This window comes from Desulfovibrio sp., assembly GCF_009712225.1.
Taxonomy (GTDB): domain Bacteria; phylum Desulfobacterota; class Desulfovibrionia; order Desulfovibrionales; family Desulfovibrionaceae; genus Desulfovibrio.
The window spans coordinates 114,060-171,730 of record NZ_WASP01000003.1; the positions used below are offsets into that span (position 1 = coordinate 114,060).

Annotated in this window: 51 protein-coding genes, 2 tRNA genes and 1 riboswitch (2 of these 54 cut by a window edge); of the genes, 32 read left to right on the forward strand and 21 right to left on the reverse strand. The window is 53.2% G+C overall.

Annotated features, from left to right (window positions below):
- The 3 genes from mfd to F8N36_RS01560 form a co-directional block, all read right to left on the reverse strand.
- Positions 1-312 carry the 5' end (the start) of a transcription-repair coupling factor gene (mfd, locus tag F8N36_RS01550; RefSeq protein WP_291330990.1) on the reverse strand. 3,132 nt of this gene lie to the left of the window's left edge, so 312 of the gene's 3,444 nt are visible here — the first part of the coding sequence; its start codon is at positions 310-312; its stop codon lies off the left edge, out of view.
- Positions 313-446: 134 nt separating this feature from the next.
- Positions 447-764 (reverse strand): IscA/HesB family protein, encoded by a 318-nt coding sequence (locus F8N36_RS01555; protein WP_291330991.1) that lies wholly within the window; start codon positions 762-764, stop codon positions 447-449.
- 99 nt (positions 765-863) lie between these two features.
- Entirely contained in the window at positions 864-1,190 is a 327-nt protein-coding gene (locus F8N36_RS01560) for an IscA/HesB family protein (protein WP_291330992.1), read from the reverse strand.
- A gap of 125 nt (positions 1,191-1,315) precedes the next feature.
- Here F8N36_RS01560 and pyrR point away from each other — a divergent pair, with 125 nt between their 5' ends.
- The 5 genes from pyrR (at position 1,316) to F8N36_RS01585 (ending at position 5,132) form a co-directional block, all read left to right on the forward strand.
- Entirely contained in the window at positions 1,316-1,852 is a 537-nt protein-coding gene (gene pyrR / locus F8N36_RS01565; protein WP_291330993.1) for a bifunctional pyr operon transcriptional regulator/uracil phosphoribosyltransferase PyrR, read from the forward strand.
- Between the two features lie 314 nt (positions 1,853-2,166).
- A complete protein-coding gene (gene yedE, locus F8N36_RS01570; RefSeq protein ID WP_291330994.1) occupies positions 2,167-3,261 on the forward strand; it encodes a YedE family putative selenium transporter in 1,095 nt (364 codons plus the stop codon).
- Complete coding sequence (locus F8N36_RS01575; RefSeq protein ID WP_291330995.1) at positions 3,261-3,479, forward strand: sulfurtransferase TusA family protein; 219 nt, start codon at positions 3,261-3,263, stop codon at positions 3,477-3,479. The genes yedE and F8N36_RS01575 overlap by 1 nt, the downstream gene beginning before the upstream one ends.
- A 148-nt stretch (positions 3,480-3,627) precedes the next feature.
- Positions 3,628-4,242 (forward strand): DUF3343 domain-containing protein, encoded by a 615-nt coding sequence (locus F8N36_RS01580; protein WP_291330996.1) that lies wholly within the window; start codon positions 3,628-3,630, stop codon positions 4,240-4,242.
- On the forward strand, positions 4,230-5,132 hold the full coding sequence (locus F8N36_RS01585) for an NAD(P)H-hydrate dehydratase (protein WP_291330997.1): 903 nt from the start codon (positions 4,230-4,232) through the stop codon (positions 5,130-5,132). The genes F8N36_RS01580 and F8N36_RS01585 overlap by 13 nt, the downstream gene beginning before the upstream one ends.
- A gap of 120 nt (positions 5,133-5,252) precedes the next feature.
- On the opposite strand, the gene F8N36_RS01590 is transcribed toward F8N36_RS01585, so the two are convergent.
- On the reverse strand, positions 5,253-6,812 hold the full coding sequence (locus F8N36_RS01590; protein ID WP_291330998.1) for a lysylphosphatidylglycerol synthetase family protein: 1,560 nt from the start codon (positions 6,810-6,812) through the stop codon (positions 5,253-5,255).
- 397 nt (positions 6,813-7,209) lie between these two features.
- Between F8N36_RS01590 and greA the strand changes: the two genes are divergently transcribed.
- From greA to F8N36_RS01605, 3 genes are all read left to right on the forward strand, one after another.
- Positions 7,210-7,698: a transcription elongation factor GreA gene (greA, locus tag F8N36_RS01595; protein WP_291330999.1), complete on the forward strand. Its 489-nt coding sequence runs from the start codon at positions 7,210-7,212 to the stop codon at positions 7,696-7,698.
- A gap of 364 nt (positions 7,699-8,062) precedes the next feature.
- A complete protein-coding gene (locus tag F8N36_RS01600) occupies positions 8,063-9,169 on the forward strand; it encodes an AI-2E family transporter (RefSeq protein ID WP_291331000.1) in 1,107 nt (368 codons plus the stop codon).
- A 100-nt stretch (positions 9,170-9,269) separates the two neighbouring features.
- Complete coding sequence (locus F8N36_RS01605) at positions 9,270-10,097, forward strand: D-alanyl-D-alanine carboxypeptidase family protein (protein ID WP_291331001.1); 828 nt, start codon at positions 9,270-9,272, stop codon at positions 10,095-10,097.
- A 229-nt stretch (positions 10,098-10,326) separates the two neighbouring features.
- Here the strand turns inward: F8N36_RS01605 and F8N36_RS01610 are convergent, their stop codons facing one another.
- On the reverse strand, positions 10,327-11,589 hold the full coding sequence (locus tag F8N36_RS01610; protein WP_291331002.1) for an O-acetylhomoserine aminocarboxypropyltransferase/cysteine synthase family protein: 1,263 nt from the start codon (positions 11,587-11,589) through the stop codon (positions 10,327-10,329).
- 437 nt (positions 11,590-12,026) lie between these two features.
- Between F8N36_RS01610 and F8N36_RS01615 the strand changes: the two genes are divergently transcribed.
- The 3 genes from F8N36_RS01615 (at position 12,027) to F8N36_RS01625 (ending at position 15,367) form a co-directional block, all read left to right on the forward strand.
- Positions 12,027-12,974 (forward strand): hydrogenase small subunit, encoded by a 948-nt coding sequence (locus F8N36_RS01615; RefSeq protein WP_291331003.1) that lies wholly within the window; start codon positions 12,027-12,029, stop codon positions 12,972-12,974.
- A gap of 8 nt (positions 12,975-12,982) precedes the next feature.
- Positions 12,983-14,662, forward strand: coding sequence for a nickel-dependent hydrogenase large subunit (locus F8N36_RS01620; RefSeq protein ID WP_291331004.1), 1,680 nt, complete (start codon positions 12,983-12,985; stop codon positions 14,660-14,662).
- A 213-nt stretch (positions 14,663-14,875) separates the two neighbouring features.
- Positions 14,876-15,367 (forward strand): HyaD/HybD family hydrogenase maturation endopeptidase, encoded by a 492-nt coding sequence (locus F8N36_RS01625; RefSeq protein WP_291331005.1) that lies wholly within the window; start codon positions 14,876-14,878, stop codon positions 15,365-15,367.
- Between the two features lie 182 nt (positions 15,368-15,549).
- On the opposite strand, the gene F8N36_RS01630 is transcribed toward F8N36_RS01625, so the two are convergent.
- From F8N36_RS01630 to F8N36_RS01645, 4 genes are all read right to left on the reverse strand, one after another.
- Positions 15,550-15,984 (reverse strand): DUF523 domain-containing protein, encoded by a 435-nt coding sequence (locus F8N36_RS01630; RefSeq protein ID WP_291331006.1) that lies wholly within the window; start codon positions 15,982-15,984, stop codon positions 15,550-15,552.
- Positions 15,984-16,214 carry a hypothetical protein gene (locus F8N36_RS01635; protein WP_291331007.1) on the reverse strand — a complete coding sequence of 77 codons (231 nt, stop codon included), beginning with the start codon at positions 16,212-16,214 and terminating at the stop codon, positions 15,984-15,986. The genes F8N36_RS01630 and F8N36_RS01635 overlap by 1 nt, the downstream gene beginning before the upstream one ends.
- 192 nt (positions 16,215-16,406) lie before the next feature.
- Entirely contained in the window at positions 16,407-16,571 is a 165-nt protein-coding gene (locus F8N36_RS01640) for a bacteriocin-type signal sequence (protein ID WP_291331008.1), read from the reverse strand.
- Between the two features lie 20 nt (positions 16,572-16,591).
- Positions 16,592-18,034 carry a putative sulfate exporter family transporter gene (locus F8N36_RS01645; RefSeq protein ID WP_291331009.1) on the reverse strand — a complete coding sequence of 481 codons (1,443 nt, stop codon included), beginning with the start codon at positions 18,032-18,034 and terminating at the stop codon, positions 16,592-16,594.
- A 483-nt stretch (positions 18,035-18,517) separates the two neighbouring features.
- On the opposite strand from F8N36_RS01645, the gene F8N36_RS01650 reads away from it, so the two are divergent.
- Both F8N36_RS01650 and F8N36_RS01655 read left to right on the forward strand, forming a co-directional pair.
- Positions 18,518-18,592: transfer RNA gene (locus F8N36_RS01650), tRNA-Gln, on the forward strand.
- A 13-nt stretch (positions 18,593-18,605) separates the two neighbouring features.
- Positions 18,606-18,682 (forward strand) — tRNA-Glu (locus F8N36_RS01655).
- Between the two features lie 136 nt (positions 18,683-18,818).
- Here the strand turns inward: F8N36_RS01655 and F8N36_RS01660 are convergent.
- Positions 18,819-20,093, reverse strand: coding sequence for a site-specific integrase (locus tag F8N36_RS01660; protein WP_291331010.1), 1,275 nt, complete (start codon positions 20,091-20,093; stop codon positions 18,819-18,821).
- Between the two features lie 382 nt (positions 20,094-20,475).
- Here F8N36_RS01660 and F8N36_RS01665 point away from each other — a divergent pair, with 382 nt between their 5' ends.
- From F8N36_RS01665 to F8N36_RS01675, 3 genes are all read left to right on the forward strand, one after another.
- Positions 20,476-21,219 carry a hypothetical protein gene (locus F8N36_RS01665; protein ID WP_291331011.1) on the forward strand — a complete coding sequence of 248 codons (744 nt, stop codon included), beginning with the start codon at positions 20,476-20,478 and terminating at the stop codon, positions 21,217-21,219.
- A gap of 285 nt (positions 21,220-21,504) precedes the next feature.
- Positions 21,505-23,307: a MobA/MobL family protein gene (locus tag F8N36_RS01670; protein WP_291331012.1), complete on the forward strand. Its 1,803-nt coding sequence runs from the start codon at positions 21,505-21,507 to the stop codon at positions 23,305-23,307.
- 32 nt (positions 23,308-23,339) lie between these two features.
- A complete protein-coding gene (locus F8N36_RS01675) occupies positions 23,340-23,687 on the forward strand; it encodes a hypothetical protein (protein ID WP_291331013.1) in 348 nt (115 codons plus the stop codon).
- An 83-nt stretch (positions 23,688-23,770) separates the two neighbouring features.
- On the opposite strand, the gene F8N36_RS01680 is transcribed toward F8N36_RS01675, so the two are convergent.
- Positions 23,771-24,163, reverse strand: coding sequence for a hypothetical protein (locus F8N36_RS01680; protein WP_291331014.1), 393 nt, complete (start codon positions 24,161-24,163; stop codon positions 23,771-23,773).
- Between the two features lie 33 nt (positions 24,164-24,196).
- Entirely contained in the window at positions 24,197-24,820 is a 624-nt protein-coding gene (locus F8N36_RS01685; RefSeq protein ID WP_291331015.1) for a hypothetical protein, read from the reverse strand.
- A 139-nt stretch (positions 24,821-24,959) separates the two neighbouring features.
- Here F8N36_RS01685 and F8N36_RS01690 point away from each other — a divergent pair, with 139 nt between their 5' ends.
- On the forward strand, positions 24,960-25,268 hold the full coding sequence (locus F8N36_RS01690) for a helix-turn-helix transcriptional regulator (RefSeq protein ID WP_291331016.1): 309 nt from the start codon (positions 24,960-24,962) through the stop codon (positions 25,266-25,268).
- 4 nt (positions 25,269-25,272) lie between these two features.
- Here F8N36_RS01690 and F8N36_RS01695 read toward each other — a convergent pair whose 3' ends face one another.
- Together F8N36_RS01695 and F8N36_RS01700 are read right to left on the reverse strand one after the other, a co-directional pair.
- Positions 25,273-26,994, reverse strand: a complete 1,722-nt coding sequence (locus F8N36_RS01695) for a type IV secretion system DNA-binding domain-containing protein (RefSeq protein ID WP_291331017.1) — start codon at positions 26,992-26,994, stop codon at positions 25,273-25,275.
- Positions 26,995-27,408: 414 nt separating this feature from the next.
- Positions 27,409-28,524: a Fic family protein gene (locus F8N36_RS01700; RefSeq protein WP_291331018.1), complete on the reverse strand. Its 1,116-nt coding sequence runs from the start codon at positions 28,522-28,524 to the stop codon at positions 27,409-27,411.
- Positions 28,525-29,217: 693 nt separating this feature from the next.
- On the opposite strand from F8N36_RS01700, the gene F8N36_RS01705 reads away from it, so the two are divergent.
- From F8N36_RS01705 to F8N36_RS01730, 6 genes are all read left to right on the forward strand, one after another.
- Complete coding sequence (locus F8N36_RS01705; protein WP_291331019.1) at positions 29,218-30,222, forward strand: inorganic phosphate transporter; 1,005 nt, start codon at positions 29,218-29,220, stop codon at positions 30,220-30,222.
- 36 nt (positions 30,223-30,258) lie between these two features.
- On the forward strand, positions 30,259-31,479 hold the full coding sequence (locus F8N36_RS01710) for an MFS transporter (RefSeq protein WP_291331020.1): 1,221 nt from the start codon (positions 30,259-30,261) through the stop codon (positions 31,477-31,479).
- A gap of 47 nt (positions 31,480-31,526) precedes the next feature.
- Positions 31,527-32,054 (forward strand): Chromate resistance protein ChrB, encoded by a 528-nt coding sequence (locus F8N36_RS01715; RefSeq protein ID WP_291331021.1) that lies wholly within the window; start codon positions 31,527-31,529, stop codon positions 32,052-32,054.
- A 61-nt stretch (positions 32,055-32,115) separates the two neighbouring features.
- Positions 32,116-32,174, forward strand: a riboswitch (Fluoride riboswitch).
- 78 nt (positions 32,175-32,252) lie between these two features.
- Entirely contained in the window at positions 32,253-33,545 is a 1,293-nt protein-coding gene (gene eno / locus F8N36_RS01720; RefSeq protein ID WP_291331022.1) for a phosphopyruvate hydratase, read from the forward strand.
- A gap of 292 nt (positions 33,546-33,837) precedes the next feature.
- Entirely contained in the window at positions 33,838-34,590 is a 753-nt protein-coding gene (locus tag F8N36_RS01725) for a competence protein CoiA family protein (RefSeq protein WP_291331023.1), read from the forward strand.
- 4 nt (positions 34,591-34,594) lie between these two features.
- Positions 34,595-35,044, forward strand: a complete 450-nt coding sequence (locus F8N36_RS01730; protein ID WP_291331024.1) for a hypothetical protein — start codon at positions 34,595-34,597, stop codon at positions 35,042-35,044.
- Between the two features lie 351 nt (positions 35,045-35,395).
- On the opposite strand, the gene F8N36_RS01735 is transcribed toward F8N36_RS01730, so the two are convergent.
- The 7 genes from F8N36_RS01735 to F8N36_RS01765 form a co-directional block, all read right to left on the reverse strand.
- Positions 35,396-36,202: a hypothetical protein gene (locus F8N36_RS01735; protein WP_291331025.1), complete on the reverse strand. Its 807-nt coding sequence runs from the start codon at positions 36,200-36,202 to the stop codon at positions 35,396-35,398.
- 820 nt (positions 36,203-37,022) lie between these two features.
- A complete protein-coding gene (locus F8N36_RS01740) occupies positions 37,023-37,226 on the reverse strand; it encodes a hypothetical protein (RefSeq protein ID WP_291331026.1) in 204 nt (67 codons plus the stop codon).
- A gap of 21 nt (positions 37,227-37,247) precedes the next feature.
- The gene (locus F8N36_RS01745) at positions 37,248-37,985 is read right to left on the reverse strand and encodes an ABC transporter ATP-binding protein (protein WP_291331027.1); all 738 of its coding nucleotides are present in this window, start codon (positions 37,983-37,985) and stop codon (positions 37,248-37,250) included.
- A complete protein-coding gene (locus tag F8N36_RS01750) occupies positions 37,982-38,758 on the reverse strand; it encodes an ABC transporter permease (RefSeq protein ID WP_291331028.1) in 777 nt (258 codons plus the stop codon). The genes F8N36_RS01745 and F8N36_RS01750 overlap by 4 nt, the downstream gene beginning before the upstream one ends.
- A complete protein-coding gene (locus F8N36_RS01755; RefSeq protein WP_291331029.1) occupies positions 38,751-39,767 on the reverse strand; it encodes an ABC transporter substrate-binding protein in 1,017 nt (338 codons plus the stop codon). The genes F8N36_RS01750 and F8N36_RS01755 overlap by 8 nt, the downstream gene beginning before the upstream one ends.
- Before the next feature lie 47 nt (positions 39,768-39,814).
- Entirely contained in the window at positions 39,815-41,191 is a 1,377-nt protein-coding gene (locus F8N36_RS01760) for a radical SAM protein (protein ID WP_291331030.1), read from the reverse strand.
- A 555-nt stretch (positions 41,192-41,746) separates the two neighbouring features.
- The gene (locus tag F8N36_RS01765) at positions 41,747-42,001 is read right to left on the reverse strand and encodes a hypothetical protein (RefSeq protein ID WP_291331031.1); all 255 of its coding nucleotides are present in this window, start codon (positions 41,999-42,001) and stop codon (positions 41,747-41,749) included.
- Between the two features lie 66 nt (positions 42,002-42,067).
- On the opposite strand from F8N36_RS01765, the gene F8N36_RS01770 reads away from it, so the two are divergent.
- The 9 genes from F8N36_RS01770 to rpoC all read left to right on the forward strand — a co-directional run.
- Positions 42,068-43,669, forward strand: coding sequence for a recombinase family protein (locus tag F8N36_RS01770; RefSeq protein WP_291331032.1), 1,602 nt, complete (start codon positions 42,068-42,070; stop codon positions 43,667-43,669).
- Positions 43,638-44,492 carry a ParB/RepB/Spo0J family partition protein gene (locus F8N36_RS01775; protein ID WP_291331033.1) on the forward strand — a complete coding sequence of 285 codons (855 nt, stop codon included), beginning with the start codon at positions 43,638-43,640 and terminating at the stop codon, positions 44,490-44,492. The genes F8N36_RS01770 and F8N36_RS01775 overlap by 32 nt, the downstream gene beginning before the upstream one ends.
- Positions 44,493-44,498: 6 nt before the next feature.
- Positions 44,499-45,392 (forward strand): plasmid partitioning protein RepB C-terminal domain-containing protein, encoded by an 894-nt coding sequence (locus F8N36_RS01780; RefSeq protein WP_291331034.1) that lies wholly within the window; start codon positions 44,499-44,501, stop codon positions 45,390-45,392.
- A 701-nt stretch (positions 45,393-46,093) separates the two neighbouring features.
- Complete coding sequence (gene dpaL, locus F8N36_RS01785) at positions 46,094-47,332, forward strand: diaminopropionate ammonia-lyase (protein ID WP_291331035.1); 1,239 nt, start codon at positions 46,094-46,096, stop codon at positions 47,330-47,332.
- A gap of 150 nt (positions 47,333-47,482) precedes the next feature.
- Complete coding sequence (locus tag F8N36_RS01790; protein WP_291331036.1) at positions 47,483-47,779, forward strand: STAS domain-containing protein; 297 nt, start codon at positions 47,483-47,485, stop codon at positions 47,777-47,779.
- A gap of 75 nt (positions 47,780-47,854) precedes the next feature.
- Entirely contained in the window at positions 47,855-50,101 is a 2,247-nt protein-coding gene (locus tag F8N36_RS01795) for a SpoIIE family protein phosphatase (RefSeq protein WP_291331037.1), read from the forward strand.
- 65 nt (positions 50,102-50,166) lie between these two features.
- The gene (locus F8N36_RS01800) at positions 50,167-51,507 is read left to right on the forward strand and encodes a hypothetical protein (protein ID WP_291331038.1); all 1,341 of its coding nucleotides are present in this window, start codon (positions 50,167-50,169) and stop codon (positions 51,505-51,507) included.
- Between the two features lie 506 nt (positions 51,508-52,013).
- Positions 52,014-56,150, forward strand: a complete 4,137-nt coding sequence (gene rpoB, locus F8N36_RS01805) for a DNA-directed RNA polymerase subunit beta (RefSeq protein WP_291331387.1) — start codon at positions 52,014-52,016, stop codon at positions 56,148-56,150.
- Positions 56,151-56,265: 115 nt separating this feature from the next.
- A protein-coding gene (gene rpoC, locus F8N36_RS01810) for a DNA-directed RNA polymerase subunit beta' (RefSeq protein WP_291331039.1) crosses the window boundary here: on the forward strand, positions 56,266-57,671 show its start. The gene runs 2,764 nt beyond the window's last position; the window shows 1,406 of its 4,170 coding nt (coding positions 1-1,406); it begins with the start codon at positions 56,266-56,268; the stop codon falls past the right edge of the window.

Sequence of the window (57,671 nt, forward strand, 5' to 3'; positions counted from 1 at the left end):
CAGGGCATACAGTGCCGCCAGACGGGCTGCCCACGAAGGCTTGTCCTGCCACTGGCTCAGGGCTGGCAAGCCCAGGCAGGGCTGCTGCCATGTCGGGCGCACAAGTGCAGGATCTGCCAGTGAAATTTCGGGAGAAAAAAGAGTGGCGAGAGCGCGGGCCGCGTTGAATTCTTCGCGGGTGCGAACCACGAGAGCCACGCTGCGCCCTTTGTCCAGAGCCTCACAGGCAAGGCGGCAGCGCGTGACCATGCCGCTGCGTTCCAGATATATCTGCCTGTCGTTGCTTGAGAGCAGTGCGCCGAAAGTGTCCATGAACCTGTGGGGGGTTATATAACAGTGTCGGGGGCAGCCTGCGCCGCCCCCGACACGGCCACGAAAGTGTGGCCATGAAACGACGAACCGGGCAGCAGCAGAAGGCCGCCGCCCGGTTCGCTAGTTATTTGCTTCTAGTGTCCGCAGCCGCCGGAGCAGCCGCTGCAACCACCGCCCGTCTGGGGCAGGGGAACTGTAGGCTCAACAGTGAAGCCAGAGTAGGTCAGGTCAATCTTCACGCCTTCAACCTGGGCAAGAAGCTCCTTGTTGATGCAGAAGGTGAACCCGCCCTGTTCTTCGCTCATATCCTCGTCCGTGGCGGCATCAAGTGCCAGGGCCAGGTGAGGCCCGCTACAACCGCCAGGGGCGAGATACACGCGAATGGAGCTCTTTTCCTTACCTTCAAAAAAGGCCGCCAGTTCCTTCTGGGCGCTTTCGGTCAGTTCAAGCATGGTTCCTCCGATGTTTTTCGATAACTCGATATTTATATATTGTAGAGTAACGAAAAACAGGCTGGCCAGCTTCTTCCGGCCAGCGGGGACCATCCCGCCTTAGGCGTTGCTGCCGCAGCCGCTTGAGCAGCTGCTGCAACCACCACCGTTGCCGTCAGAAGCGAAGGGCACTACGGGTTCAACCGCAAAGCCCATGTAGGTTAAATCAATCTTTACACCCTGCACTTCACCAAGAAGATCTTTGTTGATGCAGAAGGTATAGCCGGCCTGTTCCTCGGTTTGATCCTGTTCGTTAGGCTCATCCAGAGCCAGGGCAAGGCGCGGGCCGCCTCAACCTGCGGTCATGTAGACCCGGATGGGTTCCTTTTTCTTGCCGGTAAAGAACGAATCCAGTTCCTTACGGGCGCTGTCGGTCAATTCGATCATACGTCCTCCATGATTCGGGTGTTTTACTAACTAAGGTCATGCGTGGGGCTTGTCAATTGCCGCAGGGCTTTTCTTTAAGCGCGAAAACGGCTAGAATGGCAGGCATATCCACCTCTGGAGGAATCATGTCCACGACCCGGTTACTGGCAAAAGACGAAATGGCGCGCGTGCTTGAACGCCTCGCCTCACAAATACTGGAACGCCACGCCGCCTGCGAAGAAGTGATGCTTGTGGGCATTGAACGACGCGGTGCAGACCTTGCCCGCCGCCTTGCCGCCCTGCTGCAGTCCCGCCTTGAACGCACCGTGCCCCTGGGCACGCTCGACATCAACCTGTACCGCGATGACTGGACCAGCCTTGTGGGCAAACCCAGCATAGGCCAGTCGCACATCACCGAAAGCGTTGACGAAAAGGTCATCATTCTGGTTGACGATGTGCTCTACACGGGCCGCACAATCCGCGCCGCTCTCGAGGCCCTGCTCGACTATGGCCGCCCCCGCTGTGTTGAACTGCTGACCCTTATCGACCGGGGGCACCGCGAGCTGCCCATTCACGCGGACTACGTGGGCAGAACCATCAACACAAGCAAACAGGAACATGTAGACGTAATGCTGGCCGAACGCGATGGCGAAGACAGCGTAAGCCTCACCACCGCTTCCTGACACTCCCGTTACCGACGAACAAACCGGCCTCACGGCCTTGTATCAAACTTGCAGGCAGGATAAGAACACACAGCTACCAGACGTATACACCGCCCATAGGCGCAAGACATAAGAGCAGAGGAAACCATGCCCAAACGCAAAACCTGACGCACAGCAATGAGCTCCACGTTGTGGAGCTTACGCGAATGGCGGTCCGGTTTGTGTCTGGCGCATGGTTTCTTTGCCTTGCGCGGCCGATAAGCCCAATCCTCCGTTCGCGTTGCCGGTTCCCCTTCGGCTTCGTAACGGGCCTGTGGCCCAAAAAGGAGGATTTCATGAAACCAGGCTTCAACTTTTTCGCCACCACAACGGGCATAGTTGCCACCGGGCTTGTTTTCGGCGTGCTTGCCGTGCTGCTGCAGCAGTCGGGCAACCCCGGCAACATGGGCATATGCGTGGTCTGTTTCAACCGCGATATCGCTGGTGCGCTGGGCTTTCACCGCGCTGCTGTCGTACAGTATCTGCGGCCAGAGATCATGGGCATGGTGCTTGGAGCCTTTGGAGCGGCGCTGGCCTTTGGCGAGTACAAACCGCGCGGCGGCTCGGCCCCAATTACCCGCTTTTTGCTTGGCGGTATTGCCGGTATCGGCGCGCTGGTCTTTCTGGGCTGCCCCTGGCGTGTGATTCTACGGCTGGCCGGTGGCGACGCCTTTGCCCTGTTTGGGCTTGCGGGCCTCATCTGCGGCGTGGGCATTGGCACGGTCTTTTTCCGCATGGGTTTTTCACTGGGTCGCAGCCAGGGGCAGAGCAAGATTTCGGGCCTTGTGCTGCCCGGCATCATGCTCTCCCTTGTGGCGCTCTATCTGCTCAATCCGCAGGTGGCCGAACAGCCGCAGAGCGGCGTACTGTTCTATTCTGTCAAAGGGCCTGGCTCACAGCACGCACCCTTTCTCCTTTCCATCGGCGTGGGCCTGATTGTGGGCTTTCTGGCCCAGCGCAGCCGTTTTTGCACCATGGGCGCGCTGCGCGACGTACTGCTGTTCAGACAATGGCATCTGGCCCTTGGTTTTCTGGCCATGCTGGGCGCAGCCCTTGCGCTGAACCTGTACTTTGGCACCTTCAAGCCCGGTTTTGAAAACCAGCCCATCGCCCAGCCCGACAACCTGTGGAACTTTCTTGGCATGGCCACCGCCGGTCTGGCCTTTGCTCTGGCCGGGGGCTGCCCGGGCCGTCAGCTCTTCATGGCTGGCGAGGGCGACAACGATGCCGCCGTTTTTGCAGTGGGTCTTATTGTGGGAACCGCCGTTGCGCACAACTTTGGTCTGGCCTCCAGCCCCACGGGCGTTGGCCCTCACGGTATGGTCGCCACCCTTGCCGGGCTTGCCATCTGCCTTTGCATCGGCTTTTTCAACTGCAAGAGAGGCGCGTAATGTCCACCACCATCGACACCAGGGGCCTTTCCTGCCCACAGCCTGTTCTCATGTTTCTTACCGCAGTCAAGGGCGACGATCAGGGGCCCTTCTGCGTTCTTGTTGATAATGATGCCAGCCTTGAAAATGTCAGCCGCGCTGCCCGCAACAGGGGCTTTGATGTGGCCGCCACAGCTGAAAACGAAGGCGTGACGCGTCTGGACATCACCAAGGCCTGACAGCCATTGTGATGGGCAAGGGGCGCGGGTGTGCAGCAATGCCCGCGCCCCTGCACCATCAGGCCGAGCCGTGCACGCTGCAGAGCAGCACACGTTTACCCCCCTGCCCGCAGACGCGCAAGGCGGACCAGCGGATTCTGGAGTATTGATGACGCATAGCCAACCACAGGGCGGATTGTTGCACGGGCTTACCCAAAAACTGCTTGGCATTTTTGTTTCCGCCAGCCCGGACAGGCGCAACCCGGAAAACCGCGGCTGCAACGACAGGGGCCTGCTGGTTTTTGACCACACTGGCGAGGTTATCCGCGCCGAACGACTGCTGCGCGCTGCCGGACTAGAAGTTGAGGTCAAGGGGCCGCCACCGCAGCTGCGCACGGGCTGTGATATGGTGGTGGTGTTTGAGCTGGTGCGCCAGGCACTGGTTATGGAAACGCTGGAGCGGGAGGGGCTGCGTCCAGGCCAGGTTGTGAGCGCCAACGACATGCTGCTGGAACCGGTGTCACTGTATCAGATCAAGCATCTGGACAACCGCTGGATCATGGTGCGCGCAGCCAACATGAAAATCACCCTCGACTCTGCCGATGGACGCATCGTGAACATTTCCGGCGGCGGCTGCCCCGACGTTCCGTGGGTGGCCCACAAGCTGTGCGGTCTGCGGCTTGATGAAGCCCCTGAACCGCTGAGCATGGGCCAGACGCTGTGTTGCTACAGCCTGCAAAAGGCCTTTGAGGAACTGCGGAGGCAAGTGGCATGTGGTGCATAGCGGGGACCCTGCCTGACGCCGACTTTGCGCTCTGCCCTGCCGGGCTTGACGGGCAAAGCACTGTGGGACATGGCCTGCTCCATCTGCCCGACGGACAGGCAGTGCCTGTGCAGCGCGGCACTGCGGCACTGGCGGCCACGGCCATTCTGGCCTGTGGGGTGCTCGGTGTTGACCCGCCCCGCCTTCTGCTGGCGGGCGACCCCGGCTCCGGTGCTGGCAGCCGCGACATCTATGCGTGGCTGGAGCAAAACCTTGAGCACATCGCCCCCAGCGGTCTGACCTTCCACTATCTTTTTCCAGATATGGACTGGCACAACCGCGTGCTCATGGCCGTGCAGGCCCTTGCCGCGCGCCCTGTCATGGTGGCAGACGCGGGCTTTATGTATGTGGCAAAAATGAGCGGCTATGCCGACGCCTACGACCTGTTTACCCCTGATCTGGGCGAGCTGGCCTTTCTGGCAGACGAAAAAGCCCCGCATCCGTTTTATACGAGGGGTTTTCTTCTGGCGCGCGAGGACGACGTGCGGCCACTTTTGCAGCGCGCCCTTGACCACGGCAACTGCCCGAAAAACATGATAATAAAGGGATCAAAAGACTCTATTGTGCTGGATGGCCGGATTGTGGAAACCGTTGACGCACCCTCTGTTGCCAGCATGGAATGCATTGGCGGCACGGGAGATCTGGTAACCGGGCTGGCAACGGCTTTTTTGTGCGCAGGGGCCCCCATGGGCGAGTCCTGCATGGCCGCAGCCCGCATGGCACGTTTGCTGGCGCGGCACTGCGCGCCCAATCCCGGCACACAGATTGGCGAACTCATTGAAAAGCTGCCCGAAGCTCTGGACGCAGCCCGCCCGGAGTGGCCGCCCAGCCTTTGTCAGGCTTCCACATAAATGATTCACCCTGCTTCAACAGACACGCCAAAACAGTGCGGCCCTCCGTAGTCAACGGAAGGCCGCATTGTCATTTGTACCTGTCAGATTGCGGCAAAGGCCCATGCCCCTCTCGCGCATCTATTGAAGGGCAGCTTTCTTTCTGCGGGCCCGTAAGCGCAGGGTAACGCGCCATACCCATGAAAGCGCCAGACCCACTGCGATACCCAAAAAGTCAAACAGGGTCTGTGCTGCCATATGCGGGCGGTCAAATCCCCAGGCAGCGGCCTTGTTCCACGAGGGATGGTACAGAGCCCAGGCGATAAAACCCGCCATGGCCAGCACACCCAGCGCGCCAAACAGCCAGTAGCCGGGAATGGGCTCTTCCCAGAAAAAGGAAGAGCGGTAAAAACGCCTGCGCGCAAAGCACACGGCCAGCAGTACAACGCTGACCATGCTGGCCGTAATCCACGAAAACCCGTTGAGCAGCGCACCCACGATCCCCAACCCCAGACACATTACAGCAAGCAGAAAGGCCCGCGACTGGCGGCGCTCAAGCCCGTAGGAAACAAACAGCAGGGTTGCGCCCGAAATGGCCGTGATAAAATGCCCGATGGCAAGCGCCTCGTAAGGAATCATGCTGCGCAGGGCGTGCAGCATGTGCTTGCCTGGCGGCAGCATGGCGCACACCAGCAGTATTACGCCAGCGGCAAAAGCCATGTAGGCGGAAATGGAGTGAGAAAGCACCGAAAGCCAGCGCCCGGTTTCGCGCAGCATGTCGCTGCGCTGGCGCACCTCATACACGGCCAGCAGCGCGGCGGCGGCCAGCAGCGGTATGATAAAGTAAATGATGCGGAACAGCAGCACCGCAGCAAAAACGGCCTGCGCCTGCGTGGTGTGGGTAAGATGCAGAATGACCAGCTCAAAAACACCCACACCACCGGGAATATGGGTGAGCACCACAGCCACCTGGGCCATGAGGTAGCTGGGCAGAAAATCGAGAAAGCCAATGCCCATGTCGCCGGGCAGCAGCACATACATGCAGCCAGCAGCAGCGATAATGTCCACTCCGGCCACTATGGCCTGGGCAAAGGCAATGTGCGGCGGCGGAAAAACAAATTCCTTGCCGAAAAGATGCACGGGCTTGCGCACCGTACAGCACAGAATCAGGTACGAGCAGGCAATGAGAAGCAGCACAACGCCAAGAAGACGCACGTCGGTAAGGGGCATCTTTGCCAGCAGATCATCGGGAATGGTGGGCGGGCTGACAATAAAGATAAGTCCGCACAGACCGAGCGCGCCCACCCAGAAGGTAACGGCCAGCATGAGCACCAGCCGCACAATCTCTACCAGCGAGAAGCCCCAGGCCGAATAAAAACGGTAGCGCACGCTTGTGCCGCCCAGCAGGGCACCAAAGTTGTAGCTAACAGCCTGCCCCACAAACGAAACGAGCCCCACGCGGGGCAAGGGAAGATCTTTATGAATGGCCTTGAGTGCCAGCCAGTCGTAGCCCACAAGAATCATATAGTTGATTACCATGAGCAGCATTGAAAAAAGAATACGCCCATGTGAAATCTGGCTTATGCTTTCACGTATCTGGGCAAGACTGTAACTTTTAAGCTTATGGTACAAAAGATATATGGCAAGAAGAAACACCGCCGTGATCAGCACGGTTCCAAGATAACGCAAATATTTTTTCATAGTCTGCCGTTGTTCATGCAGGTGTTTGTTGTGATGCTCAAACCGCACGCTCCTGATCGACATTCCAGTACTCCACAGGCTGCCCGCGTGCAGGTCGCAACTCCAACATATACGCTGGTGCACCACCGCGCAAGCCTCAACATCATGACAATCGACAGCATCTGTATGACAGCCCGGCGCTCTCTCCACCCCGCAGACCTCGGGGCTTGACCGTTTCGTGTGCAGTGGTTAGGGTGCATTTGCTGTTACGGATCATTGCCGGATTCACCGCCGGAGTTCGCATTCAGTTCACTGCGGCCCGTACAGCCGTTTTTTCGGAAAAATACCCCCATTTGCTTGCTCCGCTGCCTGGGCAGCGGCGCTTTTTTTTCGTTTGTGAGGTCAGATTATGGCAACCATGACAAGCATCCCCATTTCCGTGCAAGGCTACAAGAAGCTGGAAGACGAACTGGCCCGCCTGAAGAGCGAACGGCCCGCCATCATCCAGGCCATCAAGGAAGCCCGTGAAGAAGGCGACCTGCGCGAAAACGCCGGTTACGACGCCGCACGCGAACGCCAGGGCATGGCTGAAGCCCGCATCAAATACATTGAATCGCGCATGGCGCTTTATCAGGTGGTTGATCTCGACACCCTGAAGGGCGACAAGGTCATCTTTGGCTCCACGGTTGAAGTGGAAGACGTGGACAGCGGCGAAGCACGCTCCTTCACCATTCTTGGGCCCGACGAGGCCGATCCCGCCAAGGGCTCCATTTCGTTTCTTTCGCCCGTGGGTCAGGCCCTGCTTGGCCGCGAAGTGGGCGACGAAGTTACCGTGGATATTCCGCGCGGCCGCGTTACCTACGAAGTGACCGGCATCAGCTTCAAGGGCAGCAATGTGCTGAACTAGGGCAGGGCTCCGCTCCTGCCCCTGCCGGTTCCGCCCCCCTGCGGGTTCGCGGACGGCGCACCCCCTTATTTTTCCGTGGCGCGGCAACGCGCAAACAGTACCGCAGTGCACCAAATGGCGCGCTCTGGCCTCCCTGCACAACCGCAGGGTAGCGGAGCGCGCCGTTCAAGGCGCCATACCGGTTTTTGCCTGCCTGTTTCATGGAATCTGCGCACCGCGCCAGCAATCGGGGGCTGCAAATCTTCTGCCGGGCGCATTTGTGCTCTTGAGCCTCTTGGCAGACCCTGCCCGCGTTTGCTATCCTTTCGCGTTTCCATGTTCCGGCGCTATCTGATTTCATCGCCGACACAACCCAAGGCCTGCTATGACTCTAACGCTGCCGCGTCTGCTTTACATCCTGGCTGCGCTCGCACTCTATCTGCTGCTCTGGCCCAATCCGGTAACCATATTCATGGCCGCCTGCCTTTCTTGCCTTTCGCTGCCGCTCTACCGGGGGCTGCAAAAAAAAGGACGCCTGTGGCGTAAACGGCTCGAAACCACCGCTGGCCAGGTTCGCTGGCGCAAGTTCAGAGTAGCCCTTTCAAGCAGCCTGCCACTTTATACATACATAGCCACACTTCTTTTTACCATTCTTATTCCCATCGCCACCCTGGCCCTGCTGGTCACGCCGCAAGCCGCAGCTGGCTTTGAGCGTCTGCGCGAACTGCAGGCCAACAACTTTCAGTTGCCCCCGGAATGGGTGGCAAACATACAGCAGTGGCGTATGAGCCTGGCTGAATACCCCCGCATGGAAAAAATGGTCAGCGACTTTCTGCAAAAGCTGGACGCATTTTTTGGCGATGCAATGAGCCTGTTGCTCAGCAGAAGCATGGATTTTCTTGGTGGAACCATGACTGTGCTGTGGACAGGCTTTCTGTTTTTTACGCTCACGGTTATTTTTACCAGCTATGCCCGCCATATCCGCAAGATTTCTGGCCGGATATTCCACATACCCCAGTCCATGCTGGCCCGCTTTACCACGGCAATTCACAGGGCCCTGCGCGGCATTCTGCTGGGCATTATATTAGTGGCAGCGGCACAGGGCATTTTGTGCGGCATAGCCTTTGCGGTGGCTGGAGTACGGCAGCCCGCGTTCTGGGGCCTGCTGGCTACGCTGGTTGCCCCCATTCCTGTTATTGGCACAGCCATTGTGTGGGTTCCGCTCTGCCTTTCGCTCTGGTTCACGGGCAAGGGCATGGCTGCCGTGGGGCTGGCACTGTGGGGCGTTGTGGTTGTGGCCGGTGTGGATAACGTACTGCGCCCGCTCTTTTTGCAGCAGGGCATCAAGGCACCGTTCTTTGTACTGATAATCGCCATTCTTTGCGGCATGGCCAGCTTTGGACCTGTGGGCCTGATTGCTGGGCCTGTACTGCTGGCCTTTGCCATTCAGGCTGTGGAAGAAGGCAACTGCACTTATAGGCACAATGTATAAGTTAGCACGCATACCCAACGGCGCTGGCAGGTTTGTTTTCAGGGCTCCCCTCCTTTTTTCGGCGGGCAGTGCACCAAGACGTCTGGGCGTCTTCTGCGCAATGATCTGCGCCATATGCATTACCCTTCTGGCAGGAGCCCCGGCTGTCCAGGCTGCAAGGGGCACGCGGGCCGCCATCCTGATTAACATGGACACCGGCAAGGTTCTGTTTGAAAAAAATGCCGACATGTCCATCCCGCCCGCTTCGCTGACCAAGGTCATGTCCATGTTTCTTGTCATGGACGCAGTAAGCGCCAAGCGTCTGACCCTGGACGAAAAAATCCGCATTACTCCCGCTGCGTCGAAGGTGGGTGGTTCATCCATGCACCTGCGCAACGGCGAGCGCGTGGCGGTGCGTCAACTGCTCACCGGCGCTGCCGTAGCATCGGGCAACGACGCCATCACAGCCCTGGCACTGCGTGTGGGGGGTAACGAACGGCAGTTTGTACGCGCCATGAACCAGAAGGCCAACAGCCTTGGCCTCAAACGCACTGAATTCAAAAATCCCACAGGCTTGCCCGCCGCCGGACAACGCACAACCCCGCGCGACATGGCCACGCTTACACGTACCTACCTGCGCTCCCACCCCGGCGCACAAACTTTTCACAGTACCCGCGTATTCACACACCGCACCAGGCAGATGTCCAACACCAATTCACTGCTGGGTTCTGTGCGAGGGGTCAACGGCCTTAAGACAGGTTGGACCGTGGCCTCTGGCTATAACCTGATTGTTACTGCCCAACGAGGCGGAACTCGGCTTATTGCCGTTGTCATGGGGGGCACAAGCCGCAACGCGCGCGATGCCATGGCAGAACGGCTTATCGAGGCCGGGTTTGACGGCGGTGGCGACCCAAAAAAAATTCGTCGCAGCATGGGCTACCGACGCTAAATTAATGTAACGAAATTTTTAAATTGCTAAAGGTTGTGGAAAACTGGCCGGATATCTGGCCGCTTTCCACAACCTTTTTGTTTTTTGAACGCCACTGAGGCGCATTTTTTTTTGAGCACAGGGCAGACGGTCATTATATAGAAGGCGGGCTTTCTGCGCAGGAAACACACAAAGACGTGCGTGCCCCAAACAGAGAGCCCGCCTGACGCAGTCAGCGGCCTAAAAGACCTTAGCGCGCAAGCGCCTGATCAAGATCGGCAATAATATCGTCCACATGCTCAACACCCACAGAGAGGCGTACCATGCCGGGGGTGATACCGGCTTCGCGCAGCTGCTCGTCGGTCAGCTGGCGATGGGTTGAGCTTGCGGGATGCAGTACGCAGGTGCGTATGTCGGCAACGTGCACCTGGAGCGAAATCATTTTGAGGCTGTCGATAAAGCGCGCGCCAGCTTCTCGCCCGCCCTTGAGGGAGAGGGAGATAACGCCGCTGCAACCCTTGGGCAGGTATTTGTCGGCCAGGGTTTTTTGCGGATGCCCGGGCAGACGGGGATAGTTGACGGATTCCACCGCAGGGTGCTTTGCAAGAAATTCCGCCACGGTTTCTGCATTGCGGCAGTGGCGTTCCATACGCAGGGGCAGGGTTTCGAGGCCCTGGTTGATGTAGAACGCCCCTTGGGCACTCTGGCAGCAGCCCATGTCGCGCATGAGCTGCACGCGGGCCTTGACGATATAGGCAGCCTTGCCAAAGGCTTCGGCGTACACCAGCCCGTGGTAGGAAGGATCGGGCTCGGTAAATTCGGGAAACTTGCCGGAAGCCCAGTCAAAGTTGCCGCTGTCCACGATAACACCGCCCACCTGGAGGGCGTGACCGTCCATGTACTTGGTGGTGGAATGCACCACAATGTCGGCCCCAAATTCAAAAGGACGGCACAGCACAGGGGTGGCAAAGGTATTGTCGATGATCAGGGGCAGCCTGTGGCGATGGGCCAGATTGGCAAAACGCTCGATATCCAGCACGTCCATGGAGGGGTTGGAGAGCGTTTCGCCGAACACGGCGCGGGTGTTGGAGCGAAAGGCCTTTTCAAGCTCTGCCTCTGAAGCGCCCTGATCCACAAAGGTAACTTCGATACCCAATTTCTTGAGCGTAACGGCAAACAGGTTGAATGTGCCGCCGTAAATACTGGCGGCACTGACCACATGGTCGCCGCTCTGGGCCACGTTGAGCAGCGAAAGCATGCTTGCGGCCTGACCAGAAGAAGTGCACAGCGCGCCAACGCCGCCTTCAAGCGCGGTAATTTTTTGTTCCACGGCATCCACCGTGGGGTTGCCCAGGCGGGAATAAAAAAAACCAGCCTCGGCAAGGTCAAAAAGTTTCGCCACTTCGGCGGTGGTGGAATATTTGAAGGTGGTACTCTGCACTATGGGCAAAACCCGGGGCTCACCATTGGCCGGTTCGTAGCCCGCGTGCAGACAAAGAGATTCCGTTTTCATGCCGTCCTCTGCTGTGCTGGTGGTGGAAAATGCCGCGCTTACTGGCTATACGCCGCGCACCACGCACCGTAGCTCAAGCCATCGGGCTAGGCAACCACCTTGATTGTGCACGCAAGCCCCCTATACGGCTGATGAAGAGAGAGCAAAAAAAGTTCCTTCCTATTGACCGTTTGCAACTAGAAGTATAAGCTTCAAAGAAGCAGGTGGTCGCCTTGCGGCGTGTGGCACTCTTGGGGAATGCCTTTTTAAATCACGCAGTAACGCACTGCCAGAGTTGCTGATTTTCGTTTGCTGACAGCGCCGCTGATAGCGCGGCTGTTCGTACCACGTTGCGCCGCTGTCTTGACGCGGAGTTGGCGCGATTTTGTTGCGCCGCATGCGGGCCCTGTGGCAGGGTCCGAGCAAAGCCTTTCACTCACTTTTGCCAGGAGGCTATTATGCGTATTGCCGTGGGTCTGGGCAAAAAAGGCGGAGAAGAGCGTTTAGAGCGCCAGGGCATAAGCCGCCGTGACTTCATGAAATTCTGCACGGCGGTAGCGGTGACGATGGGCTTCGGCCCCTCATTCGCTTCCGAGGTGGCCGCTGCGCTGACCGGACGTCGGCCTTCGGTGGTGTATTTGCACGCCGCTGAATGCACGGGCTGTTCCGAAGCGCTTCTGCGCACCTACAAGCCCTTCCTTGATGCCGTCATTCTTGACACCATTTCCCTTGACTACCACGAAACCATCATGGCCGCCGCCGGTGAAGCCGCCGAACAAGCCCTGCATGCCGCCGTGGAAAACCCCAATGGCTTTGTCTGCATGGTTGAAGGCGCCATTCCTACGGGCATGGACAACAAGTATGGCTATATCGGTGGCCATACCATGTACGACATCTGCAAAGAAATTCTGCCCAAGGCCAAGGCCGTGGTAAACATTGGTACCTGTGCCTGCTACGGCGGCGTTCAGGCTGCCAAGCCCAACCCCACCGGCGCCAAGGGCGTGAACGAATGTTTTGCCAGCCTGGGTGTGAAGGGTATCAACATTCCCGGCTGCCCCCCCAACCCCCTCAACATGGTAGGCGCTCTTGTGGCCTTTTTGCAGGGCCAGAAGATCGAACTCGACGAACTGGGCCGCCCGCTCATGTTCTTCGGCCAGAGCGTCCACGACCTTTGCGAACGCCGCAAGCACTTCGACGCTGGCGAATTTGCGCCCTCCTTCAATTCCGAAGAAGCGCGCAAGGGCTGGTGCCTTTACGAAGTGGGCTGCAAAGGCCCGCAGACGTACAACAACTGTCCCAAGGTTCTCTTCAACGAGACCAACTGGCCGGTGGCTGCCGGGCATCCCTGCATTGGTTGCAGTGAACCCGGTTTCTGGGACGAAATGTCGCCGTTCTACCAGAACTAGGGGGAATCATGAGCCAGATCAAACAAACGCCCCAGAGCAGCTACACCGGGCCCATTGTGGTGGACCCGCTGACCCGCATCGAAGGGCATCTGCGTATTGAAGTGGAAGTTGAAGGCGGCAAAATCAAGGACGCCCGCAGCTGTGGCACGCTTTTCCGCGGTCTTGAAGTTATCCTGAAGGGCCGCGATCCTCGCGACGCTCAGCACTTCACCCAGCGCACCTGCGGCGTCTGCACCTACACGCACGCCCTTGCCTCTACCCGCGCGCTTGAAGACGCCATCAACAAGCCCATTCCGGCCAACGCCACCTACATCCGCAACCTTGTCATGGCCATGCAGTTCATGCATGACCACGTTGTGCATTTCTACCATCTGCACGCGCTTGACTTTGTGGACGTGGCCAACGCCCTGCAGGCCGACCCGGCCAAGGCTGCCAAGCTTGCGCAGTCCATTTCGCCCCGTCCTGTCAAGACTGAAGACTTCGCCGCCGTGCAGGCCAAACTGAAGACCTTTGTTGAAAGCGGCCAGCTTGGCCCCTTCACCAATGCCTACTTCCTTGGCGGGCACCCTAGCTACTACCTTGAACCCGAAGCCAACCTCGTTGCCACTGCCCACTATCTGGAAGCCCTGCGCGCCCAGGTGGACATTGCCAAGGGTATGGCCGTGTTCGGCGCCAAAAACCCGCACACCCAGTTCACCGTTGCTGGCGGCGTGACCTGCTACGAAGCCCTGTCTCCCCAGCGCATCAAGGAATTCCGCGAATTGTACAAGAAGGCCCGCACCTTCATTGAACAGGTCTACATTCCCGACCTGCTCATGGTGGCTGGCCAGTACAAGGACTGGGCTGCCCTTGGTGGTACGCACAACTTCATGGCTTTTGGCGAATTCCCCGCTGCTGGCGGCGAACGCGACCTCAACAGCCGCTGGTACAAGCCTGGCATCATCTATGATCGCAAGATCGGCTCTGTGCAGGCCTTTGATCCCAGCAAGATTGAAGAACATGTGCGCCACAGCTGGTACGAAGGCGACAAGGCCCACACCCCCTACGAAGGCGAGACCAAGCCCTACTTCACCAAGATGGGCGACACCGACCGTTACTCCTGGCTCAAGGCTCCCCGCTACGCCGGGCAGTCCATGGAAACCGGTCCTCTTGCCCAGGTGCTGGTGGCCTACGCCCAGAACCACAAGACCATCAAGCCTGCCGTGGACGGCGTGCTGAAGGCCCTTAACGTGGGTCCCGAAGCCCTGTTCTCCACTCTGGGCCGTACTGCTGCCCGCGGTATCCAGACCCTGGTTATCGCCCAGCAGACCGAAAACTGGCTGAACGAATACGAAAACAACATTGCCAAGGACAAGCAGATCGTCGAAGATTACGCCGTTCCTGCCAATGCCAAGGGCGTGGGCTTCCTTGATGCCCCCCGTGGCGGTCTTTCGCACTGGATTCGTATCGAAGACGGCAAGATCGGCAACTTCCAGCTGGTCGTGCCCACCACCTGGAACCTCGGACCCCGGTGCAACAAGGGTCTTCTCGGCGCCGCCGAAGAAGCTCTTATCGGCACGCCCGTGGCCGATCCCAAGCGCCCGGTGGAAATCCTGCGCACTATCCACTCTTTCGACCCCTGCATTGCTTGCGCCGTGCACGTTATCGATGGAGAAACCAACGAAGTGCACAAGTTCAAGGTGCTGTAATACGCACTGAACAAGCATTGACAAAGGGCGGGGTTTTCCCCGCCCTTTTTTATGGCAGATATTTTTTTTGCCTCCGTTGATCCGTACATGCCTGTTTTATACGGGAGCGCAAACATAATAGACCGGGCACAAATATTTTGGCATACTGTGCATATGTGTTGCACACGCATTACCATGTGTGCCCACGTATCAACCCCCACTTGAGAGCACACCGTGGAACAAAAACGAGTACTGATTATGGGCGTCGGCAACATTTTGCTGACTGACGAGGGTTTTGGCGTGCGCGCAGTTGAATACCTGCAGGCCAATTATACCTGGCCGGAAAATGTACGCCTTGAAGACGGCGGCACACAGGGCCTCATGCTCATGACCGAGCTGATGGAATGCGACACGTTGGTTGTGCTTGATGTGGTGCTGGGACCGGAAAAACCCGGCACCGTCTACATGCTTGAGGGTGAAGACCTGCGCAAGAGCTTGAGTTTCCGTGACTCCATGCATCAGACAGACCTGCTGGACACCCTTGTAACGTGCAGCATGGCCGGGCACGATGTGGAAGCCGTTGTTTTTGGCCTGCAGCCCTTTGACTACCACACCATGCAGGTGGGTCTGACCCCTGAAGCCCAGAAGCTGCTGCCGGAATTCTGCACAAAGGTGGTGGCTGCCCTGGCAGAGCGCGGCATCACCACCGCAAAGCCCAAGGCGTAACCCAGGCCAGAGAATTATGCGTCGCGCAGTGTGTCGAGCGCCTTCAGCCTCGGGCTGACCGGGTTCAAGTCACGCACCATCACAATGCACGCCGCACCCCAGACAGGGATAAAATATCAGGCCGGACGAACCCCTGAACTGGGGGTTGCGTCCGGCCATATCATTCTTGTTGTCAGCAAGCGCTAGGGCTCGTCTGGCAGCGATTCTTCACTGTACAGGGCAAAGCCTTCGGCCCGCAGCATGGCTGCCCACACTCCGTCGCCAGCGCACAAAACGTGCCTGAAGCTGCCGTCATAGATACGGCCAAAACCGCAGGATGGTGAGCGACTTTTGATGATGGCTGCAGCGCAGCCCTCCATGCGGGCCATTTCAGTGGCCATGGCCGCACCCTGCTCAAAGGCAAGGGTTACGTCCTGACCGTCGCGGTTCATGACCCGGTCGCCCACCCTTTCGCAAGGGCTGCGGGGAGTTTCAAGACCGCCTAGTACTTCGGGGCAAATGGACACAGCCCTGCCCTCTTCCACCAGCCTCACCACCAGCGCGCAGGTGTTGTCACCACCGTCGTAACGGCAGCGTTCACCCGCCAGACAGGCGCTGACAACGTAGCGCGTTGACACTAGCTCTTCTCGCCTTCGGGCAGCAGAGCGGCCTCCCACATTTCCTGATAGTACATGCAGGTGCCGGGATTCCAGGCAGTGGCAGTGGCGTGGTCATAACTTTCGGTTATGGGCCAGTCAGTATGGGGCTTCAGGGCTTCTTCAAATGAGGCCGCCTCCACAACTGTCTCAAATTCCAGACTCAGCGTGTAGTTGGGGCCTTTCATAAAACGCAGATGATAACGCGGCATAGCCTTATCCTTGGCTTAATTTCGCCAGCAGATGCCGGACAAAAAGTATAAGCTCCATCTGGCGGCAACCTGAGGGCCAGGTATAGGCCCAGGCTTGTCCTGCGGGCATCAAGCCCCGCAGGCCGCCGTCCAGACAAAAGCGCCGGGGAGGCAACCCTCCCCGGCGTTCATATCAATGGCAATCAGACACGTCTAGTGCGTGGTCATCACAAACTTGCTGATGACAAAGAGCACCACCAGCAGACCCACGCCAAGGCCCCAGCTCCAATGCACGAGCTTGAGTTCAACGGGATCCAGGGGTTCGTATTCCATCTTTTCGATTTCTTCGTGAAGCTTAACTTCGCTTTTCACTTCCATGATTTACTCCGTATATTAAACTAGCCAGCCATCACAGGCGGGGTCATGCCGTGGAAGAAGGCGTAGGAGATGAACAGGCCCACCCAGATGATGAAACCAAACAGGCACACCACATACACAACTGCCAGACGGCCGATGCCTTCTTCCTTCAGCTTGCGGAAGTTGGAAACCAGACCGATGCTGAAGAAGGTAAGCAGGAAGAACATGACGCGGAAGCTGTTGATGGCACCGGACATGGACTTGCCGAGCTTGTGCAGTTCGGGCGAAGACAGGCAGGCAAACAGAAGGATCAGGAACGTACCAAGGTAACCCAGCACGAAGCGGGGGAAGCGATCCATAACGTCGCTCCACGTCATGGTGCGTTCGCCGCGGGTTTTGTCAAACTTGGCGGTCCAGATGTAGGCCAGCACGAGCGCCCACACGCCGATGAACATGTCGATGAAGATCTTGACGGTGGTGGTAACCATCACGACCCAGCCTGGTTCCCACTTGGTGCCCAGACCGGCCATCTTGGAGAGAATCAGCGATTCGGTGATGGCACCGCTGGCGATAGCGCCGCCGTCAGACTTAACGGCAAGGCCCATCCAGCCACCGGCCACCATGGGTTCGGTGTACAGGAAGTGCTGGGCGATAAAGGGCAGAATGAGCATTTCGATGCAGGTGAACACAACGACCAGCGAGGAAACCATGATCGGAACCACAGGCCGGGCGCGGATAGCGCCGCCGGTGGCGATGGCCGCCGAGACGCCGCAGATGGAAATACCGGAAGCAAGGGGAGCGGCCCATTCCTTATTGAACTTGAAGTACTTACGAGCCACGTAGTAAACCACGGACCAGTACAGCAGGTAAGCTTCAACAATGGCGCACAGGCCTCGGAAAATAACGTGACCGGCAAAACCGGCAGCGTCGGCGGCCTTAACGCCAAGTTCGGCACCAAGAATAACGATGGCGATCTTGACGAAAAGTTCGGGGCGGCAGGCTTCGCGCAGGGATTCAGCAAAACCGGGCGTAAGGTTGCCCAGCAGAATACCCATGACCAGGGCCACAATAAGACCAGCCTCGGTGCTCAAACCCAGCGACCAGGTGATGCCCAGTTTGGGAATTTCAGTGGGGTTGGCCGCAATATACGCATTTGCGCCAACTGTGTAGCAGGCAATGGCAATAAAGAAGATGCACGTAAAGCCATACAAAAACTTGCCCACGTTGCCCTTCATCAGCATGATGCCCACGGACATCACAGCTGCAATAAAGGCATAGCTGGCGAGCAGCGCGCCCACACCGGGCAAAAAGCCCTTGGTGGCCGAGCTCCAGCATTCAAGCGGGCTGTTGACCCACATGCCCATCTTGAGGCCCCAGCCCAGCAGGTCCATGCCCGCAAACTTGCCAAGGGCCATCAAGAAAACAAAGCAGCCAATAAGCAGGGCTACTTTGTCTTCATTAAAGGCTTTTGTTGTTGATGCCATACCCAAACTCCTCCGTACAGGTTAAGCTAAACAAACACACTCCAGCCGCACCTACGCGTCAAAGCCTGCCTTGTTCAATAAAGAACAGAGCAGTCAGAAACGCGTCTTGCCGCGGAAACAGCTGGAAACCGATACTTGCAGCACCAATTTTGTGACCAGACGGTCATTGATGCCTGTCGAAAACATACCTGTATGCAAGATATTGTCAAGCCTAAGCCCAAAGTATAACAACCAGTAACGGTATTCTGAAGCTGTTTCAGTGGCGTCAAAAGCCAAATTTTCCGGTTCCTCCCTTTGGCGCACCATCGCGCATGGCTGCGCATTGGTTCACATGCCACCCCGCGGGGTTGCACACCTGCTTTTTTTGACCCCAGCCAGACACCTTCCTTTGCCCATGCCTTGGTAAAAAATGCAGAAAAAACAATTTTTTCAAATTTACTGTTGACACTACCCCGCACTTTCACATATACACGTTTCTCGCGTTGGGCTGTCGTTCAATTGGCAGGACGACGGATTCTGACTCCGTTAATCAAGGTTCGAGTCCTTGCAGCCCAGCCAAAAAACAACTCGCGTCCCCATCGTCTAGCCGGCCCAGGACAACGGCCTTTCACGCCGTCGACAGGGGTTCAAATCCCCTTGGGGACGCCAATTGATTCCAAGAGGTTATAGTCAAAACCTCACCAGATACCCACAGGGGGCTTGCCCTGGGGGTTAGTTTTGAAAAAGGCTGCACTTAAGTGCAGCCTTTTTTCGTTTCCAAATAAGAAAGCCTGAAGCATGTTTTCTACTCCGTTCCAGTTGGGATGAGTTTACCGGAAATCAGTCCCTGATTGCGGCGAACCACGTCTGCCTCTGCCCCTCCCCCCTGCTTTTCTTCATTTTCACTTGTAAAAGAATCCTTTTTCCGTGAAAGCGCGGAAGGGGCAGGAAAGGGGTGACGACTTGCAGGGCCACGGCTTGCCAATGCGCTCAAGGCATCCGAAACTTCCGCGAATGCTCCAAGGCTGTGCAGGTACCTGTCCGTAGTTGTCTGCTTTTCGTGTCGCAGGGCGTGCTGGATGGCAAAGAGGCTCTTGCCCTCCTGGGCCAGAATGGTGGCCGCTAGGTGCCTGATGGCGTGAAACCCAAAGGGTTTCACATTGGCCTTGGCACAAAGCCTTTTCATCACGTGGGCTGCCGTCTTATAGGGTTGCTCGATGTACGGCTCAACCGGGCAGGTGAACACATGGTTCCCTTTGCCCTGGCGGTATTGCCACAGCCAGAGCATGGTGGTGCGCACGTCCTCATTCATGGGCATTTCGTCACGTTTTGCCGTGCCCGTGCGGGTTTTGCGCGTTGTCAGCACAACGGTGCCGCGCTCAAAATCCACATCCTGCCAAGTCAGCTTAAGCAGCTCGCCCTTACGCGCTGCAAGGTTGAGAAAGCAGGTCAGCATGGCCTTCTCACGTTCTGGGGCCGTCTCGTAGACTTTCCAGAAATCCTCTTCCGGCGGAATGTAACGGGGAACCCGTATCTCCGCATACCGCTGGCAGGCCAGAAACGAATCCGGCATATCCAGTGGAAAATGGTCGAGGTAGGCTGCGCCCCACTTCCAGGCGGTGGTCAGGATTTTGCGGTCTTTGTTGGAGCAGTTGGGGCCGCGCTGGTCGTGCTGCCAGGCAAGGTACTTGCGGGCCTTTTTTTTGTCGAAGGATTCAACTGTATCATCTGGTGACAGTCCCTTGGTTTGCTCAAGGTAGCGGATGAACCGCCGAAAGCGGTCACGTTTCTCTTTGAAGGTCGCCAGGGTGTTGCGCCGCTGGCATTCTTCAAGGTAGGCCGTTCCCCACTCAAGAATCGTCACCCGTTGGGGCTCGGAGACCAAAGGGGTCACTTTTTCCGGCGCAGTCGCGGCTTCTTCCTCCAGTTGCTTCCTGGTGGTTACTTCCCACGCTATGGCATTCCTCTCGTCGGCCTTGCTGCTGCCGAACCATTTTACCGCTGCCATTCTGCCCTGAAACCAAACCTGTCCTTTCCAACGCTTGGGGGAGCCCTTCTTCTTGCTCGTGAAGGTTGCCATTGAATATCTCCAATATGCGATTTTCAAGGAACCTTAGAGCGTGCCCAATCCGCACACCCCCGAATGCCGTATAATACCGCCTGACCGTTCGTACATCAAGGCGGAAGATCGCGGCGACTTCTCTTGCTGTGAGCACTTTACCTATGGTATTTATTTGAAAATGTTCAGACATGGTGGTTCCTTATTTCCACCGTATTGATATTTACGTTGCAAACAATTCTGAATGACGGTCAGAGGAGTTTTTTGTGGACAAGCTATCCCGTTGTTTGTCGTTTCCAAGAGGCTGCTAAAGAGAGGCTGAAGTGGCTCAATCTCATGAATGGTCGGGGATAGTAGTGGGCAATGAGCGGCACGTAACACACCAACTTTTGAGAGACCAAGCATGGAACAGCTACCGCCAAATCTTACGCTGTCATTTCCAAAATGCTTCTATGAGAATGATTATGGGAGCGGTATTGACATTATCTGCGGTTCTTTCATCTATAGCCATATGATTTTTCCGCGCGCGAACGAGAATGGGCACCGATTACGCTATCAGGCTTTGGCCATAAAAACGGCGCTCAAGGAACTGGAGCAGAAGGATTCAAAAAAATACCTAGAGATCATGCAGGCTGTCATTGAAGATATTTTTGGTACTCACTCCACCTATTGCGATATACTCACGCAGGCATCTTTTCCCAGCAAGGGTGATGGGTCATTACAGTCACGTGCGTGGCTGGGAATATTAACCGGGCAGATACTTCAGGGCGTCCTGTTAACAGAAGAAACCCTTGAGTCAGTAGCGGCAAGCCTAAATCAAGCGCTTCTAATGAAGCCTCTTGAAGAGCGTGCAGATCTTTCCTGTCCTTGCGCTGACAATCTGATCAAAAATTATTGGGCACCCTTCAAGCCCGTGGCCCATTTATGGATGGCAATGCAATCCTTCACACTTCCCGAAGAACTTGATGGCATTGTGAGAATTGATAAAGCCATCAGAAATGAAATACAGGAAGGGGGGCGCGATGGATGGAAAGGCATCGTTGATGAAGCCGAAAGTATTCTTCACATGGCAGCGGGCTTACAGCGCAAACAGACGCATAAAAAGCTCCTTGACCCGGAAAAATCATTCCGCCTGAAGCTCATATAATACACCTACATTTTTCAAGTGAGGCCCGCAGATACATGTTTCTGTGGGCCTCATCTTTTTTGCGCACTACTCTTCACGCCATAAAGAGGTGCAATAGCAAAACTACGACTGTACGTTCTTCCAAAAGGAGGGCGTGCAGTGTTTTTTTATACCCACAAAATTTCTCTACTGATGAAGATCCCCGAAGGGCGCACTTATGCAAACACGCTTCGCGGTTTGCGTGCGCGGGGGCTGCGCCCCTCGACCCCCAAATGCGAAATGCACAAGGGCTGCCGGGGGTAGGCTGTGGCGATTTATCATCTTCACATGCAGACCATCAGTCGTGCAGACGGCAGAAGCGCGGTAGCCGCCGCTGCATACAGGGCAGCTTCTCGTCTGACGGCTGCTGATGGTCGTGTGTTCGATTTTCGGCGCAAGCAAGGGGTGGTGGCGCGACAGATTTTTGTGCCTGAAGGGTGTCCAGCCATCAGCAGGCAAGACTTGTGGCTGTTGGCGGAGAACACTGAAAAACGCAAGAACTCCACACTGGCTCGAGAGATGGATATGGCCATTCCCGTGGAGCTGAACAAGGAGGAGCGGTTCAAGCTTACGGCCAAATTTTGCCGCTGGCTTGCTCAGGAATATCAGGTGGCAGTGGATTGCTGCATGCACCGAAAGGACAAAAATGACCTGCAGGAAAATCCTCACATACACGTAATGTTCACGACTCGCTGCTATTCGCAGGAGGGGACGCTGGGCGCAAAAACCAGAGAACTCGACGACCTGAAAACGAGGACGACACATCTTCTGCATGTTCGTGAAAAATGGGCGGATTTCTGCAACGAGTATCTCCAGTTTTATGGAGAAACAATCGATCACCGCTCCTTCAAAAATCAGGGAGTTGATTTATTGCCACAAATCCATGTGGGTTCTGCGGCAACAACAATGACTCGACGGGGTTTGAAAACAGAGCGCGGCATGCTCAACAGGAATATTCAGGACAATAATTCTAATATTATACAACTACAACAGGAGATTGAAAATGTCAGATATTTGGGAAACGAAAGTATCAGAGAATGTTCAACGGGAATTGAAGAACATGGAACCACGCATAGCAACTTATTTGAAAAAACTGGTGAAGGAGGAATCCAGCAACGATTGGGGGCAGGCCTTGGCAGTGATGGATATGGTTCACAAAGAATTGCTGGAGGTCAAAGCTCAACTACAAAACATGGGCGAGGGAGCAGTGCCACCATCGCATTCGGTGCAAAATCTGGTGGCACGTCTGGAAGCACTGGAGCAAGACCATGCCCAATTGAAGACGGACGTCCGGCTTCTGCAGCCCTTACAACAAAAACAGAACGGCTAGCGGCCCTGGAGGTGCTGACACAAAGTTGTGTCAGGGCCTCCGGGGAAATTCAAGCGGATATTCATGCCCTGGTTGAGGCAGCAAACTTGCGCTGTCTTGAAAACAGCATTCGGCAGCACCAATTGCAGCTTCTTAAGAAGTGCAGCGCAGGAGTCTTGGTGGAATGTGGATCTGTTATCAGGGAAATTCTTCATGCTGTGGATAGAGTCAACGTGCAGGCCATCTATCAGGCGCACTTGATCTCCACAACCCATTCTTCATCGCGCTTAAATGCCCTTGCTGAAAAATCCAGAAGCATAATTTCGGTCAGCCATAATATTCAACAGGAAATTATGGCGGCTGTTGGTCGCAGAAATGTTCAATATGTTCAGGACTACCTGGAGAAAACACGCCTCAAACAACTCAAGGAGTCCTGTCTAAACGTCTGTGTTGAATGCGGCTTGGTGGTCCATGAAGTTTTTGAGGCTACTGACAGGCTGGATGCCCTGTTCACGGAACAATGGCTTGCCCTGCACAGCGCTACAAAAATCATGCATGAGCAAGGTGCGCCCCTGATTCTGCCCTTACACCCCCACGGCGTAATCAGAATGAAGATGAAGAATCCTGAACCTCCACAGCGGGCAAAGTCTAATGGTGTGATTCGGATAAATCTTGATGCCCCGGAACCATCAGGATCGGATTACCCGGAGGACGCATCAAGCACCCCTGACAGCGCTGCAACCGATTTTGAACCGACGTAGTGACGCAACAAATAAATATACAGGAGATTTCTATGGATAAGAACAATCAGACGGCTCCCAACAGCCCTGCGCCCTCAGGGGCACTCCGTAAAACTCTTGCGGAAAAAATGCTCAGTCTGCAACGCCAAAAGCAGAAGCTGGCTCAAAAGGCAGCCGCGCTGAACAAAGAGGCCCGCAAGGAACGCACCGGGCAACTTATTGCCTGGGGCATCCTGGTTGAAGCCAGATACCGGAACGCCGCCCCTGAACAGAGAAAACGTCTTATCTCTGCCGCTCGAGAATTTCTCAAGGACAGGAACCTGAGCCGCGCCCTTGCAGGCTTTGTCCGACTGGATGATGAAATTTCACAGGAAAAGACATCACAGGAGGAGGCATCCTAGAAATCTGCTTTTGAGCGGGGGACTGAAAATCCCCCATTCCTTTTCAGTAGCCCTAAAACAACAGCGCATCATGGAGCAGCTCTTTACTGGACTTCGGGGATTGGTGTTTTTCCAACCTTGGCCTGCAGCGGTATAATCCAGGCGACCTTCAAATTCGGAATATTAAGTATGTTGGCTCCTGCCCCCATGCCAAGAAGCGATGCCAGCGCATCCTGCAAGGCGGGCTTAACCCTGTCCGGCACTGCGCCTGTCATTTCATTTGCCTGTTCCAGTGAAACCATACTGTGTGGGCTGAAGTTTTTCATGTATCTTGAAAGAATATCGATGGCCTGATTCAGATCTTCCTTCGGTATGCCTTCAAGATCCATTACATGCGTAAAGTCGCCTTGTGTGAAAGGCAATGTATCCGAAGACAGGCAAGCCGTCGGCATGGCTAACGCCAACATGAAAATGATGACTTCTGTTTTTATATTCATTTCTTTGATGAGATAAAAACAAATTGTTTTGTATTATGTTGCTGGCATAATCTTTTTAATGTCATTGATCATGTTCGTTATCTCTTCAACAATTTTTCTCCGTCTTTCAAAAAGGCTTAGATAGCTAAACAATGTACATACAATCAAGCCGATAAATGGAATTACGAATGCCGATACGCTGAAAATAGTAACCAGGTTAAGAAGAAAAGCTAAAAAAGACAGTGCTGCAAGGATTAAAGAGCCTGCGCCACGGAGCCCTTTATTAATATCAAATGTTTTAAACATATTATTGCCATTTACTCCGGCCAGAACCCATTCTGTCTGCGTTGTGACGTTTTTGACAAAGCAGGTGAGATAATTTTTTCCATCTGAAAGCTCGCAAACAGCAATTTTGTGTCCAGGTCTAAAGGCCAAAGATCCAGGTATACCCCACTGAACTTCCTTGCCTTTATGATTTACCCAAACCTTTGTTTCCCACGACGTATGTGAGCTGATGCGCACGTCGGATACATAGCCTTCACCATTAGAAACCACTCCGCCCCCACCATGCCCGTGAACATGGGTGGTGCCCACTTCATCAAGCTGAAGAACCTCTCCCTCAAGAATTTCTGCGACCAGCTCAGCATCCCCGATTGTATATTTCCGCGTAGTTTCCATCATTTTCTCCTTTTCTATTTTTTAGGCTGCCAATTTAGTCTCGAGCGCAGGGTTGCAGCTAACTTCCGGCTCAACCACTACGCCATTAGAATCTATTATAATGGATTCTAATGGTCAACGGCTATAGTAACTTAAAAAAATGGAAGCAATCCCTTTCCTTCGCCCAGCTATTGCCATTGCCCTAGCTGAGGCCCGCCATAAGGCGGGCTTGACACAACCGCAACTTGCGGATTTCTCCGGCCTCTCTCGCAGCTATATCGCCGCATTAGAAGCCGGAGAAACCAGTTTTTCGTGTGAAAGCCTCTACGCACTACTTGGCGTAATGAATGTTGATATTGTGGCCTTTTTCCAGCGAGTAGAAGGCTTGCGGGCACAAAAGCCAGCAATTTCTAAACCTGGCCGTGGACGCCGCCGCACGATAACCATCGGAACCACGATTCCTTCTTAATAGCCTAAAAAAGATGGGCAAATTCGGGGCCAGCCACAATGCTATCGTTAGATTGGGCTGGTTCTTTCTTTGGCTCCCAATATTTTTCCCCGCGAAGCGATTCCTGCCGCATCCGCACAAGTTCAAGTCCCATTCCCACTGCATTGTGATATCGTTCCTCAAGCATAATCTGTTCAACGCTAAGAGGAAGCCCACTTATTCCACGTTTGAATATGGGCTTTGTTTTTTGTCTTCTCGCAGATTTTTCATGCTCCTGCTTTTTGACAGCATGAAGAACATTGGAGATAGACTGATGGGCAGTATTAACTTGTTCTTTCGAGCTGATAAGCTGCCCGCTAGTACTGACGCCCTCCCAAAGGCATTCTCCCCTTTCCAAATTTTTAATTTCTGCACTGTCCGCGCGAACCTTTTTGACCCAATTTATGGTTTCAGGGTCGCTGCTTTGCAGCAGAATTTTTGTCGTACAGTTTCCAAGAAGTGAGGAAACGGAATGTTGATCTCCTCGTGCGTACAAGGATGCAATGCTTTGTGAAGCAACTATGTTGATGTTTTTAAACTCGCGAGAAAGCCCGAATAGCTGCATGTCGTTCAGATTAGTTGCACTGCCTACGTCCAGAATTTCTTGAAATTCATCCCCAACCATGAACGTAAATTCATTTTCCCCAAGAGTACTGCCGTATTTAAGGATGCTTTGATAAAATCTATCTTTCAGGCATCGCGCCAGAATTGCACCAGTAGCCCCACACTCAGCAGCAAAGTGGATCAAGACGATTTTTTTCTTTTTGTAGACCAGGCTGGTGAAATCAATTGGCATTGCCCCATCTTCTAGTGATGAAAAACTGTCCATGAGCCCACAGGTGACCTTCATTGTTTTCAACCGCATCAAAATCCTTTGCAACATCCATGTTTTCTGCTGTTGCTTGGTCGTAGTACCTTTTGCATCGTGGCTGTCGCTATCGGACGATAAAATGTGAAAGCAATCAGCACTGACCGAATGGTAAAAAGATTCGGCTTCACGCAGGTAATCAGGCCATACTTTCCCCATATTTTGCTCACGGAGCGCATCTAGCTCCTGGCAGAAAAATGACCAAAGGGAACCCGAAAATTTTTGATTACAAAGTGCTGTGTAGATGGCTTTCAACGTCGGAGAAAATTGTCGAGAAAAATGACTTCTGTGGGCAATTTTTGACAGGGACAGCATTGCAAATGCCACATCAGATGCCAAAGCCCCACCCTTTGCATGCCAGGATGCATTGGGATCGCGCTCAACGCCATCGAGGGCAATAACTTGAAAGAGGTCTGCAATTTCGTGTTTCTTCAGACCTGCAAGAAGATTGGTCGGTTGAGCCGCATGCGAAGAGCCGAATTCAATGACATCATCTTGCCGCCCACATTTTTGGGCCAAAGCCCGCGTCTGCGCACCAAGATTCCCTTTGATGTCCAGAATGACACCACCGAATCCTTGGCGCATCAGCGCGTCAATCATAGGCAGGATGATAGATGTCGTTTTGCCCGAGCCAGTGCCGCCAATAATGGCGACTGATCGAGCCCCATCACTGAAAGAAAGCGTTCTTCCGCTATCAAAGGTGAAAAGTGTATCTTCAGATTGTGAAGTCGCGGGAGGGAGTGAAACCGCAAGAGGTTTGACTGGGGCAAGAAAGCCCAATCGGTGCTGGCGGTAAGGAGCATCTGAGAATGTGGAAGGGGTATTAGCTTGCAGACTCATGGATTCCTCCAAAGAGCCTGCCGTTTCCTTGTCTTGAAAACAAAAAAGAAAACGGCAGACAACCAGAATTGGTTCTCACCAATTCCGACTGTTTGCCGTTTTCCCCCCAATAGCAGCTCCGCGCCGCTCCATTCCAGTGTCCCGGACTACACGAAGGGGCGTCCTCCCCTCCGGCGCTCTTGGAAGGAGCGCATCACGCAAATTGTGGGTTGGGAAAAAACGTAGTTACAAAGTGTTCCGTCACTTTGATCGCGAAATACTTCCACCTTCCTGACCACCAGGCAGGGGGGAGACCTTTCGGTCGGCCCAAATCTTTTTTTTGTTAAAAGTTGATGACGATCATTTAATAGTGATTTTTCAAAAAAACGTCAACGGCCCGGTATTTGAGAAAACCGTAAAAGGCTATTCAGGGAGCTACTGATTGGCTGTTTTCTCCGCCAAGGTATAACTCGTGCTGCGCCCACCGCTCTCGCCTTGCAGCAGGATGCCGTATTCCATCAATTCCCGAATATCCCGTAAGGCAGTATCCGGAGAACACTTTGCCAGCTTGGCGTATTTGCCGCTGGTCAGTTTTCCCTCAAATCCGGCCAGCAGGCGATTGATGATAGCTCGCTGGCGTTCATTAAGTGGGTACTGATTGGCATATTGCCAAACATGAGCCTTGCGGAAGACGACGGCCAAGGTTTTGTCGGCTCCATCAATAGCCCGCCCAAGGCAGCCGAGGAACCAATTCAGCCAAGGCGTGATATCCAAGCCGCCCTTTTGGGTGCGTTCCAAAATATCGTAATATTCTTTGCGCTCCCGCTCGATCTGCCCGGACATGCTGTAAAAGCGTTGCGGGCAATCATCGGCCCGCGCCAGGGCACAATCAGCAATAGCACGGGCTATGCGTCCGTTACCGTCCTCAAAAGGGTGGATCGTCACAAACCAGAGGTGCGCTATTCCCGCCTTCATTACAGGGTCAAGCTGCAACGGCGCATTGAACCACTTCAGAAAGTGGCTCATTTCCAACTCAAGGCGTTCTGCTGCCGGGGCTTCAAAATGAACCTTTTCATGGCCGACGTAGCCGGAGACAACTTGCATGGGACCAGCTTCGGGCTTGCGCCATGAGCCCACGGTGATACGCCGTGATGCCCCGAATCCGGTAGGAAATAGCGCCGCATGCCAGCCAAACAGCCGTTCCGTTGTAAGCGGTTCAGCATAGCGCTGTGTTGCGTCCAACATCATTTCCACAACGCCTTCCACGCTTCTGCTGGGGGGCATCAGGCCGCCGATGTCAATTCCAAGCCTTCGCGCCAGCGAAGAGCGCACCTGAGCCACATCTAGTGCTTCCCCTTCAATGGCGCTCGACTTCACCACATCCAGAGTCAAAGTCTCCAGACCAGCCTCAGCGCGAATGGAGAAACCAAGGGCATTCATCCGCCCCAGGAGCAACCCCTGCTTGTGCCGGATGGCGGCAAGCTGTTCCGCCAGCTTTGCAATGTCCCACTGAAATGTCGACCAGTCTGGCCTCTCATGAATATAGCGCATAATCTCCGCACCTCTTGCGGTGAATATGACAGATATTCTCCACAAAAGCAATATTCTCCGTAAAATTTGCGGCGAATATAAGCTCCAAACGCCGCATCTTAGTTACGGGGGCGTCACCAAGATGCATGACGGATGTATGACGGCTTTGAAATGCGTTCGCCGCATTTCTCCCACTCTAACTCGTTGTGGGCACACGCTGACGCCGGAAGAACTCCGCGAGAAGAATATTTACCCGTAACCCATGGAAGCCAGCAACTTACAAGTGATATTCGCAGTTGTGTTCTACAGTACAAACTTCTAGAGAATGGATTCTCAGCATCTTTTGTAACAGGTTGAACAATTTGTTGCACATTGAGCAATGCTTTGGCCAACTCGGTGATATTTTCGGATTGATAGGCAGTCATAGAACTCCTTTCCTCTTTGAGATCTGTTGTCAATATTGTCTGAGATAGCCTGTTTGTAGGCTTTTCAACGGTATTATCCCGTATTCAAGCTTGTAATATAGACGTCAAATATATTGATAAACATAGTTTTCAATGAAGGGGTGCTTATCTAACTTGCACTTGAAAGCACGTTTGTCCTTTCGGAGTTAAGCAGGCATTATTTTGGGTAACAAGCGGTAGTTGCAGGTATCGCATGTGCTATGTTATTTAGATAACAAATGCAATTCTGAAAAAAATGTGGAGGTTTCGTATGGGAATTTTAACTGTATTCTCAGACGTTTTTTCTGGAGACGCTCTCACAACCTGCACGGTTTTGTCCGGTTTGTTTTTTGGCTGGACCATTGGGTCACACTACACCGGGGCCACGCTTGGCATGGCCTACGGGGCTGGCGTTATAAAGTCTCCTCGGCTTGCCAGTCTTCTGGTAGCGGCATTTGCGCTGATGGGTGCTACGTTTGAGAGCGGCAATGTGGTAAACACTGTGGGAACAGGCATTCTGGAAAAAAGCCAGGTCACAGATCTTGGAGCCATGGTAATGATGTTGACCGCCGCTCTTGTGACAGCTGCAAACACATGGATGCGCTGGCCAGTTTCTACTTCTCAGCTAGCGTGCTTCGCCGTTGTTGGCGCGGGGGTGGGCATGGGGGCAACAATTTTTTGGCAAACAACCATTGTCTTTTTGTTTGTGACCTGGGTTGGTACCCCTGTTATTAGCTGTCTACTTGCATTCGTTTTTACCCGCATGGGCGATTCCGTTTTTAAAACCATTACCCCGACAACCCATAAGTTACTAAGTGCGGCTCTGCTTGCGGCATGCTGTTATGCGGCCTACACGCTTGGGGCCAACAATACGGGCAATGCAGTAGGCATTTTTTACGGATTAGGCCTTACCACCCCCATGAAAGCTGGTTTTATTGGCGGCATCGCCATGGGCATAGGGGCTATGACTTGGGGCAAGCCCATACTTGAGAAAGTAGGAAAGGGTATTCTGCACCTTGATTTAACCACAGGGCTTTCCGCAAAAATGGCGCAAAGCCTCACAGCGCACACAGCAGCAATGCTTGGATACCCCACGTCCATGAACCAAGCGCTCATCGGTGGTGTTGCAGGGGCTGGCGGCGCGCGCGGTCTTAAGACGCTGAACAAAAAGGCACTGGCTGAAATCGTTTTTTCATGGTTTTTTACCCCCGCTCTGGCTGGTATTGTTTCGTATGCCCTGTACAAAGTGCTGAGCGCAGTTTTGGGCATCCATTAAGCCACGTAGACTCTCTGAACACACGAGGAAGTTATGATGCTTAAATTATTGGGCAAAAAAACAGCTACTCCTGCCGTGACCTTTGTTGTCTTGATGGGGATCGTCAGCCTGTTTGCAGATATGACCCATGAGGGAGCTAGAAGTGTTTACGGCTCCTACCTCCCCCTTCTTGGAGCTTCTGCTACGGCAATCGGCTTTGTTTCAGGCTTTGGCGAGCTTGTTGGCTATTCGCTCCGGCTGTTTACGGGCATCATAGCCAACAAGACAAAATGCTATTGGGGCATGACCCTGCTGGGGTATGGCGTCAATGTTGTCGCCATACCCTTTCTGGCGCTGGTTCCAGAAAATGGGTGGATGCTGGCTTGTATTCTGATTGTGTCCGAGAGGGCTGGCAAGGCCATACGTCAGCCGGCAAAAAATACGCTTCTGTCATTTGCCGCCACACAGGTTGGCGTGGGCAAGGCCTTTGCCCTGCAAGAATTCCTTGACCAACTGGGCGCATTTTTGGGGCCAGTGCTGCTTTTTTGTGTGCTCTGGTTCAAAGGAGGTGAAAACACGCTTGAGTCGTATGCACTTTGTTTTGCGGTTCTGGGGATTCCGGCGGTAGCCACCATGTGCTGGCTTTTTTGGGCAAAACAATGCTTCCCGACCCCTGAGCTATTTGAAAAAACAACAGGCAATGAGGCAGTGAGCAAAAAAAGCTCCTTTATCCTCTACCTTGTGGCGATTTCGCTGTTTGCGTTTGGGTTCATTGATTTTCCCATCGTCACAATGCATGCCGCAAAGCAGAATATTTTTTCTGTAAGCTCGTTACCTTTGCTGTACGCGTGGGCGATGATAGTGGACGCCTTTGCAGCCTTGGTGTTTGGAGCGCTCTATGATAAAATTCAATTCAAAGCGCTGATTGTGTCGGGAATTATCTCGGCTTTTTCTGCCGTGTTCATTTTTTCCATAAGCTCCTTCTGGGGCATTGCCATCGGAGTTACGCTCTGGGGCATAGGCATGGGCGCGCAGGAATCAATTCTCAAGGCGGCTGTTGTGGGCTTGACCTCTAAGGAAAACCGCTCAGCCAGCTTTGGTTTTTTTGAATCCTGTTTTGGGGTCAGCTGGTTTATGGGCAGCTGGTTTATGGGGTGGCTTTACGATTTCAACCCTCACGGCCTGGTTATTTGCTCGGTAACAGCACAGTTGCTGGCACTTCCCCTGTATGCCCGCATTCACGGTGAGAAGACCACAACCAAGCCTAGCGCGGCTTAACGATGTCGGCCTTCGAGCAAAACGACATTTAACATACTGGTAGCTCTATGCGTTTTCTCTTCTTCTCGTACACCCTGCCGACCAAGGCGGCTAAAGGCCGAGTCCAAGTCTGGCGGCAATTGAAAAAAACTGGGGCCATAAGTTACCGGGGGCTATGGGTTATTCCTTTCAACAAAGAGCGAATCCCATTGCTAGAAGAACTGGCAGCACTGGTGCTTTCCCTTGAGGGCGAATCCCTGGTATTTGAAGGAAAGCTTTTGAACGCGGCCGACGAAGGCCGTGTTCTGGACAACTTGGGAGAAGCCTCGCGCCTTGAATACACGGAACTTTTAGATAAGTGCTCAGACTATCTAAAAGAAATAGAAAAGGAGACCGCTGCCGAGAACTTTATCTTTGCAGAGGTTGAAGAAAACGAAGAAGAACTGGAAAAGCTGAAAAACTGGTTCAAGAAAATCCAGAAGCGCCAGATTGTAGAAATACCGGAAAAAGAGCAGGCCATTGCTGCAATTGCCAAATGCGAAGAAGTGTTTGAACAGTTTTCGACAGTTGCTTATGAGCGGGCTGATAAAGCCTAAAACAATGCTGAGGCCAGCCCTATTGCATCCATGCTTGACTTTTGGGTTGGTTGGAACACAATAGAAATTAGGGGATGGAGTTCCCCTTGAACCGCATTCGCTGATAACTCCTGCCACACTGAAAGCGTTGGTAGGTATTTGGATAACCACGCTCAGGTGGTTATCTTTTTTTGTCCTATTAACATTGTGAGGCTTGTCATGGACTATAGCATTAAAACCGTACAGGCGTCAGAAATTCTTGATTCACGGGGAAATCCAACTCTTGAGGTGGAAGTTACGAGTAACGAAGGCGTGAGGGCGCGGGCTTCTGTTCCCTCAGGGGCAAGTACGGGAACCAGGGAAGCAGTGGAAATGCGGGACAAGGACGCCGCACGCTTTGGCGGCAAAGGTGTTTTGCAGGCAATCAACCACGTCAACAACGAGATTCAACACGCCGTCACCGGGTTAGATTGCAGAAACCAACGGCTGATAGACAACACGCTCATCAGCCTGGACGGCACACCAAACAAATCTAGGCTTGGTGCAAACGCCATTTTGGGCGTGTCCATGGCTGCATGCCGCCTTGCTGCCAATGCCGCCGATCTGCCGCTTTACGCCTATATTGGGGGCGCATCAGCCACACTACTTCCTGTTCCGTGCATGAATATCATCAACGGTGGCGTGCATGCCCGCTGGCAAGGTGCCGATTTTCAGGAATTCATGATTGCTCCGCAGGGTGCTTCTAGTATCAGCGAGGCCGTGCGTTGGGGCAGCGAAGTGTACCACGCTCTGCGAGCGGTATTGCTTGAAAAGGGGCTCTCGGCTGGTGTTGGCGACGAAGGCGGGTTTGCGCCCGCAGTTTCTTCTAATCGTCAACCGCTGGAGCTTATTGTTCAAGCCATTCAAAGGGCTGGGTACACCCCCGGTAAAGATGTTGCCATCTGCATGGACCCCGCTTCGAGCGAATTCTACAAGAACGGTCGCTACCACTTACGCACAGAAGGGCGGGAACTGACCGCCGCAAAAATGACTGAGTATTACGCGGCCCTTATTGACGAGTTTCCGGTTGTGCTGCTGGAAGACGGGCTGGCCGAAGATGACTGGTCTGGCTGGGCGCTGCTGCAAGCCAAATTGGGCGGCAAGGTTGAGATTGTGGGCGATGACCTGTTTGTGACCAATATTCAGTATATCAGGCGCGGTATTGATGAAAAGCTAGCCAATGCGGCGTTGATCAAGCTGAACCAGATCGGCACTGTCAGCGAAACAATTGATGCCGTGCGCCTGTGCCAGCGCAATGCATGGGGAGCCTTTGTTTCCCATAGAAGCGGCGAAACAACTGACACCTTTATTGCCGATATGACAGTTGGCCTTGGCACTGGTCACTTAAAAACCGGTGCGCCCTGCCGTGGCGAACGGGTTGAAAAATATAACCAATTGATGCGGATTGAGCAGAGCCTTGGTGAAACAGCTGTTTACGCAGGGGCGAAAGCGTTTATTACGACGAGGGCTTAAGAATGATCAAGTCGCTTCTTGTCATCAGTGCCGGAGCATCAGCAGGGGCAGCAGTGCGCTGGGGCCTTGGGCTCACATTGAACTCAATGTTTCCCCTGATTCCCCTTGGCACATTGGTTGCCAATATGCTTGGCGGGGGGAGGGTCAGGGGCATTCAACGAGACGGCGTTTCCCTTCGTCATGTTTTATTTGAAGTTCGGCTATTTCGTACTCATCTGGCCTGGATTGTAAGTACGACAAAAAGGCCGATGCGAGGTTTTGCGCAAACATTGCGCCCTCGGCACACCTCACAATGAAGAAAACAACCACGGGGAGTGTGATGCTAACCGCTTTATCCAGTCATCGAACGCATTGTTACGCATGGGTAACAGAAAAAAACGAAGCCCCATTTTTTTGTAAAGAATGTTTGAAAGAAGTAATTTTAAGAAAAGGGAGCGTTCGTATTCACCACTTTGCACATAAGTCCCCAGTGACTTGTCAATATGGACTTGGAGAAACCGATGTGCATCATAAAGCCAAGAAGGGGATTTTTGAGGCACTGAAAACAAATCCCAATTGTTCCTATTGTGAGCTAGAGAAAAAAATAAATAATGCAATCCCAGATGTATATGCTGTTATCAAGAAAGTCCCGGTAGCTATTGAAATTCAACGAAGTAATATAACAGTTCAAGATGTGTGCGATAGGACTCTAGCCCATCACAAAAACGGATTAAGCGTGATATGGGTTATCCCCTCAATAGACCAATTGAAAATTTTTCGAGAAGATAATCAGGATGTGTCCAGAGTGCCCAAATGGCTTGAATGCCTTCATGCATTGGCATATGGGCGTGTATACGTGTGGTCCGGCAACGGGGAAGCAATTATTCCGATACACTTTGATAGATTCACCCGCTATGTCCCATCAAAGGAATTTTATAATTCGTATGGGGAATATGTGGAAGTGGGAGGGTATGACAGAACGTTAAAAGATAGAAAAATTGTTTTGCCAGCACCGGAACTTGTTAGTATTGGGACAGATTTCTGCTCACTGTCTCATCTGGCGTGATTCTATGCAGAACTGGTGGAACGCGAGAAAGGAAACACTTTGTCATGTTAAAACTGAAGACCACAGCAATCATACTGGGGATAATATACGGGAAGACATTCAAATGAATAGTGCAGAAAAGTGGTTTGACGAAAAAAGTGGTCAAGTTTTTCCTTGTAAATTTGAGGCGTTTGGCGTTTTAGTATGGAGTAGATATGGACAAGCTTCCGAGATCGCTGAGATGCTCGCGTTTGTTCGAGATGTGGCATGGGAGGGCTTGGAAAGTGTATTAGAAGAAGTTTTTTACGATTCAAAGGCTTCTATTTGCACCTTCGTTTTTGCTCCCAAATTTGATCTAAAAGATAGCAGGGCCAGTAGGGTATTTTTATGTGCAAAGAAATATATATCTCAATTTATGTGGGGTGATGATGTTTACAATTCAAATGACATCGACGACATTGTTGATGTGAATTAACCCCCTCCAATAATAAGGCCTCATTTGAGCTAATTGCTTATTTATTCTGGCAGTGCTGGAGCCCATGCCTTTTCATTTTCTATTCATAAGAATCTTGGCTGCAAGACTGAAAAAAATCCGCATAGTTTGAACCCCATTCCTTTTTTCTTAATTTTTTGTCGGTGTTATACATACGGATACTATGCCAGGAGTACTAACTCTCTAAAGCATACTTTGGGGGAGGATGGTCATCATCCCAGCTAATTTGATATGTATAACGGTTTCCTCCAGACGGCTTATTAGAGCAGGTGTAGCAAAACTGTTTGAGACGCTGAAAGTTGTGTCGAAAAATATTTGTTAATGTTACTCTCGTTAGTTAGTTAAACATTTTGGATACCGCTTTCTTGTTATCCACAATGATACAAATGGAGTAATGAAATATAGCAAACCTATAGCCAATAACATGTAATTCTCAAACGAGTGCGCAGATACTTGTTGACCAGGAATTTGGTCAAGTTCAAGTAAAATATAAATAATGAGTAAGACAAGGCCAAAAAAACCCATAATTATAGGGAAGATCTTATGAACAAGCTTTGAAAATGCATTATTGATTTCTTTAAGTATTAAAGACGAAGGGGACTTCTTATTGACAATTGTTATTCCGCTTGGCATTCCCCTAAGAGTCCCCTCGATATCTGGATCAATTCTACTATCGTGCAATATTTCTATATTAACACCGTCATTAGGGTCTAAAAAGTCAAATTGAATATTTATTGAATGATTATTATTTTCTAAAGCAATTAGTCTAACTTTATTAACAGTGCGAGTCTCCTTAACTATCTGAAATCTCAAAATATTATCTCCATTCAGCAAAGAAATGCAAAGTGGCGAATCTTCTACGATAGATGCTCCATGTAGCGTTTCCGTCCCACAATTCCACAAAATTATATTTGTCTTATTTAGCTGTTTTATTTCACTACCTTTATATAAAATTTTTACATCATTAGGAATTTCATCTAAGCGTGGGCTTATGATCGTCAATCTTGACAATTGAGCTGACAGCATTGCCTTTCGTTTGCCTTTAAAGAACAATATCCAGCTAGTGAGCACGCCAATAACAATTCCTACCCATCCCTGATTAAGAAACTTAAATGCCGAATCAAGAATTGTTGATTCCATCCTGTCTCCCCCCAAAAAGAATTTTTCCCCGTTGCACAACGATTGTTTTGCCCCAACCCACATTAGTATATAGACAATAACTGCGACAACGCACGATATCTTTGAATCTAACAGGCGATATGTCACTTTTTTTAATGGCTATTTCCGTATGCAGCTTAGGACAAACCATACTGAGAGTTGCGGCACAGTCTGTTTGTTTCATCAATTGTAGCCTGTGTTTGCTAGCAACGGCGATCAAGCTGCGGTATAGACAATACAACGACATCGGTAAAGTCGCCCTTGCCAGCAGGAAGGGGCAAGGGTGCGTCCAGCTTCCCACTCCGCTCCTGACCAAGAAGCCGTTTTGGGTTACGCCGGGTTAATGTTTTTCGCTGCCATAGTTGCTAACAAGCTGAAATGGCTTTAAAGTTCATGGAATGAATATTTTCTGGTAGCTTAGGCATGACATGGGACAAAAATTTAGCGGGCGCTCCCAATTAGGGGGCGGCCCGCTTTCCCGTATTCCACATTTTCCCCTCTAGCTAAGAATAAGATTAGGAAAAAAGCGTTTATTGTTATGACTTCATACAGTGGCGCGCCCGCGGCAGATTTGCACTGCCTTCCGCTTCTAATCACAACATCTGAATAAATTGATATGTGCTAATGATCCGCATGTCAACATTCTTAAATCAAGCTAACATGCTAGAATTTAATTGATATTAATTGATATTAATTGATAAAATTGGATCATTAGCTAGAACGATAATATGACCAAAGAGGGGCACAAATGTTTCACGAATACCCCTCTTTGGAGGGATATCTGATTTGGGGGAGGAGCAAATCAAATCCCACAATGCTGCATCAAGCCAAGTATTCCCGTATACGCAGACCCTGTTCCCAATTGGCCTTGCTGGAGGCACTGACAGGTCGAGGTCTGACCAGAGCTAATTTCCAGCGCTGGAACGTCAGTACGGTGCAAATACATGTTTTCGCCTGCCGGACCGTCCTCATCGGCAATGATATCCGCAATGTCGTCTGCGATCATGCAACAGATCCGGGGATAAACTCACATACCAGCTTCCAGCTTTAAACCAATTTGCGCTTTCAATTTGTTAAAGCCCGCGTCTTCAAAATCTCTTGGGCGTGGGGCGTCAGCCTTCCAAGTTTCTACAATGCCAAGCCCTGTGCCCATAAGGTGTATAATATCGGCCAGCAGGCATGCTTCGGCAACATCGTGTGTCACGAGCAAAACTGTAACCCCGGTTTTAAGCTGCAAGTCAGCCAACAGCCGCTGCATACGGCCACGGGTAATAGCATCCAGTGCAGCAAAAGGTTCATCAAGAAGCAAAAGCTTTGGACTCAGCACCAATGCGCGCGCCAAGGCGACACGCTGCCGCATGCCGCCTGAAAGCGTCGAAGGCAAGGCGGCCTCCCACTGTTCCAGCCCCACAAGCTTCAACATTTCCCTTACATGCTTCTGCCGCTGGGCATGTGGCATGCCTGCTGTTTTCAATCCGAACTCAACATTTTCGCGCACGTTCAGCCAGGGAAACAGGGCATCGTCCTGAAACACCATAACCCTGTCAGGCCCCGGCCCTGCACAAGGAAGGCCGTCAAGCAGCAAGTCTCCACCATCACTCACTATGAATCCGGCAGCCACATGCAGAAAGGTACTTTTACCGCAACCACTGGCCCCTATGAGCGCAGTTATGGAACCTTGCTCTAGAACCAGATCAATGCCGGGTAAAACAACATGCTCGCCATAACTTTTTCGCAGGCCGCAACATCTGAAAAATTCCTTCATCGCACAACACCGGGCGCAAGGGATAACAGGCGTACAAGCAGGGCATCACATACACTCCCCAGCAAGGCAATCAGTACAATGCCACTTAACAGCAGATCTACCCGCCCATTCATGCGGGCGTCCATAATCAGTGCCCCAAGGCCGTCCGGCACACCGGTCAGTTCTCCCAGCACCAGATAGGCAAAACTCATACCCAGCGCCACCCGCAGGCCCGCGCATATCTGCGGCATGGCCCAGGGCAGAATCACAGAAACAAAAAGCTTCTGACGGGAAAGGCCGAGCATGCGACCCGCGTTGATCAGGTTGGGCGGCACCGAAGCTGCGGCTGCCGCTGCGCTGAAGTATACAGGGAAGAAACCAGCCAAAGCGATAAGGCTCACGGTGGTCATAAAACCCACCCCAAGCCAGATAAGCGCAAGGGGCAACCAGCTTATACCAGGCACAGACTTTATGCCGTTGATGGAGGAGCCAAGCAGGCGCGCGAGGGTTGCACTTCTGCCAGACCACAATCCCAGAATCAGACCGGGAATGACAGCAAGTGCGTACCCACAGGCCACACGCCACAGGCTTGCAGCAGCGTCATGCCAAAAGCGCCCGTCATAGGGTGCGCCGGAACTCCCAGCCAGATATGCAAGCATGGTGTGCGCCACTTCTGCCGGGGAAGGAAGCAGCCAATGGGGCACCACTTCGAGGCCCGTTGCGCCCCACCATATCGCCAGTACCAGCAGCGGAAAGCACCAAGGCAAAACTCGGTATTTCCAGCTATCAGTCATGCTTGCTGGTGGTTGTCCGCAAGGCGTTTACAAAGCTGCGATCAACAAGTTTATTGTAATCCGGCTCCTGCTTGATGATGCCAAGCTCTTTCATGCGCGCGCCCAAGGCAGCCAGACGGCGCATGAATACATCATCCATGTCCCAGGCCAGTTCAATATTGTCGGCAGATGCCTGTAGCAAATTTCTGTCCACGCCAAACAGGTTCGCCGCCGTGTCCAGCCACAACTTTCTGTCCGCTGTCAAAGCCTCTGTGGCGGCCTTGTGCGCTGCCACCATCCGCAAGGTCTGCTCTGGGTGCACCTGTATAAAATCTTCACGCATGAGCATGCCGCTGTTGATGGTTCCTATGCTGTCGCCATAATAAGGGTAGGCCAAAATACGCCCGTACCCCTGCATACCGGCCTGCGTGGGGAAAGGCTCACCTGACAGAAACGCATCCACATTGCCCTTGGCAAGGGCTGTGCCCATGTCAAAAAAATCAATGCGCATGAGCGTGACATCTTTATCGGGGTTGATGCCCTCGCGGTGCAGAACCTCACGCAACAAAATTTCGTGCATGGTGCCGGGCACATAGGCAATGCGCTTTCCTCGCAGGTCGGCAGTGCTTTTTATGGGCCCATCTTTTGCCACCACAAGAGCCGAACACTTGTTGCCCAGCGCTGCAACCAGCCGTATCGGCTCGCCCCGTGAGGCCGCCTGAATGGCCAAGGCCAGCGTGGTGCCTGTCATATCCAGACTGCCTGCAAGCAGCGCCGACTTTTGGTCGGCAGGGTTGGTAAAGGGGCGCGCTTCTACCTGAAGGCCGGGATTCGCTGGAGCAGCGTATTTCTCGTACAAAAAGGGCTGTATGGTCTGGGCTGTCTTCCAGGTACCCACATGCCAGACTTCTGCTGCAGCTGCGAAATTTGCTGCACCCACACCCCAAAAACTTATGGCAACCAACAGACCTAAAAGCATGCGCACGGTGCGCAAGGCAAAGCCTAAAGCATTTTTTCTCAGATCAACCACGTTGCAACCTCCCGTCAAAACTGGCGCTCTCAAATACCCTGCTACCATCAAAAAACAGGCGAATTTTCCAAACTGTATCCCGCCTCAAGCAGCAGACTCAGGGCATCCTGCACAGTAAACTGCCGCCATTCCTCGGCGCTTTCCGTATCGGCTCGCGGCACCGCGCCAGTTTCTACCACCAGCACGTTGGCACCCCAGGCAAGAGCCTGCGGCGTGGGCGGATGCACACAAATGTCGGGCGTCTGCACACCACCTACAAGGCGTGTCACCGCAGCTATCTGGGCCAGACGCATGGGATCGGCCTCTGCCGTAGCGGAGTCGCCGCAGGGGGTGCCGCGCACATTGACCCGTGCCATAACGCCGCAAAGGGCCGCCTTGTGCGACAGGGCCGTCAATAACACATCGGCAATTTCTTCACTGCTGTGTTCCGGCCCCACAGGCTCCACCAGATGGGCCAGATTGATATCAGAGTCGCGCACAGCGGCCAGCGTGGCGAGACGATCCTCAACCTTGAAACAGGTGGTGCAACCCTCACCCAACCGCAAGGAATGGTAGACAACTGTAACCCCCGCCGCACGCATTGCGCGAGCCTCTTCGGGGCCGAATTCGCCCGTATTGACCACTACGCCATAGCTACCTGGAACATTGCGCCGCAGGTCGCGTACAAGATCAAGCAGCTTGGGCAGGCTATAAAATTCGGTGGTGCGCAAAGTCACCCAGGACGCGCCCTGTTCCACAAATTTGCGTGCTGTGTCTACAATACGGTTTGTGGACCATTCAAATGGTTCAGGCACGAGGCCCCATTTTTCGCCAAATGAACAAAAGCCGCAGTTCATTGAACACGGCTGGCAATCCACGCCGATGGCGCTCCACACGCGTCCCTTGTTTCCGGCAACTGCACTGGCCATTTCACGTGCCCGGCGGCCCAGAAAGGCCGCTTCTGGGGAAGTGGGGAGCACTTGCAACAGACTGATCACATCATCCCTTTTGGCAAGGATGCCCTGTAAAGAGTCCGCCGCCACACGATCCACCAGCGCCATAAATTCCCGATTAACGCCATTGGCCTCGCGCACCATAGCCAATACACCGCCCACTGTGCGCAAATAGTCGCCCAAGGTATCTTCCCAGCGCGCAAGACACGCACGCCCATGTCCTGTCAGAGAAAAGACACGCCGCCCTCTGGTGGCCCCCTCCTCTTCGTGCGAGGCCAGCAGCAGCTTGCCTTCCATAAGCTTGAGGAGGCGGTAAACGCCCGCCTGATCGGGAGGCGAATTGCCCCAAATAGGCATATTCCGCAGGCGTTGCAAAAGCACATAGCCATGCAAAGACCCGTGCGCCAGCAATGACATAACAAGGGGTTGAACAAATCGTTGTAACGTGCTGCCAGAACATGGGCAATCCGCAAACAAGTCCATCTCATTCATGACGTATCCCAATAGTTGAGTTAGTCTAGTATTGAGACAAAAGAACGCCACTTCCAGGCGCGTGTCAACCACCTGCACACATAGAGGGAAAACACCAGCACTGGGGAACTGAATATAATGTAGTGACAGCATTCTTGAAGATAAAATAATTATAATTAACTAATACGATTTACATTTCAAACTTATTGGTGACTGTTGCATCATTAGACACGGGATTATGAAAAAATAAAATATTCAAAACACTATAGATTTTCCGCCGATTCTTTAAGTCAGGTATTTAAAAGCAAATGGCTGATGACTATGTGTTGAGGTTACAATTCACCATACTCCAAGAGATATGACCGTAGGGAAAGAGCCTATAACGAAGATCGTTCTGACTATTCAGCTACTCACGCGATACGCTTTATATGCTTTAAAGCCGCAGACTCCCGCAGTCTATTGAAAAAACACATCCTGAGCGCGCGTCTTTGCCCTTAGGCAGCTTATTGAAAGATGACCGCGTTGCCAAGAATTTAAGTCCGCTCTAGGTTCCTTGCGGCTTCATGCGTAACAGACTCATTCCACATTGACATCCTCTAGGACAAGAACACGGATAAAATCATAACACTGGATCAAAAGAAATAAATCTGATGCAGTCATGCCAGTATTTCTATAGTACCAGTTTCTCACTCGTTCTGTATTTATCTTAAGGTCAAATGCCACTTGTTTGACTGTGAGATGATTCCTCTGCATTTTTTTTGCAATATACTTTGTCATCAACTTATTTCCTAAATTCTTGTGGCAGATTTGCCACATAATTTTTCTAGACATGCTGCCCTCCTTGTAAGAGTCTAAAATTCTAAAATATTTTTGATTGTACAAGGAGAATCCTGGCAGATGCGACAAACAGAAAAAGCATACTCCCTAGCAGAAATAAAAGAATTGCGCCTTAAGGGTGCTATTTATATTCGCATGTCTACAGAATTACAGACAGAATCGCCAGAAAACCAAGAACGGCAGATACGCGCTTTTGCCCAAACTTATGGAATCGAAATTGTCAAAGTATATGCGGACCTTGGTGTGAGCGGGATGACTGCAGAGCAACGTGAACAATTTTTAGCTTTGATTGATGATGTTGATCATAATCACAACCAGTTCAATATTGTGCTATATCTGGAGGAGAGCCGGTGGGGACGCTTTGTGAACAGTCGGGATGCAGAGTTTTACCGTATGTTGCTTGAGCGCAAGAATGTACTCTGCCACCCGTGCGATAAGCCCCTTACCTTAACGAATAATATTGCTGATCGCATTATGACACTTCTACGAGATGAAAGCGCGAGCGATTACTGCCGCCAACTTTCTCAGAAAGTATGGGTTGGGCAATGTAATCTTGTCACAAAAGGATACAGGCAGGGGGGAATTTCAGGCTTTGGTCTGCGGCGTATGCTACTGGATGAGGAGGGAAACAAAAAGCAAGAGCTTTCCATCGGTCAAAGGAAGAGCTTAATCACAGAGAGAGTAATTTTGGTTCCTGGCCCTGAAGAGGAAAGAGCAATTATTTTAAAAATATATGAACAGTTTCTATCCGGCATTGGAGAAACGGAAATTGCCAATCAGCTGAACGTGCGTGGGGTGAAAAATTTTTTTGGGCGCCACTGGTCGCGAGGCACAGTGCGTGAAGTGCTAACAAATGAAAAATATATCGGCAACAATCTGTTCAATCGCACCTCTTCCAAAATGAAACAAAAAAGTAAACCAAATCCAGAGAATGAATGGATTCGCAAAGAACAAGCCTTTGATCCTATAGTGGATACAGAACTATTCTATGCAGTACAAGCAATCTATCGTGAACGAAACAAAAAAATAACAAATACAGAACTACTGAAAGGATTACAAAACCTGTACTGCAAGCAGGGACGACTTTCAGCGTTACTAATAGATGAAGCAGAATTTTTACCCCCAAGTAGCGTCTTTCGAACGCGTTTTGGTGGCCTTCTCCGTGCTTATCGCATGATTGGCTATACCCCTGAACGAGATTACAAATATGTCGTCATTAACCAAAATCTACGGACTTTACATGCAGAGGTAGTAGCCAACGTAGTTCATAATATCGAAAAACTATGTGGGAGGCGTATTCCTGTCGATTTTGAAAATGGCCTTTTGGAGCTGAATGATAATTTGTCTATCTCCATTGTTATTAGCCGCTGTTATTCACCTTCTTCTGGAACACTGCGCTGGAAAATTTGTTTCGATACTGGGCTACGACCAGACATAACAATTGCTGTCCGCATGGATTACAGCAATGAAGTAATACAGGATTACTATATATTGCCAGCCCTAAAGTTCTCTCATGAACCTATGAAGTTATTAGAAAACAACGCTGGCATGTTGGATAGCTTCCGGACTGATAACCTTGACTACCTGCTTCATTTGAGCATCAACATTCCTCTTGATAAGGCGGTGCATTATGGAAGACATCATAACAATCATACCTATTGAAGAAATTAACATCCTTAACCCAAGAGTTAGAAACCAAGTAATTGCAGAAGGAATAAAGCAAAATATCTGGGATGTCGGCCTGAAGAGGCCGATTACGGTAACTCGCAGAAAAGAGGGTAAAAAATATGACTTGGTTTGTGGACAAGGCAGACTGGAAGCATTCATTGCCGGTGGAGCAACAGAAATTCCTGCCATAATACGCAATGTAAGCGCAGAAGATGCCCATATTATGAGTTTGGTAGAAAACATTGCCAGACGTAATAGCAATGCAATCGAACTACTTCAAAGCATTAAGTATTTGAAAGAGCAAGGATATGAAGATAATGATATTGCGAAAAAAACAAACCTTGGAAAAGATTACATCCGTGGAATTCTGAAGCTATTAGAGAAAGGAGAAGAATATTTGGTAAATTCAGTTGAAAGAGGAAGAATTCCACTATACCAAGCTTTAATAATGGCTACAGAAGGTGATACTGCCGTACAGAGAGCATTAGCTGAAGCATATGAGTCTGGTGCATTGACAGGAAAAAAGATCCTTGCTGTGCAAAAAATAATTTCACGGCGTAAACATTATGGAAAAACAATGTCTGTCCAGCAACGTACAAATACAGCTATTTCTGCAGAAGAGTTAATCGCAACATATGAAAATGGTGCAAAAGAGAAGAAACAAATTATTTCCCAATCAAGATATATTAAGCAAATTTTAACTTATACTTCTACAGTCCTTCGGCAACTACTTAATGATGTACATTTCACAAATCAACTACAAGTCGTAGGCATAAACGAAATTCCAAAACACATACTAGATATTCTAGAGAGGTAAAAAACGATGCCAATCAAGATTAAACAAGGCTTTAAAACCCATCTCATAGATATTTCAATTGCAGATTTATTTTTTACAAAAATAATTACTCCGCAAATGAGACAGGGGAGGAAATATGCCCAAGTTCTTTCCTCAATACGGGAAGTTGGGCTAATTGAGCAACCCGTTGTTGCACCACTCAAAAAAAATGGAGGATACCTTTTATTAGACGGGCACTTGCGCATTGTTGCCCTTAAAGAGTTGGGAATTGAGAGTGTAACCTGCCTCATTTCTACGGATGATGAAGCATATACTTACAACAAATATATAAACAGACTTTCTGCAATTCAAGAACATAGAATGATTATGAAAGCTGTTCAGTCTGGAGTTTCTGAGGAAAAAATTGCGAATGCTCTTAACGTTGACGTTCGGACAATTAGAAATAAACGATATTTACTTGAAGGCATATGTGAACAAGCCATAGAATTACTGAAAGACAAGCCCGTTCCTGAACCAGTATTTCGTGCGTTGAAAAAGATGAAAGCTCCAAGGCAAATTGTTGTTGCAATGCTAATGAATGACCAAAACAAGTTTACCTCTTCCTATGCCAAGGCATTATTGGGAGCAACCAATGAAGACCAACTCGTTGACAATGGTAAACCCAAAAAGGTTTCTCCTATGATATTGGCGCGGCAAGCTCGCCTGGAAGAAGAAAGTCTCGCACTATCCAAGGAAATTGATTCATTGAAAAACCAGTATGGAACAGAAATAGTCGACGTCACGGCATTGCAAGCATTCATTAAAAAAATTATTGGCAACAACACAGTGGCAAAATATTTACAAAAATTTCACGAGCCTATTTACGACAAGTTTAAAGAAATTTCGGAATTGGATATTTTTAGACTGCGAGACATTGCTTAAATCCGAACCAAAGAAGGCCGAGAAAAATACTGGAAGCGGCCGCGCCGTGTTTATAAAGAAAATGTCCATGGAGCGGCACTGTAATTTGAGAAAAATACACTCAACTATTCTGATCTCGTTACCAACGACAAATCCGAAAAGAAAGCACTTAGGTTATGCCTCCATAACCGCTTAAATTATTTGGGGGGTAGGATTTAACCCACGGCCTTCGGACTTCGAGCGCATACGCTCTTCGTAGGGAGGGTTAAAAGAGGGTTAGTTCGGGGTGTATGCGGATGTCTTATGATGTATCAGGATGCACTATAACATTGCTAATTTATTGAATTAACAATTTTAGAGTCTGTCCTTTCACGCCGTCGACAGGGGTTCAAATCCCCTTGGGGACGCCACTTGAGAATCAAGGGTTACATCGAAAGATGTAACCCTTTTTTCGTTGCCACGCTACAGGCTGTACCCCTTGCGGCCAGCTTTCTTTTGCGCCCTTTCCTGCGCGCCGCAGCCTACCCGCTTCGATTCAGCATCCGGGCTTTACTTATCCCGCTGACATCACCGCACCTTTTGGGCTTGCCCTCAAGGCCGACACGCCCCTACTATAAGGGTGTATTTATTCTGCCGGCCAGCATGCCCCTGCCGTTGCCTCTATTCAGAAGAACGCATACAGGCGTGCCCCTGCGCACCACCAGCCTCTGTAAGGAAAACCCATGCCCGCCTCGCTGCTGCTCAATCCTTTTCGCAAGGTTATCGGCCCCAATGCCGACTTTGCCGATGTTGCTAATTTTTCGCCCGCCGTTGCCCAGCGCGTGCACGAATTTCATGCGTCATTCAGCCAGTACAGACCCACACCGCTGGTTGCCCTGCCCGGCCTGGCCGGAGAATTGGGGCTTAACGGCGTGTGCGTAAAGGATGAGTCCAAGCGGTTCGGGCTCAACGCCTTCAAGGTACTGGGCGGCTCATACGCTGTGGCCCGCTGCCTTGCTCAGCGCCTGAACCTGCCGGAGCAGGGCCTGACCAGAAGCCAGTTGCAGGGTACCGCCGACGGCAAAGTCACCTTTATCAGCACCACAGACGGCAACCACGGCAGGGGGCTGGCCTGGACAGCCCGCGAGTTGGGGTACCCCTGCATCATCTATATGCCCAAGGGTTCGGAACCCACCCGCCGCAACAATATTCTTGCCCTTGGGGCGCAGTGCACCATCACTGACCTCAATTACGACGACACCGTGCGCATGAGCTGGAATCTGGCGCAGGAAAAAGGCTACGTGATGGTGCAGGACACAGCCTGGGATGGTTACGAGCAGATCCCCGCCTGGATCATGCAGGGCTACCTGACCCTTGCCGCAGAAATACTGGATCAGATGCTGGCGGCCAGCATACGGCCCACCCACTGTTTCTTGCAGGCTGGCGTGGGTTCGTTTGCCGCTGCGGCGGCTGCCTTTCTTGTGGCTGCCATGGGCAGCGCCGCTCCACGCATCATACTGGTTGAACCGCACGCGGCAGACTGCTTTTACCAGTCGGCCCTTGCGGGCGACGGCAAGCCCCATGCCGTGGGCGGCAGCCTGCAAACCCTCATGGCCGGGCTGGCCTGCGGCGAGCCCAGCTCACTGGCATGGAGCATCCTTAAAGATTACACCACGGCCTTCATGTCCTGCCCGGACTACATGGCCGCCAACGGCATGCGCATGCTGGCCGCCCCGGTGCCCGGTGACGAGGCCATTGTTTCTGGCGAATCGGGCGCTGCTGGCGCGGGCGCGCTGCACTGGCTCATGCGCCACCCTGCGGCGGCAGATCAGCGCGAGGCCCTGGGACTCAACGCCGAAGCCTCGGTTCTGCTTATCAGCACTGAAGGCGACACCGTGCCACATATATATAGAAGCGTTGTGTGGCAGGGCGCACATGCGGATGAAGATACCCATGTCACGCCGCGCCAGCAGCCTGAATAGCTGGCAGAAAACGTGCGGGGCACCTCGCGGGCAAGGTAACAATCGGCCTGACAGGCGACCAATATTTTCCACTTGCGGGCGGGGCGTTGTAATCGTAAAAATACCAGAAAATGACACTCTTGCTCCACCACCCCTACAGCGAGGCCCCACATGCAGATTTGCAAAAAAATGGCTGACAGCATCCTGCATGTCAGCATTGCGGGCAAGATAGACACGGTTACCGCCCCGGCGCTGGACAGGGAGCTTCTGGAAGACTGCGGCGCGGCGCAGGCGCTGGTGCTTGATTTCAGTCAGGTAGACTATATTTCAAGTGCTGGCCTGCGCATACTGCTGCGGCTGCATAAGCGCATGGTCGAGAGGCAGGGCATGCGCATTGTCAACGCCAACGAAACCGTGCGAGAGGTGTTCAGCATTACGGGCTTTGTGGATCTGTTTACCATAGAGTAAGCCCCACCAGCACAGCCCGCCGCCAGGGCAGGGCATTCCATGCGCAGCGCGGGCCAGCCCGCAAAGGCGGGCAGCATGCACAAGATCTTTCACAAGTGGCTTTTTATCTGCATTTTTCCCGCTTTTTGCCTCACGCTTGCCGCATCCTACCTGCTACAGACCCGGCAGGCCGAAGAAAACGCCCGCTACATGCTTTCCAGCAATCTGGAAGACGGCGCCAAATACCTACGCATGGTCGTCACCAACTCCGCCCATATCAGGGAAATGTCCGATGCGGGCGCTCTGACCAAGGCACGCGCCTTTGCCGCCATAATTACGCAGAATCCCAACATTCTTAATGTACCCACCCTGCTGCATTTTTTGCGCAAGCTGCTGGATGTTGAAGAACTGAACGTCACAGACGATCGAGGGGTTATCGTTGCCTCCACATCTTCCTTTGTGGGCTACGACATGGCCTCTTCGCCCCAGTCTGCCGCGTTTATGCCAGCCCTGCGTGAGCTTGATTTCGCCCTGGTGCAGGACATCGCCCCGCGCGGCGCCGACCGCGAGCCTTTTCAGTATGCCGGTGTGGCCCGCCGCGACTGTACGGGGATAGTGCAGATAGGCTATTCGCCCCGCCGCCTGCTTGAGGCCCTGCGCGCCGCGGCTGTGGACGAAATAGCCCCCCGCTACCACATTGGTTCCAGCGGTTTCATGGCTATCGCCATTTACGGGGCCATCATCAGCACCGGCAACGAGCCCGCCGTACCCGTGGGGGCCAGTGTGCGTTCACTTGGGCTGTTGCAGCCTGCGGGCGACACTGGAGTGGTGACCATTCTTGGCAGGCAGTACCTTTGCCAGAGCATGGAGGTTGACGGCTATACCCTCTTTGCCATGCTGCCCCGAAACGAGGTCTTCTTTTCGCGCGACAGCATTCTGCTGTACATAGCGGCCTGCAATATCGTGCTATTTGCCCTTGTTTTCTGGATGGTTTCGCATCTGGTCAAAAGGCTGGTCATCAACGATGTGTACCGCGTCAACGACGACCTGAAAAAAATCACCTCCGGCAATCTTGATGTGGTGCTTGACGAGCGCACCACCCCCGAATTCGGCATGCTCTCGGACGGCATCAATAAAACCGTGCAAAGCCTCAAGCAGGCCATCCTTGCCGCTGCGGGCAGAATTGACGCCGAGCTGGAATTCGCCCGGGCCATCCAGTGCTCTTCACTGCCAAGCGTTTTTCCCGCCTATCCCGAACGGGAAGACTTTGACGTCTTTGCCGTCATGCGCGCCGCCAAGGTGGTGGGCGGCGATTTTTACGATTTTTACCTGCGCGATAAAAACCAGCTGGTCATCGTGGTGGCCGATGTGGCGGACAAGGGCATCGGCGCGGCCCTGTTCATGATGACGGCCAAAACCCTCATCAAAAGCCTTGCGGAATCGGGCCTTTCACCGGCAGAGATTTTTACCCAGGCCAACAGGCGCATCAGCGCCCAGAATGATCAGGATATTTTTCTCACCGCCTTTCTGGGTGTGCTTGATCTCACCACCGGCAGACTTGTGTGCGCCAATGCGGGGCACGAGCACCCACTCATTTTCAGAAGGCAGGAAGAACATTACTCGTGGCTTGAGGCCGGTCACGGCCTGCCTCTGGGGGCCATGGGCAGCTCGCGCTACCAGGAACAGGCCTTTCAGCTGGCACCCGGCGACCGCCTGCTGCTCTACACCGACGGTGTGAGCGAGGCAGAAAGCAGCCAGGGCACGCGCCTTGGCTTAAGCGGCATAGAAAACGCCGTGCGCGGCACGGAAGGCATGAATGCGGAAAAAACCGTGCTCACCCTGTTGAGCCGGGTTGATGAATTTGCCGCTGGCGTGGAGCAGGCAGACGACATCACCATTCTGGCACTGGAATTTCTGGGGCAGGCCTGGGATGAACTGCTGGTTACCGCAGACGACGCCCACCTTGAATCTCTGCTGGCCTTTCTGGAAGAAAAACTGCGTGCAGCCAGCTGCCCCGCCAAAATCCTGCCCCTGCTGCTTGTGGCGGCAGAAGAGGTCTTTACCAACATAGCCCACTACGCCTACGCGCCAGAGCCGGGCACAGTGTTGTTGCGCTGCCGCGTGCGCCCCACGCCCTTTCAGATTGTGCTGCAGTTTCAGGACAGTGGCCGCCCCTTCAACCCGCTGCACAAGCCCGGGCCAGACATCACCCTACCCGCCGAAAAACGCGATGAGGGCGGCCTTGGCATTGCCATGGTACGGAGAATCATGCCCCGAATGGAGTACACGCGCACGGCAGACGGAAAAAACATCCTTACCCTCTGGAAGCAGCACGAAGCATGACCGCAGGCCGCCACCGGCAACCGGTCCCCAATCATTTTCCGCGGTACCTGCAAGGAGCACATGCCATGAGCATCAAAAAAAACATCAGCCAGGCTGTAGCAGAGTTCCTTGCCCCGCTCTTTGGCCCCGCCACAGAGATTCTTGACGACGACTACACCAGAGAAAATTTTGACGACATAGCCGAGATGAACGGCAGGCGCTTTATGCTGCGCATTGCCCTTACCGGCAATGCCGAGGATGACGTGTACATATTCCGGGCCATTCCGTTTACGGAGACAGAGCAACGCATTGCCCGAAACATTCTTGATGAGTGGCAAAAAATATTCACCACGCCGCACATAGACGATTACGCCCCCGTGTGCATTCGGCAGGCCCAGCTTATCGGCATTGCCAGAATACTCTCGCCGCAGCGCCACGCCACAGTACTGGGCATTCTCAACCTGCTGTCGTTCTGGTCGAGCGAAACCTACGAGGGAGACAAGATTTCCTTTTCCGTGGCCATTGATGAAGACGATCACCGCCAGGCCGGGGTGAATTTTTTTGACGTGTGCCAGGAGGACTACGCCAAGGTGCTCACCTCTGGCTGCGACACCCTGCTTGTGTGCAATGCAGAGGGCGGAATAACCGCCTACTGCGAGGCAGCCATGCCCGACGAGGCCGAGGCGGCCCACGTATATGCCCCCCTGCCTTTTCTGCCCGTAGCCTACTGGACTTCGCAAAACCGCTGCACCTTTTGCCTGAGCAAAAACGGCGACATACTCATCTTCAAGAACAGGCAGCTTTTTTTTGCCAAACGCCGGGGCAGGTGGCTGCACTTTTCGCATCAGGCCTACCTCGCCGAACTTGGCTACCAGACGCAGGGCAACAGCCGCAGCACCATTGAGGCCCTGTACCTCAGCATGCTCGACGTGTCTTTCAGGCGCAAGGGAGCCTGCATCGGCTTTTTTCGCAAAAACGCCGTCACGCCCTGGATGATCAACGAGCGCAGAAACCAGCGTGTAGCGCAGAATCTTTCACAGGAAGAGCTGGTGCGCCTCTCGCAGACCCGGCTGCACAGCTACCTTGAAGAAATAGTGGGTAGCGGCGACAGGCTGGACAACAAGGACAGCAGCAAGACAACCCTTTTGCGCACGGCCCTGCCGAGCACAAATTTTTCGCACATTCCGCGCAAGCTACGGGCAGAGCTTCTCTCTATAGATGGTGCAACCCTGGTGTTTGACGACGGCAGTATTTTTGCCGTGGGGGCCATACTGAAAGTACCGGGGGGCAGCACTAGCGGCGGCCGCAAGGCGGCAGCTCTGACCCTTGCCGAGCACGGTATTGGCATCAAGGTTTCCAACGACGGGCATATCACGGCCTGGAGCCGCCGGACGGAAGACGGACAGGCCCTGTTTGAAATAGCTTAGGCCCATTGCGGCCAGCCCTACCTCTTGCCAGTGCAGGGAGGCTTTGAAAGAGACATGGCACGACCGGAGAGGGACATACGGATACAAATTGTGTGATCAACCTATAAATAGTGTTCCACACGGCTTTTTTTTGTCTTGTCATGGAGTTCTCGCTGAGGTAAATTGTGCGTCAGAAAATTTTTTTATTTTCTTCTCCCGCATTTTTTGCTTGCCAAGGACAAGAATTCCTAGTATGCATCCTCTTTCAACGATTGGTGCGGGAGGCTCCTTTCTGTTTTTCAATAACTTACTGACCAAGCATATATACTCAAGGTAATGCCCTAACCCCAGCCCTGTTTACCCAGACAGGGATGGGTTTTTTACGCCTTGCCCGCAGTAGGTTTTTTTAGCCTCTCCACCAGCTTACGCTTTCAGGGTGCAGTGACAGCAAGTTTTTTGCCCGCCGGCTTAGGCATGCTGATTTGTCGCGCAGCCGGGGCGCAACCGCTACCTATCTTGAGGTACCCATGGGCCAGCTCACCAAACAGTTCGGCAAAATCAAGGTTTCCCTCCCTATCCCACATCTGCTGAATCTGCAGATAGATTCTTACCAGAAATTCCTTCAGGAAGGCGTTTTAGATGCCGACCGCAGCCCAGAGGAAGGGCTGGAAGGTGTATTCCACACCGTCTTCCCCATTGAGGATTTCAATAAGACCGCCAGTCTTGAATTCGTCAGTTATGAAATTGGCGAACCCAAGTACGACCAGGCCGAGTGCATTTCCAAGGGGCTGACCTACGAGGCTCCCATGCGCATCAAGGTGCGCCTGGTGGTTTATGACACCGATGAAGCTTCGGGCAACCGCACCATCCGCGACATCAAAGAGCAGGATATCTATTTTGGTACCCTGCCCCTGATGACGGAAAAGGGCACGTTTATCATCAACGGCACCGAACGCGTCATTGTTAACCAGTTGCAGCGTTCGCCGGGCATCATCTTTGAGCACGACGGCGGCAAGACTCACACCAGCCGCAAGGTGCTCTATTCGTGCCGCATCATTCCCATGCGCGGTTCGTGGCTCGACTTTGATTTCGACCACAAGGACATCCTGTACGTTCGTATCGACCGCCGCCGCAAGATGCCCGCCACCATCCTGTTCAAGGCCATGGGCATGAGCAAGGAACAGATCCTTGAATACTTCTACTCGCACGAGCACTACCGCATCGAGTCGGCCAGCAGCCTGTTCTGGGAAGTACGCAAAGACCTGTACCGCAAGGACAACGCCTACGCCGATATCATCGACGCCCAGGGCAATGTCATCGTCAAGGCTGGCAAGCCCATCACCAAGCGCAGCTGGCGCCTGATCTGTGAAGCTGGCATTGAAGCCATCGAGGTTCGCCCCGATACGCTCGATTCCATGTTCCTTGCCGTTGACGTGGCCGACCCCAAGACTGGCGAAGTTCTGGCCGAAGCCGCCGACGAAATCACCGCCGGTCTGCTCGACCGCTTCCGCGAAGCAGGCATCACCCGCATTGCAGTGCTGCATACCAAGGGTACCGATACTTCTTCGTCCATCCGCGACACCCTGGTTCAGGACCGCATTCCCGACCAGCTCAAGGCACAGGAAGAAATCTACCGTCGTCTGCGTCCGTCTTCTCCGCCTACCCCGGAAATTGCGGCCAGCTTCTTTGACAACCTGTTCCGCAATGGCGACTACTACGACCTTTCGCCCGTGGGCCGTTACAAGCTTAACCAGCGTCTTAACCTGGACGAAGCCGACGACCTGCGCACGCTGACCGACCACGACATCCTCACCGCCATCAAGGTGCTGGTGCAGTTGAAGGACAGCCACGGCCCGGCCGACGATATCGACCACCTTGGCAACCGCCGCGTGCGCCTGGTTGGCGAACTGGTTGAAAACCAGTACCGCATCGGCCTGGTGCGCATGGAACGCGCCATCAAGGAACGCATGAGCCTGCAGGAAATTTCCACGCTCATGCCCCACGACCTTATCAACCCCAAGCCTGTGGCGGCCGTGCTGAAGGAATTCTTTGGCACCTCGCAGCTGTCGCAGTTCATGGACCAGACCAACTCGCTCTCCGAAGTGACGCACAAGCGTCGTCTTTCGGCCCTGGGCCCCGGCGGTCTTACCCGTGAACGCGCAGGCTTTGAAGTGCGCGACGTGCACACCTCGCACTATGGCCGTATCTGCCCCATCGAAACACCTGAAGGCCCGAACATCGGTCTTATCGTTTCGCTGACCACCTTTGCCAAGGTGAACGACTACGGCTTTATCGAAACGCCCTACCGCGTTGTGCGTGAGGCCCGTGTTACCAACGATGTTGTGCACCTCGATGCCTCGCGCGAAGGTGGTCAGGTTGTGGCTCAGGCCAACGCCCGCACCGATGCCGATGGCAACCTGCTTGACGAATACGTTACCGTGCGCGTCAAGGGCGAAGTGGAAATGAACCCGCGTGAAGAAGTGACCCTGATGGACATTTCGCCCAGCCAGATGGTCTCCATCTCTGCCGCGCTCATTCCCTTCCTGGAGCACGACGACGCCAACCGCGCGCTCATGGGTTCGAACATGCAGCGTCAGGCCGTGCCCCTGCTTCGTGCCGAAAAGCCCCTCGTGGGCACTGGCATGGAAGTGGACGTGGCCCGCGACTCTGGCGCGTGCATTGTTGCGCCCGCTCCCGGCAAGGTGGAATATGTGGATGCCGACCGCCTTATCGTTTCGTACGAAGGCGACGTGTTTCCCAAGCAGGGTGGCGTGCGCGCCTATGACCTGCTGAAGTTCCACAAGTCGAACCAGAACTCGTGCTTTGGGCAAAAGCCCACCTGCTACCCCGGCATGCCTGTGAAAAAGGGCCAGATTCTGGCCGACGGCCCCGGTATTGACGAAGGCGAACTGGCCCTCGGCAAAAACCTGGTGGTCGCCTTCATGCCCTGGTGCGGTTACAACTACGAAGACTCCATCCTTATCTCCGAGCGCACCGTTCGCGAAGACACCTTTACCTCCATTCATATTGAAGAATTCGAGGTCGTGGCCCGCGATACCAAGCTTGGACCCGAGGAAATCACCCGCGATATTCCCAACGTCAGCGAAGACATGCTGCGCAACCTCGACGAGAGCGGCATCATCCGCATCGGCGCGGCTGTAAAGCCCGATGACATTCTTGTGGGCAAAATCACCCCCAAGGGCGAAACCCAGCTTACGCCTGAAGAAAAGCTGCTCCGCGCTATCTTCGGCGAAAAGGCCCGGGATGTGAAAAACACCTCCCTAAAGGTTCCCCCGGGAGTGGAAGGCACCATCATCGACGTGAAGGTCTTCAACCGCCGCTCTGGTGAAAAAGACGACCGTACGCTGGCCATTGAGACCCACGACACGGGCGTGCTGGACCAGAAGGAATCTGACCACCTTCGCGCCTTGTCTGACCGCACCCGCGTGCAGCTTGCTCCGCATGTGCTCGGCAAACAGATTGCCGCCGCGGTGCCCGGCAAGAAAAAGGGCGAAGTGCTGGCCGACGTGGGCGCAGCCCTGACCGAAGAAGCCCTGGAACAGATCCCCGTCAAAAAGCTTGCGGGCCTGTTCAAGAGCAAGGAAGTCAACGACGCAGTGGCCGACGTGCTCAAGTCATACGACCAGCAGGTTGAATACCTGAAGGCCATTTACGACTCCAAGCGCGAAAAGGTCACCGAAGGCGACGATCTGCCCCCTGGCGTTATCAAGATGGTCAAGGTTCACATTGCCATCAAGCGTAAGCTTTCAGTGGGCGATAAAATGGCCGGCCGCCACGGTAACAAGGGTGTTGTTTCCTGCATTCTGCCGGAAGAAGACATGCCCTTCTTTGCCGACGGTCGCCCCGTTGACATCGTGCTGAACCCCCTGGGCGTGCCTTCGCGTATGAACATCGGCCAGATCATGGAAACCCACCTCGGGTGGGGCGCCAAGGAACTGGGCCGTCAGCTGGCCGAGCTGGTTGATTCCGGCGCAGCTATGCAGGTTGTGCGCGAAGAGCTGAAGGGCGTCTACAACTCGCCCGAAATCAGCTCGCTGGTTGACACCATGAGCGACGAGGAGTTCAAGGCCTCTGTGCTCAAGCTGCGCAACGGTATTGTGACCAAAACCCCTGTGTTCGACGGTGCTACCGAAGAAGAAATCTGGGGCTGGATGGAAAAGGCTGGCCTTGCCAACGACGGCAAAACCACCCTTTACGACGGCCGCACGGGTGTTCCCTTCAAGAACCGCGTGACCACCGGTGTTATGTATATTCTCAAGCTGCACCATCTGGTTGACGAAAAGATCCACGCCCGCTCCACCGGCCCCTACTCGCTGGTGACGCAGCAGCCCCTTGGCGGTAAAGCCCAGTTCGGCGGCCAGCGTCTTGGTGAAATGGAAGTTTGGGCACTGGAAGCTTACGGCGCGGCCTATCTGTTGCAGGAATTCCTCACGGTCAAGTCGGACGACGTGACCGGACGCGTGAAGATGTACGAAAAGATCGTCAAGGGAGACAACTTCCTTGAAGCCGGTCTGCCCGAATCCTTCAACGTGTTGGTGAAGGAACTCATGAGCCTTGGCCTCAACGTGACCCTGCATCAGGAAGAAGGCAAGAAGAAGCCCAAACGCGTGGGCTTTATGAGAGAACGCGAGGAAGAGGCGTAAAAACCCTTTCTGCGGACTAGGACACGCGTTGCGTTACCTGCTGCGGCAACACCGCAGCAGGTAACGACAGCATGGCTAACGATTTCAACGAGCTTTTTACAAAGCAAGGTATACTATGAGCCTGGACGATCTTTTCACCGCACGCGGCGCGTCGACCAACGTGACGAACATCCGCAACCTGAAAGCCATCCAGATTTCCATCGCATCGCCCGAAGCCATTCGTGAATGGTCTTACGGCGAAGTGAAAAAGCCGGAAACCATCAATTATCGTACCTTCAAGCCGGAGCGCGATGGCCTCTTCTGCGCCAAGATCTTCGGCCCTGTGAAGGACTATGAATGCAACTGCGGCAAATACAAGCGCATGAAGCACCGCGGCATCGTCTGCGAAAAGTGCGGCGTTGAAGTTATTGCCTCCAAGGTGCGCCGCGAGCGCATGGGCCACATTGAACTGGCCGCGCCCGTTGCCCACATCTGGTTCTTGAAGACCCTTCCCTCCAAGATCGGTACCCTGCTCGACATGACCATGGCCGATCTGGAAAAGGTGCTCTATTTCGACTCGTACATCGTGCTTGACCCCGGTCAGACCAACCTGCAGAAACGCCAGGTCATCTCTGAAGACCAGTACCTGCAGATTCTTGACCACTACGGCACCGACGATGTGCTTACCGTGGGCATGGGCGCCGAAGCCGTACGCAGCCTGCTGGAAGAGCTGGAGCTGGAAAAGCTGCGCGCCGAACTGCGCGAAGAAGGCGAATCCACCAAGAGCCAGACCAAGAAGAAAAAGATCACCAAGCGCCTCAAGATCGTTGAAGCCTTCCTGGAATCGGACAACAAGCCCGAATGGATGATCATGGAAGTTATTCCTGTCATTCCGCCGGAACTGCGTCCTCTGGTTCCTCTTGACGGTGGCCGTTTTGCCACCTCTGACCTCAACGACCTGTACCGCCGTGTCATCAACCGCAACAACCGCCTGAAACGGCTGATGGAACTGGGCGCGCCCGAAATCATCATCCGCAACGAAAAGCGCATGCTGCAGGAAGCTGTGGACGCGCTGTTCGACAACGGTCGTCGTGGTCGCGCCATTGCAGGCACCAACGGCCGCCCGCTCAAGTCGCTCTCTGACATGATCAAGGGCAAGCAGGGCCGCTTCCGTCAGAACCTGCTCGGTAAGCGCGTCGACTACTCTGGCCGTTCGGTTATTACCGTTGGCCCTTACCTCAAGCTGCACCAGTGCGGTTTGCCCAAAAAGATGGCGCTTGAGCTCTTCAAGCCCTTCATCTATGCCGAGCTTGAAAAAAGAGGCCACGCCTCCACCATCAAGAGCGCCAAAAAGATGGTGGAACGCGAAGAGCTGGTGGTGTGGGATATTCTGTCAGAAGTAGTGCGCGAGTACCCCATTCTGCTCAACCGCGCCCCTACCCTGCACCGTCTTGGTATTCAGGCCTTTGAACCCTTGCTGGTAGAAGGCAAGGCCATCCGTCTGCACCCCCTCGTCTGCTCGGCCTACAATGCCGACTTCGA

Coding starts and splice junctions, on each gene's coding strand:
- F8N36_RS01555 (WP_291330991.1), bottom strand. CDS start 764: ATGCTTGAACTGACCGAAAGCGCCCAGAAGGAACTGGCGGCCTTTTTT.
- pyrR (WP_291330993.1), top strand. CDS start 1,316: ATGTCCACGACCCGGTTACTGGCAAAAGACGAAATGGCGCGCGTGCTT.
- yedE (WP_291330994.1), top strand. CDS start 2,167: ATGAAACCAGGCTTCAACTTTTTCGCCACCACAACGGGCATAGTTGCC.
- F8N36_RS01575 (WP_291330995.1), top strand. CDS start 3,261: ATGTCCACCACCATCGACACCAGGGGCCTTTCCTGCCCACAGCCTGTT.
- F8N36_RS01580 (WP_291330996.1), top strand. CDS start 3,628: ATGACGCATAGCCAACCACAGGGCGGATTGTTGCACGGGCTTACCCAA.
- F8N36_RS01585 (WP_291330997.1), top strand. CDS start 4,230: ATGTGGTGCATAGCGGGGACCCTGCCTGACGCCGACTTTGCGCTCTGC.
- F8N36_RS01590 (WP_291330998.1), bottom strand. CDS start 6,812: ATGAAAAAATATTTGCGTTATCTTGGAACCGTGCTGATCACGGCGGTG.
- greA (WP_291330999.1), top strand. CDS start 7,210: ATGACAAGCATCCCCATTTCCGTGCAAGGCTACAAGAAGCTGGAAGAC.
- F8N36_RS01600 (WP_291331000.1), top strand. CDS start 8,063: ATGACTCTAACGCTGCCGCGTCTGCTTTACATCCTGGCTGCGCTCGCA.
- F8N36_RS01605 (WP_291331001.1), top strand. CDS start 9,270: ATGATCTGCGCCATATGCATTACCCTTCTGGCAGGAGCCCCGGCTGTC.
- F8N36_RS01610 (WP_291331002.1), bottom strand. CDS start 11,589: ATGAAAACGGAATCTCTTTGTCTGCACGCGGGCTACGAACCGGCCAAT.
- F8N36_RS01615 (WP_291331003.1), top strand. CDS start 12,027: ATGCGTATTGCCGTGGGTCTGGGCAAAAAAGGCGGAGAAGAGCGTTTA.
- F8N36_RS01620 (WP_291331004.1), top strand. CDS start 12,983: ATGAGCCAGATCAAACAAACGCCCCAGAGCAGCTACACCGGGCCCATT.
- F8N36_RS01635 (WP_291331007.1), bottom strand. CDS start 16,214: ATGCCGCGTTATCATCTGCGTTTTATGAAAGGCCCCAACTACACGCTG.
- F8N36_RS01640 (WP_291331008.1), bottom strand. CDS start 16,571: ATGGAAGTGAAAAGCGAAGTTAAGCTTCACGAAGAAATCGAAAAGATG.
- F8N36_RS01645 (WP_291331009.1), bottom strand. CDS start 18,034: ATGGCATCAACAACAAAAGCCTTTAATGAAGACAAAGTAGCCCTGCTT.
- F8N36_RS01660 (WP_291331010.1), bottom strand. CDS start 20,093: ATGGCAACCTTCACGAGCAAGAAGAAGGGCTCCCCCAAGCGTTGGAAA.
- F8N36_RS01665 (WP_291331011.1), top strand. CDS start 20,476: ATGGAACAGCTACCGCCAAATCTTACGCTGTCATTTCCAAAATGCTTC.
- F8N36_RS01675 (WP_291331013.1), top strand. CDS start 23,340: ATGGATAAGAACAATCAGACGGCTCCCAACAGCCCTGCGCCCTCAGGG.
- F8N36_RS01680 (WP_291331014.1), bottom strand. CDS start 24,163: ATGAATATAAAAACAGAAGTCATCATTTTCATGTTGGCGTTAGCCATG.
- F8N36_RS01685 (WP_291331015.1), bottom strand. CDS start 24,820: ATGGAAACTACGCGGAAATATACAATCGGGGATGCTGAGCTGGTCGCA.
- F8N36_RS01690 (WP_291331016.1), top strand. CDS start 24,960: ATGGAAGCAATCCCTTTCCTTCGCCCAGCTATTGCCATTGCCCTAGCT.
- F8N36_RS01695 (WP_291331017.1), bottom strand. CDS start 26,994: ATGAGTCTGCAAGCTAATACCCCTTCCACATTCTCAGATGCTCCTTAC.
- F8N36_RS01700 (WP_291331018.1), bottom strand. CDS start 28,524: ATGCGCTATATTCATGAGAGGCCAGACTGGTCGACATTTCAGTGGGAC.
- F8N36_RS01705 (WP_291331019.1), top strand. CDS start 29,218: ATGGGAATTTTAACTGTATTCTCAGACGTTTTTTCTGGAGACGCTCTC.
- F8N36_RS01710 (WP_291331020.1), top strand. CDS start 30,259: ATGCTTAAATTATTGGGCAAAAAAACAGCTACTCCTGCCGTGACCTTT.
- F8N36_RS01715 (WP_291331021.1), top strand. CDS start 31,527: ATGCGTTTTCTCTTCTTCTCGTACACCCTGCCGACCAAGGCGGCTAAA.
- eno (WP_291331022.1), top strand. CDS start 32,253: ATGGACTATAGCATTAAAACCGTACAGGCGTCAGAAATTCTTGATTCA.
- F8N36_RS01725 (WP_291331023.1), top strand. CDS start 33,838: ATGAAGAAAACAACCACGGGGAGTGTGATGCTAACCGCTTTATCCAGT.
- F8N36_RS01730 (WP_291331024.1), top strand. CDS start 34,595: ATGCAGAACTGGTGGAACGCGAGAAAGGAAACACTTTGTCATGTTAAA.
- F8N36_RS01735 (WP_291331025.1), bottom strand. CDS start 36,202: ATGGAATCAACAATTCTTGATTCGGCATTTAAGTTTCTTAATCAGGGA.
- F8N36_RS01740 (WP_291331026.1), bottom strand. CDS start 37,226: ATGATCGCAGACGACATTGCGGATATCATTGCCGATGAGGACGGTCCG.
- F8N36_RS01745 (WP_291331027.1), bottom strand. CDS start 37,985: ATGAAGGAATTTTTCAGATGTTGCGGCCTGCGAAAAAGTTATGGCGAG.
- F8N36_RS01750 (WP_291331028.1), bottom strand. CDS start 38,758: ATGACTGATAGCTGGAAATACCGAGTTTTGCCTTGGTGCTTTCCGCTG.
- F8N36_RS01760 (WP_291331030.1), bottom strand. CDS start 41,191: ATGAATGAGATGGACTTGTTTGCGGATTGCCCATGTTCTGGCAGCACG.
- F8N36_RS01765 (WP_291331031.1), bottom strand. CDS start 42,001: ATGTCTAGAAAAATTATGTGGCAAATCTGCCACAAGAATTTAGGAAAT.
- F8N36_RS01770 (WP_291331032.1), top strand. CDS start 42,068: ATGCGACAAACAGAAAAAGCATACTCCCTAGCAGAAATAAAAGAATTG.
- F8N36_RS01775 (WP_291331033.1), top strand. CDS start 43,638: ATGGAAGACATCATAACAATCATACCTATTGAAGAAATTAACATCCTT.
- F8N36_RS01780 (WP_291331034.1), top strand. CDS start 44,499: ATGCCAATCAAGATTAAACAAGGCTTTAAAACCCATCTCATAGATATT.
- dpaL (WP_291331035.1), top strand. CDS start 46,094: ATGCCCGCCTCGCTGCTGCTCAATCCTTTTCGCAAGGTTATCGGCCCC.
- F8N36_RS01790 (WP_291331036.1), top strand. CDS start 47,483: ATGCAGATTTGCAAAAAAATGGCTGACAGCATCCTGCATGTCAGCATT.
- F8N36_RS01795 (WP_291331037.1), top strand. CDS start 47,855: ATGCACAAGATCTTTCACAAGTGGCTTTTTATCTGCATTTTTCCCGCT.
- F8N36_RS01800 (WP_291331038.1), top strand. CDS start 50,167: ATGAGCATCAAAAAAAACATCAGCCAGGCTGTAGCAGAGTTCCTTGCC.
- rpoB (WP_291331387.1), top strand. CDS start 52,014: ATGGGCCAGCTCACCAAACAGTTCGGCAAAATCAAGGTTTCCCTCCCT.